This is a genomic window from Escherichia sp. GZ89, from assembly GCF_019366485.1.
Taxonomy (GTDB): Bacteria; Pseudomonadota; Gammaproteobacteria; order Enterobacterales; family Enterobacteriaceae; genus Escherichia; species Escherichia fergusonii.
Genome location: NZ_JAEOHX010000011.1, coordinates 1 through 57671, shown reverse-complemented (window position 1 = coordinate 57671; position 57671 = coordinate 1). Strand labels below are relative to the sequence as shown.

General features: G+C 48.5%; 57 protein-coding genes, 1 tRNA gene, 1 other RNA gene and 2 pseudogenes (1 of these 61 running past the window's edge). 23 read left to right on the top strand and 38 right to left on the bottom strand.

Translation table 11 applies throughout. From position 1 onward, the window contains the following. The 16 genes from K0335_RS17105 to K0335_RS17030 form a co-directional block, all read right to left on the bottom strand. A protein-coding gene (locus tag K0335_RS17105; protein ID WP_219393948.1) for a major capsid protein crosses the window boundary here: on the bottom strand, positions 1-900 show its 5' portion. It extends 129 nt beyond the left edge of the window; 900 of the gene's 1029 nt are visible here — the first part of the coding sequence; it begins with the start codon at positions 898-900; the stop codon falls past the left edge of the window. Positions 901-918: 18 nt separating this feature from the next. After that, positions 919-1281, bottom strand: coding sequence for a hypothetical protein (locus K0335_RS17100; protein WP_219393947.1), 363 nt, complete (start codon positions 1279-1281; stop codon positions 919-921). Continuing rightward, positions 1278-1490 (bottom strand): hypothetical protein, encoded by a 213-nt coding sequence (locus K0335_RS17095; protein WP_000898164.1) that lies wholly within the window; start codon positions 1488-1490, stop codon positions 1278-1280. The genes K0335_RS17100 and K0335_RS17095 overlap by 4 nt, the downstream gene beginning before the upstream one ends. 329 nt (positions 1491-1819) lie before the next feature. After that, positions 1820-2182 carry a hypothetical protein gene (locus tag K0335_RS17090; protein ID WP_374940499.1) on the bottom strand — a complete coding sequence of 121 codons (363 nt, stop codon included), beginning with the start codon at positions 2180-2182 and terminating at the stop codon, positions 1820-1822. After that, positions 2157-2567, bottom strand: coding sequence for a hypothetical protein (locus K0335_RS17085; protein WP_001129158.1), 411 nt, complete (start codon positions 2565-2567; stop codon positions 2157-2159). The genes K0335_RS17090 and K0335_RS17085 overlap by 26 nt, the downstream gene beginning before the upstream one ends. 132 nt (positions 2568-2699) lie before the next feature. Further along, the gene (locus tag K0335_RS17080) at positions 2700-2978 is read right to left on the bottom strand and encodes a hypothetical protein (protein ID WP_087893884.1); all 279 of its coding nucleotides are present in this window, start codon (positions 2976-2978) and stop codon (positions 2700-2702) included. Between the two features lie 11 nt (positions 2979-2989). Then, a complete protein-coding gene (locus K0335_RS17075) occupies positions 2990-3643 on the bottom strand; it encodes a transcriptional regulator (protein WP_219393945.1) in 654 nt (217 codons plus the stop codon). A gap of 51 nt (positions 3644-3694) precedes the next feature. Next, a complete protein-coding gene (locus tag K0335_RS17070; protein ID WP_000005056.1) occupies positions 3695-3862 on the bottom strand; it encodes a hypothetical protein in 168 nt (55 codons plus the stop codon). 19 nt (positions 3863-3881) lie between these two features. Next, a complete protein-coding gene (locus tag K0335_RS17065) occupies positions 3882-4070 on the bottom strand; it encodes a hypothetical protein (RefSeq protein WP_000870976.1) in 189 nt (62 codons plus the stop codon). 2888 nt (positions 4071-6958) lie between these two features. After that, positions 6959-7258, bottom strand: a complete 300-nt coding sequence (locus tag K0335_RS17060) for a hypothetical protein (protein WP_001007918.1) — start codon at positions 7256-7258, stop codon at positions 6959-6961. Positions 7259-7800: 542 nt separating this feature from the next. Beyond that, positions 7801-7874, bottom strand: a tRNA-Gly gene (locus tag K0335_RS17055). A 78-nt stretch (positions 7875-7952) separates the two neighbouring features. Beyond that, the gene (gene actS, locus K0335_RS17050; protein ID WP_001272559.1) at positions 7953-8711 is read right to left on the bottom strand and encodes an amidase activator ActS; all 759 of its coding nucleotides are present in this window, start codon (positions 8709-8711) and stop codon (positions 7953-7955) included. An 83-nt stretch (positions 8712-8794) separates the two neighbouring features. After that, positions 8795-9526: a class II aldolase and adducin N-terminal domain-containing protein gene (locus K0335_RS17045; protein WP_000512958.1), complete on the bottom strand. Its 732-nt coding sequence runs from the start codon at positions 9524-9526 to the stop codon at positions 8795-8797. A 4-nt stretch (positions 9527-9530) separates the two neighbouring features. After that, a complete protein-coding gene (locus K0335_RS17040) occupies positions 9531-10361 on the bottom strand; it encodes a transporter substrate-binding domain-containing protein (RefSeq protein WP_000714397.1) in 831 nt (276 codons plus the stop codon). Between the two features lie 23 nt (positions 10362-10384). Further along, a complete protein-coding gene (locus K0335_RS17035; protein WP_104920491.1) occupies positions 10385-11257 on the bottom strand; it encodes a phytanoyl-CoA dioxygenase family protein in 873 nt (290 codons plus the stop codon). A 23-nt stretch (positions 11258-11280) separates the two neighbouring features. Then, positions 11281-12801, bottom strand: a complete 1521-nt coding sequence (locus tag K0335_RS17030) for an amino acid ABC transporter permease/ATP-binding protein (protein ID WP_000141875.1) — start codon at positions 12799-12801, stop codon at positions 11281-11283. 376 nt (positions 12802-13177) lie between these two features. Here K0335_RS17030 and K0335_RS17025 point away from each other — a divergent pair, with 376 nt between their 5' ends. The 13 genes and pseudogenes from K0335_RS17025 to idi all read left to right on the top strand — a co-directional run bounded on the left by K0335_RS17025 (position 13178) and on the right by idi (position 26537). Further along, the gene (locus K0335_RS17025) at positions 13178-14098 is read left to right on the top strand and encodes a LysR family transcriptional regulator (RefSeq protein WP_001079091.1); all 921 of its coding nucleotides are present in this window, start codon (positions 13178-13180) and stop codon (positions 14096-14098) included. Between the two features lie 123 nt (positions 14099-14221). Then, a complete protein-coding gene (locus K0335_RS17020) occupies positions 14222-15481 on the top strand; it encodes an NAD(P)/FAD-dependent oxidoreductase (protein WP_046080656.1) in 1260 nt (419 codons plus the stop codon). A 14-nt stretch (positions 15482-15495) separates the two neighbouring features. Then, positions 15496-15930 (top strand): RidA family protein, encoded by a 435-nt coding sequence (locus K0335_RS17015; protein ID WP_001142060.1) that lies wholly within the window; start codon positions 15496-15498, stop codon positions 15928-15930. Further along, the gene (locus K0335_RS17010; protein WP_000175821.1) at positions 15927-16601 is read left to right on the top strand and encodes a DUF1028 domain-containing protein; all 675 of its coding nucleotides are present in this window, start codon (positions 15927-15929) and stop codon (positions 16599-16601) included. The genes K0335_RS17015 and K0335_RS17010 overlap by 4 nt, the downstream gene beginning before the upstream one ends. Then, positions 16594-17769 carry an acetylornithine deacetylase gene (argE, locus tag K0335_RS17005; RefSeq protein ID WP_104920492.1) on the top strand — a complete coding sequence of 392 codons (1176 nt, stop codon included), beginning with the start codon at positions 16594-16596 and terminating at the stop codon, positions 17767-17769. Before K0335_RS17010 ends, argE begins: the two co-directional genes overlap by 8 nt. Before the next feature lie 194 nt (positions 17770-17963). Next, complete coding sequence (locus K0335_RS17000; RefSeq protein WP_000057531.1) at positions 17964-19364, top strand: glutamate decarboxylase; 1401 nt, start codon at positions 17964-17966, stop codon at positions 19362-19364. Between the two features lie 197 nt (positions 19365-19561). Continuing rightward, a complete protein-coding gene (glsA, locus tag K0335_RS16995) occupies positions 19562-20509 on the top strand; it encodes a glutaminase A (RefSeq protein ID WP_104920286.1) in 948 nt (315 codons plus the stop codon). A 139-nt stretch (positions 20510-20648) separates the two neighbouring features. Continuing rightward, positions 20649-21248, top strand: coding sequence for an aldehyde dehydrogenase iron-sulfur subunit PaoA (gene paoA, locus K0335_RS16990; protein ID WP_223666609.1), 600 nt, complete (start codon positions 20649-20651; stop codon positions 21246-21248). Further along, positions 21245-22201: a xanthine dehydrogenase family protein subunit M gene (locus K0335_RS16985; RefSeq protein WP_000643286.1), complete on the top strand. Its 957-nt coding sequence runs from the start codon at positions 21245-21247 to the stop codon at positions 22199-22201. Before paoA ends, K0335_RS16985 begins: the two co-directional genes overlap by 4 nt. Continuing rightward, on the top strand, positions 22198-24396 hold the full coding sequence (paoC, locus tag K0335_RS16980) for an aldehyde oxidoreductase molybdenum-binding subunit PaoC (RefSeq protein ID WP_160193695.1): 2199 nt from the start codon (positions 22198-22200) through the stop codon (positions 24394-24396). The genes K0335_RS16985 and paoC overlap by 4 nt, the downstream gene beginning before the upstream one ends. A gap of 9 nt (positions 24397-24405) precedes the next feature. Further along, complete coding sequence (locus K0335_RS16975; RefSeq protein WP_104920288.1) at positions 24406-25341, top strand: XdhC family protein; 936 nt, start codon at positions 24406-24408, stop codon at positions 25339-25341. Continuing rightward, positions 25338-25901: an NTP transferase domain-containing protein gene (locus K0335_RS16970; RefSeq protein ID WP_219393944.1), complete on the top strand. Its 564-nt coding sequence runs from the start codon at positions 25338-25340 to the stop codon at positions 25899-25901. Before K0335_RS16975 ends, K0335_RS16970 begins: the two co-directional genes overlap by 4 nt. 87 nt (positions 25902-25988) lie before the next feature. After that, positions 25989-26537, top strand: a pseudogene (idi, locus tag K0335_RS16965) (isopentenyl-diphosphate Delta-isomerase). A 42-nt stretch (positions 26538-26579) separates the two neighbouring features. Here the strand turns inward: idi and lysS are convergent. The 5 genes from lysS to xerD form a co-directional block, all read right to left on the bottom strand. After that, positions 26580-28097 carry a lysine--tRNA ligase gene (lysS, locus tag K0335_RS16960; RefSeq protein WP_000003061.1) on the bottom strand — a complete coding sequence of 506 codons (1518 nt, stop codon included), beginning with the start codon at positions 28095-28097 and terminating at the stop codon, positions 26580-26582. A gap of 9 nt (positions 28098-28106) precedes the next feature. Further along, a protein-coding gene (prfB, locus tag K0335_RS16955; RefSeq protein ID WP_001701073.1) for a peptide chain release factor 2 occupies positions 28107-29205 on the bottom strand; the annotation gives its coding sequence in 2 pieces (ribosomal slippage) (positions 28107-29129 and positions 29131-29205; 1098 coding nt in all). Between the two features lie 90 nt (positions 29206-29295). After that, the gene (gene recJ / locus K0335_RS16950) at positions 29296-31029 is read right to left on the bottom strand and encodes a single-stranded-DNA-specific exonuclease RecJ (protein WP_000813234.1); all 1734 of its coding nucleotides are present in this window, start codon (positions 31027-31029) and stop codon (positions 29296-29298) included. A 5-nt stretch (positions 31030-31034) separates the two neighbouring features. Then, a complete protein-coding gene (gene dsbC, locus K0335_RS16945) occupies positions 31035-31745 on the bottom strand; it encodes a bifunctional protein-disulfide isomerase/oxidoreductase DsbC (protein WP_000715223.1) in 711 nt (236 codons plus the stop codon). A 24-nt stretch (positions 31746-31769) separates the two neighbouring features. Next, complete coding sequence (gene xerD, locus K0335_RS16940; RefSeq protein WP_000806645.1) at positions 31770-32666, bottom strand: site-specific tyrosine recombinase XerD; 897 nt, start codon at positions 32664-32666, stop codon at positions 31770-31772. A 111-nt stretch (positions 32667-32777) separates the two neighbouring features. On the opposite strand from xerD, the gene fldB reads away from it, so the two are divergent. Continuing rightward, complete coding sequence (fldB, locus tag K0335_RS16935) at positions 32778-33299, top strand: flavodoxin FldB (RefSeq protein ID WP_001055874.1); 522 nt, start codon at positions 32778-32780, stop codon at positions 33297-33299. A gap of 39 nt (positions 33300-33338) precedes the next feature. On the opposite strand, the gene K0335_RS16930 is transcribed toward fldB, so the two are convergent. Together K0335_RS16930 and sdhE are read right to left on the bottom strand one after the other, a co-directional pair. Next, entirely contained in the window at positions 33339-33746 is a 408-nt protein-coding gene (locus tag K0335_RS16930) for a protein YgfX (protein ID WP_000244781.1), read from the bottom strand. Then, positions 33727-33993: an FAD assembly factor SdhE gene (gene sdhE / locus K0335_RS16925; RefSeq protein ID WP_000354046.1), complete on the bottom strand. Its 267-nt coding sequence runs from the start codon at positions 33991-33993 to the stop codon at positions 33727-33729. Before sdhE ends, K0335_RS16930 begins: the two co-directional genes overlap by 20 nt. 251 nt (positions 33994-34244) lie before the next feature. On the opposite strand from sdhE, the gene ygfZ reads away from it, so the two are divergent. Next, positions 34245-35225 carry a tRNA-modifying protein YgfZ gene (gene ygfZ / locus K0335_RS16920; protein ID WP_000886103.1) on the top strand — a complete coding sequence of 327 codons (981 nt, stop codon included), beginning with the start codon at positions 34245-34247 and terminating at the stop codon, positions 35223-35225. Between the two features lie 195 nt (positions 35226-35420). Here ygfZ and K0335_RS16915 read toward each other — a convergent pair whose 3' ends face one another. Both K0335_RS16915 and yqfB read right to left on the bottom strand, forming a co-directional pair. Further along, positions 35421-36080 (bottom strand): hemolysin III family protein, encoded by a 660-nt coding sequence (locus tag K0335_RS16915; protein WP_000250283.1) that lies wholly within the window; start codon positions 36078-36080, stop codon positions 35421-35423. Between the two features lie 163 nt (positions 36081-36243). Next, positions 36244-36555, bottom strand: coding sequence for a N(4)-acetylcytidine aminohydrolase (gene yqfB, locus K0335_RS16910; RefSeq protein WP_001182961.1), 312 nt, complete (start codon positions 36553-36555; stop codon positions 36244-36246). A gap of 44 nt (positions 36556-36599) precedes the next feature. Here yqfB and bglA point away from each other — a divergent pair, with 44 nt between their 5' ends. Continuing rightward, the gene (gene bglA, locus K0335_RS16905) at positions 36600-38033 is read left to right on the top strand and encodes a 6-phospho-beta-glucosidase BglA (protein WP_046083325.1); all 1434 of its coding nucleotides are present in this window, start codon (positions 36600-36602) and stop codon (positions 38031-38033) included. 47 nt (positions 38034-38080) lie between these two features. On the opposite strand, the gene K0335_RS16900 is transcribed toward bglA, so the two are convergent. From K0335_RS16900 to gcvT, 4 genes are all read right to left on the bottom strand, one after another. Further along, positions 38081-38974, bottom strand: coding sequence for a transporter (locus tag K0335_RS16900; RefSeq protein ID WP_000819362.1), 894 nt, complete (start codon positions 38972-38974; stop codon positions 38081-38083). Between the two features lie 454 nt (positions 38975-39428). Then, positions 39429-42302, bottom strand: coding sequence for an aminomethyl-transferring glycine dehydrogenase (gene gcvP / locus K0335_RS16895; RefSeq protein WP_000195040.1), 2874 nt, complete (start codon positions 42300-42302; stop codon positions 39429-39431). Between the two features lie 118 nt (positions 42303-42420). Continuing rightward, on the bottom strand, positions 42421-42810 hold the full coding sequence (gene gcvH, locus K0335_RS16890) for a glycine cleavage system protein GcvH (protein ID WP_000073211.1): 390 nt from the start codon (positions 42808-42810) through the stop codon (positions 42421-42423). A gap of 23 nt (positions 42811-42833) precedes the next feature. Next, complete coding sequence (gcvT, locus tag K0335_RS16885) at positions 42834-43928, bottom strand: glycine cleavage system aminomethyltransferase GcvT (protein WP_000068716.1); 1095 nt, start codon at positions 43926-43928, stop codon at positions 42834-42836. A 290-nt stretch (positions 43929-44218) separates the two neighbouring features. Here gcvT and K0335_RS16880 point away from each other — a divergent pair, with 290 nt between their 5' ends. Further along, complete coding sequence (locus tag K0335_RS16880) at positions 44219-44302, top strand: hypothetical protein (protein WP_122633141.1); 84 nt, start codon at positions 44219-44221, stop codon at positions 44300-44302. Between the two features lie 73 nt (positions 44303-44375). Here the strand turns inward: K0335_RS16880 and ubiI are convergent, their stop codons facing one another. Genes ubiI through ygfB form a run of 4 tightly spaced genes read right to left on the bottom strand, consistent with a single transcriptional unit; the run spans position 44376 to position 48705 of the window. Beyond that, positions 44376-45578, bottom strand: coding sequence for an FAD-dependent 2-octaprenylphenol hydroxylase (gene ubiI, locus K0335_RS16875; RefSeq protein ID WP_104920293.1), 1203 nt, complete (start codon positions 45576-45578; stop codon positions 44376-44378). Positions 45579-45600: 22 nt separating this feature from the next. After that, the gene (gene ubiH, locus K0335_RS16870) at positions 45601-46779 is read right to left on the bottom strand and encodes a 2-octaprenyl-6-methoxyphenyl hydroxylase (protein WP_104920294.1); all 1179 of its coding nucleotides are present in this window, start codon (positions 46777-46779) and stop codon (positions 45601-45603) included. Then, positions 46776-48101, bottom strand: coding sequence for a Xaa-Pro aminopeptidase (gene pepP, locus K0335_RS16865; protein WP_001290101.1), 1326 nt, complete (start codon positions 48099-48101; stop codon positions 46776-46778). Before pepP ends, ubiH begins: the two co-directional genes overlap by 4 nt. A gap of 25 nt (positions 48102-48126) precedes the next feature. Then, positions 48127-48705, bottom strand: a complete 579-nt coding sequence (gene ygfB, locus K0335_RS16860; protein WP_001295378.1) for a UPF0149 family protein YgfB — start codon at positions 48703-48705, stop codon at positions 48127-48129. A gap of 167 nt (positions 48706-48872) precedes the next feature. Here ygfB and zapA point away from each other — a divergent pair, with 167 nt between their 5' ends. From zapA to K0335_RS16845, 3 genes are all read left to right on the top strand, one after another. Continuing rightward, the gene (zapA, locus tag K0335_RS16855; protein WP_001276008.1) at positions 48873-49202 is read left to right on the top strand and encodes a cell division protein ZapA; all 330 of its coding nucleotides are present in this window, start codon (positions 48873-48875) and stop codon (positions 49200-49202) included. A 41-nt stretch (positions 49203-49243) separates the two neighbouring features. After that, a non-coding RNA gene (gene ssrS, locus K0335_RS16850) (6S RNA) lies at positions 49244-49427 on the top strand. A 20-nt stretch (positions 49428-49447) separates the two neighbouring features. Beyond that, positions 49448-50050 carry a 5-formyltetrahydrofolate cyclo-ligase gene (locus K0335_RS16845; protein ID WP_219393943.1) on the top strand — a complete coding sequence of 201 codons (603 nt, stop codon included), beginning with the start codon at positions 49448-49450 and terminating at the stop codon, positions 50048-50050. 99 nt (positions 50051-50149) lie between these two features. Here the strand turns inward: K0335_RS16845 and K0335_RS22730 are convergent, their stop codons facing one another. The 3 genes from K0335_RS22730 to rpiA form a co-directional block, all read right to left on the bottom strand. Beyond that, positions 50150-50209 (bottom strand): type I toxin-antitoxin system Ibs family toxin, encoded by a 60-nt coding sequence (locus K0335_RS22730; protein WP_107192362.1) that lies wholly within the window; start codon positions 50207-50209, stop codon positions 50150-50152. Between the two features lie 227 nt (positions 50210-50436). Next, positions 50437-51669: a phosphoglycerate dehydrogenase gene (serA, locus tag K0335_RS16835; RefSeq protein ID WP_001151599.1), complete on the bottom strand. Its 1233-nt coding sequence runs from the start codon at positions 51667-51669 to the stop codon at positions 50437-50439. A 242-nt stretch (positions 51670-51911) separates the two neighbouring features. Next, positions 51912-52571, bottom strand: a complete 660-nt coding sequence (rpiA, locus tag K0335_RS16830) for a ribose-5-phosphate isomerase RpiA (protein WP_104920296.1) — start codon at positions 52569-52571, stop codon at positions 51912-51914. A gap of 159 nt (positions 52572-52730) precedes the next feature. Between rpiA and argP the strand changes: the two genes are divergently transcribed. After that, on the top strand, positions 52731-53624 hold the full coding sequence (gene argP, locus K0335_RS16825; RefSeq protein ID WP_000828353.1) for a DNA-binding transcriptional regulator ArgP: 894 nt from the start codon (positions 52731-52733) through the stop codon (positions 53622-53624). Between the two features lie 34 nt (positions 53625-53658). Here the strand turns inward: argP and K0335_RS16820 are convergent, their stop codons facing one another. Together K0335_RS16820 and argO are read right to left on the bottom strand one after the other, a co-directional pair. Then, positions 53659-54399, bottom strand: a complete 741-nt coding sequence (locus K0335_RS16820) for an oxidative stress defense protein (RefSeq protein ID WP_001101453.1) — start codon at positions 54397-54399, stop codon at positions 53659-53661. Positions 54400-54679: 280 nt separating this feature from the next. After that, positions 54680-55315, bottom strand: a complete 636-nt coding sequence (argO, locus tag K0335_RS16815) for an arginine exporter ArgO (protein ID WP_219393942.1) — start codon at positions 55313-55315, stop codon at positions 54680-54682. Between the two features lie 214 nt (positions 55316-55529). On the opposite strand from argO, the gene K0335_RS16810 reads away from it, so the two are divergent. Then, complete coding sequence (locus tag K0335_RS16810; protein WP_104920297.1) at positions 55530-56459, top strand: hypothetical protein; 930 nt, start codon at positions 55530-55532, stop codon at positions 56457-56459. Positions 56460-56513: 54 nt separating this feature from the next. Next, positions 56514-57556: pseudogene (gene dctP / locus K0335_RS16805) on the top strand (TRAP transporter substrate-binding protein DctP). Positions 57557-57671: the final 115 nt, after the last annotated feature.

Here is a 57671-nt window from a genome sequence, read left to right as displayed (position 1 = left end):
GGCATTGATCAGTTCAAAGGTGCTGGAAGCAGCCCCGAAGATATTGGTATAAATTCCGCTACCCTTAGAGAATTTAGGCACAGCTACAGCGTCTGCGGTCATATGTGCCAGGTGTAGCGGATCTACCAGTTTAATAACATCAATGTTAGTTCCTGGGATAGTGAACGCTGTCACCCCTGGCAGCAGGTCACGACGCTGATACACAACATTCCCCTCTTCCAGTGGGCTTACATACTGGAATGCGTTTGCCATACCCGCAGAGAATCGAATTGCAGAGAAGGCTTCCGGCTTACAGAAAACAACAATTCTTTCTACACCAGCCGCCTGACTTTGGGCTTTGTCCAAAATGTCAGTAGCAATCTGATCAAATTCTTTAAAAATCTTCGTGGTGTCAGTGCTGGAAGCGTTCAACGTGGCTTTCATAGCTGATACGTTAAACAGCTTGCCCCACTCGATAAGAACATCATCAGTTTTAGGCGTGTAAGTTTTGCCAGAGAACAAAGAAGCAGCCAATACGCTCTCTTTTGTACGCTGATACGCTACGTGGTGTTTAGCAACATACTCAGCATAAATATCAGTGAGTGTTTCCTGGAAATCAGTGCCAGGTTTACGCTTGCCTTGAACATCAGAAGGACGGATCACATCTTCACGAAGAAAATACGGGATTTCAATAAGCCATTCTTTACCTTGTTCTCGCTTAGTAACGTTGTGTTCAGAAGAGAAACGAGAGGTTTCTTTGTTGAACAGAGATTCGTTGCTTTCGACAAGCTGGGAAACAGCTACTTTATGAGATGTAACCCCTACAGAATCAGTAAAATCAAGGGTAGAAAGCAGATAGTTTCTAGTGCTATGCGCAGAGAACAAAGGAGCTAAATCAACGTAATCATTACCTAGAATCATTTATTATTATTCCTTTTATTAAGAAGTGAAAACAGAATGGAAGCCTTCAAGCTGGAAGCCTTTTTTAATTAATGCTGTTTTTGCTGCTTCACTTACAGCATTCAGGGCATCAGCTTTGATGCATACAAGCCCAGCATTGCTACGTAAAATATCTACAGGCTTGTTTGCTCCAGCCGTTACAAACTCACTCATAACAACATAGATATCATCTCCTGATTCATATTTAGCGCCAGTGCTGGTGATCAAGTCTCCGCATTCAACATCAGCAGGAAGAGAAGCAAAAACCTTGTTTTCTACAGAGGCAAACGGATCAGTACAATAACTTACCAGATCTATAAAAGTCTTCCGACTTGGAAACAGAGTGTCTAAATCAATAATCATTTAGTAATCTCCTTAGCTTTTAATTTGATTAATTCATTAAGGGAAGGTGTAGACGGAGAAGAAGGAGAAAAATATTTTTCAACACATCTTTCTACTTCCTCTACAGAACACCCAGCGTATTTAGCTACCATTTCGGTAATTTGTGGATTAATTTTCAGCATTTCATCTTTATACTTGATGATTTGCTCTTTATCGTTTAAGAACAACATTTATATAAACCTTGTTACCTTGTTTAAAGTAAGAAATACAACTTTTAAGTTGCATAACGGGCAAAATAAAAGGCAGCATTTAAAGCCGCCTTTGTAATTACCCTATGTTATGCACACTCCAAGATGTATGCATAACAAAGGAAAAAAGAGGTAAATGACACAGTATTACTTAAGGAGGAGAAGCGGGGAGCGGAGATTTTACTCCCCTTTAACGACAAGAAGAATTTTTAATATCGAACCAATAAAGGAAAAATAATCACCCTATATAATTATATTAACATACAATATATGAAATGTCAAGATATTTTACAACTTTTTTGTTGCTTTTTTTATTCTTCTGTGATAGCAGCGCCTAAGCGTTGAGCTAGTTCAACAAGGCCATCTCCCACATAGCGAACATCAGATTCAATATCTTCTATCCAGTTTGATAATTCCCATATCTGATCGGCTGTCAGGTATGCGTTTTCGCGCTTGCAGAGCATCTCTACACGCTTAGAGAGGTGCTCAAAGGCATTCACAGCTAAATCCCAGTGTTTAAACGCCTCATTTAGTGCCGCTGGCGTGTTTTCTTTGTATGCTTCAAGTTCAGCGCGGTTTAAAGGCAGGAGGTAATCATCCTCATAATAATTAATTAGTGAGTAAATTGTGTCATACGTGTTATTCATATTAAAAGTCTCCATAGTGATCAGCATTATCTAAAATTTGGAATTCAGGAACTAAATTATTTAGGCCATTGGTGGCGAGATAACCAACGTAGTGATTATAATCTTCAAATCCTAAAATCTGGTATTTGCGTAAATCAGAGCTATCAACGATATACTCTTTTCTTTTTCTAGGTTTCCAGAATACGCCAGGTGTTGAAGATAAGATTTCTTGTAAGGCGTTAAATTCATCTCCGCAAGGCACAGAGGGAGAATGTTCTATGATCTCTGTTTTCCATTCGCCAGGGGCGCTATTTTGCTTGGAGAGCGTAACTAGCTCTTTAAAGTCTTTACGTCTTAGAATAGATTTAGGTTTACTTAGAAGAGAAGCTGAATCACCGATTTTCTTAACAACGTTGTTTTTTCTTTTTGCCATTATTTACTTTTCCTTTTCTTTTAAAGGAAAACACCCCGAAGTATGTTTCTACGAGCATAAAAAACAACAACCACCACATAGCTATTACCATAATAATGTTTTCCTTTTATATTTTAATTACATAGAGAGATTTTAGAGAGTGGAATAGATGAAGTCTATTTCTCTGTCTAGTCTTTTGAGATTGAATGTAGAGAAAGATAATTCTTTAATCTCTATAACACCGAAATTTGATAGCTGTCTAAGCCAGAATTTTAAACCATCTTCAGAGCACCCTGCTCGGTGTAACACATCGCTATATTTTAGCGGTGTTGGCTTTCCTTTATAGAGATAAGCAAGTGTTTCATAGATTCGTTTTCCTGTGTCATTACACTGAATTCTGTCTACTTGATTTTTTACTAAATATTGAATCATAACCCTCCTTATTAAAATGGAATATCAAAGTCTTCATATACTTTGGGATGTTTCTTAGCAAAATATGCCTCAATACCATTTGGTCGTTTTAGCCCGTATCTACAAGCTAGTGAATTTGCAAACTCAATAAAAGATGCCCCTCCTGTTCTGGTATTCTTCTGCGTGATAATAAGAGAGGCAAAATTCTCTAACACATCCTCCTCATTATCATTAGCTACCTTTTCACTTGATGAAACAGGTGTTTCTTCCGTCTCCCACGGCAAAGGCGCATTCCAATCATCAAGAACATCAAAAGAAGGCTGTTTATTATCTTCCGTAGGTTGAAGCTGATCAGGAACAGCTTTAACAGTAGCTTCTTGTTGTGTCTTGGCTTCTTGTCTAGCTTCTTCTTGTGGAATATCTACCACTTGATAGACATTAGAACTTCCTGGTCGTGCATCTTTTATAATTAACCCCATTTCGAGCAATTTCTTAACCCTTTCCTCTGCTGCTCTTGGTGTTATGCCAAAAACATCGCCTATCTTAGCGTAAGAGGGAAATGCACGATCAAACCCTTTCAGATAGCAGTAAAGGTTTTTAGCACTATCTGTAAATTTATGCCCGTTTACTTGGCTTATTTTTAGAATCCACATAGGAACTTTTACAAATTGTTCTTCATTAATCATTAAAAATCTCCTTATAAATCACGCTTAATGCGCTACTAAAGTGAATGAGGATCACTTACCCTTTTTTTGTTTGATGTTCTCTGCTGCTTCAGTAATGATTTCTAACATCAAATCACTGACCATAATTTGCCTTTTCTTGGCTTCAGCAAATAAAACCTTGAAGATTTCAGGGTCAACGTGTAGGTAAGTGCGCGGAATTGGTTTCTTAGTTTCGCTCATAGTTTTCTCCTTCTATTCTTTACTCTGTTTCAGATTCTTTTTCATTTTTTCTTAATTCATCAATAATCTTGAGTGCTTCATTGAAGCAAGCAGCTCGCTCTGGATAACCTCGACTCCTTGCCATATTACGATTCATTACTACTTGGTGGCGTGTAAGCTCACCTTTTTTAAATGCCTCTACGACGTGTTTCGGTGTAAACCATTTCATAAAAAACTCCTTATTCAGTTAAAAGAAAAAACACCTTGCAAGCCTGACGGCTTCAAAGTGCATTGATTTTGATTATTTAGAGAAGAATGTTTTTCTGTCCCTCTAATACCTATTATTACATATAAAGAAACATTTGTCAATACCTTTTCATAAAAGGTCTGATCTTTTTCATGCACTTACATTTTTTCTTAGCAATTCGTGCTCTTCTGTGTAGTGCTATTCCTCCTTATTGTCTAAAACGCTCTAAAACGCGTTCTAACGAAGTTTTGATAAAAGCAATACATTCCCTTATGTAGAGGCTATTTATCTCGTCAGAGGCTTATTTAAGGGGCTTATTTTGTATTTGTTAGGTATATGAAAAGGTAATGGCAGATATAAGATAGAGAGTCACTTTATAAAACGCTCTGTAGTGAGCTTATTATATGTAGGCAATGCGTTTCCATTCCCTACCCTGCTTAATGCTGTTAGAGAAGCATTTAGACCCCTTATTTTTAATTAATTAAAGTATCCTCTATACACTCTTGTTATGAAACACCTCTGAATCCTTCATAAAACACATTATGACGCAAAGAACACTTTTCTAAGGTGATTCCCTTCCTGAATGCTGTTTCTTGCGTCAAAGAGCTACACAGAGCTTATAAAGCTATTATTAATAATAAAGTAGATAAAGTAAGATAACTAAGATAGATAAGATTAATAAGATCAGAATTCTCTTTCGGTGTCGCCTCTGGCTTTTCCACCGAAAACAATTACACGACTACAGAATGCAAGGAGGTGGAATTGTATTGAGGCTTAGTGAAATTACACGAGGAAAGCAGAGTGTAATTGAGCTTTAGCCGCTCTCTCTTCGAGTAATTACACAACTACAGAGAATAACAGAGTTATTAAATGTAGGAGGGTAATTAAGAGTTAGAGAGAGTTAACACGTAAGCAATCAGTATGATTGGTTAGGTGATTACTCTTCTGCGCACAGCGCAATAGTATTTCTTCGTGGGCGTTACCGCCAACGATAGTTACACGAAGAAAGTAACGCTTTGCTTTCGGTGTGAGCGGAACGGGCCAGCCACGAAGCCCGAAAGGTAGCGGAGTAAGGCTGCTTGCCAGAGAGTGACGCTAACGCAGGAAGGCAAAAAGATCATATAAATAAATATATAATATTATAATTTAATAAGTAATTTAATAAATGATCTAATAGGTAACAGAATTCTGTGGGGGTGTCTAACAGTTTTCTGTGGGGGTGTCTAACAGAATTCTGTTAGGGTGGGGTAACAGAATTTTGTTAGGGTAAAAATCTCTTTAAAAGTTAAGATTAACAGAATTCTGTGGGGGTAGTTCACTATGACCTACCCCCCTAGTTCACTATGACCTACCCCTAGGTCACAGTGACCTATATAGTATAAAGAATATTATTTATATTATTTAATTATAGTATTGGTGGAACTCATTTCCTAGGTAGGTAGGAAACCACTTCCTAGGTTACTTCCTAAATAGATCGGAAATCATTTCCTAGGTGTTATTTATACTTATCGGGTATCAGACTTGATAGGGGTAACAGAATTCTGTGGGGGTAGCTGAATGTAACCTCTCGTTACATCCATTTGTCACATAGCACTCACTCTGTGTAATGCCTTTCTATGTGTGTGCCATAATCCCCCTATATTCCCTGTGTAAATCATAGAATAATGCTCTCTATTCCCTGTGTAATTCCATACTAAAAATTCAATGAAAAAGCAGCTTAAAGTTGCAATTCTTACTTTCTTCACTTTTACATCACTTTCGCAAAGCCTTGTGTAATGCGGCTTACAGAGCACCATCAGAAATTGTTGGCTAAAAATTGTTCTGCTTGTTTCTTAATGAGTTCTCTCGTTTGTGCAAATTTTAAAATTTATTTTGTTTTTACAGCCTTATTTCGTGTAATGCGTGGCATAGCAAGCCCTTTTCTTGTGTTGTCAAGGCATTTGGCAACGTTCAAACATCTGTTTAGAAATGCCAAATTGTTGATCTAACAAATAAACCTGTATAAACAGAACACCATTTAATCTATTCCCCTGTGTAATCCACCACATCACACGATAAAAACAAAAAAAACCTTTAATTATATTTCATAGCATACAAAAGTCAACAGAAGCCCTCTCGTGCTCCTACGTAAAAAATCCATCACTTTTCCCCTGATACATCAATTCAAGGCGTTCTATGTGTTCCTTAGTGCATATTACGTTTATTATGTTAAATGTATTTTGGCCTATATTTTGACCTGCACCCGCATAAACACTGGTTTCATCGCTTACAGCCCTTGTGAGACGTGGTGCTGTTTCTAGCATCTGATCCGACATAAAACCGATCATTCTCGTGTTTAGTGAAAGTTTAGTGAGAGACATTACAGAAAGGCTTTCTGTGTAATGATTTAATAGGTAAAAACGATGTTGATTACGCAAGAAAATTCCTTGCTGATATTTGGGGATTCTGGATTTTCCAGATCGGGGGGCGCTGAAAATCGCGTTAAGCACCTCTCGCAATCTAGCCATAAGGGAGGGGATATAGGTATTTAGATGTATTTATAGCTATTTATAGCTATTTATGGCTATTTATTTTTTATTTACCTTTATTTAAAAATAACCTTATAAATCAATAAGATACATAACTATCTGTTTATATTTTAACCAATTAAATCAAGTTTAATACCCTTAAATAACCTAAAAATAGCCTTAAATACCCCAATAATTAATTTTAAGGCTTTCCGTGTTCTCTCCTGCATTATGAAAATGCAAAATAAGGCACAAAACAAGCTCACAGACGCATTAAACACACATCACCTATACATCCCTATACCAAGCAATAAAAACAGCGTTAGAATGCGTCCTGTTGCGTTTTAGAGAATCAGGGAGTATTTAAATTGATTTGAAGTGTTGCAGGGATAATTCATCAATACCCGCCACCTCTTCACGACGTGCGGCGTATGCTTGCTTCTCTTTCCACTGGTTATAGAAGTATGCTGCCTTTTCCCGCTTTGCTTCGTGTTTAAGGCACTTTGCTTTGATATCGTCTGGCAAGCTGTCAAATGTGCCGTCTTCTCTAGCCTTCTTTATCATTCTGGTTAATGCTGCTTTTTGCTGGCGGCGTAGTTTGGCTAGTTCTGCGGCTTTTGCTTTCTTTTCTTTGTAGGCGGCTTTCTTTGCTGATATCGCCATACATCCCCCATCATTCAAACTGTCTTAGATGCTTAAAATACCAGGAGGATTATTTTTAGACAATAGGAGCCATAAAGCGCCGTGATGGGTACATCAACAAAAGCGCCGGAGGCGTATCATCATCTTTTCAGCGGTAGCGATCAGTAAGTCAGGTGTACATTATCGGATGCACGAGCCGGGGTAGAGCTGCACTCTTTCGCGATGCAGTTACGGTTTTATGAAGAGGTGGGGCTTTAAATCCACATATACACTTAAAAACACTCTTCCCATCATTCGCCTGTTTATCCCGCGCTGAGGTCGTCGCAAGCGCCGCCGTCGATGACATTACAATGCCTGGGTAGGCTTTTCCTTCACGTTTGACTATCGCGGTGTGAGGTGTGCAACTGCCGCCACGTTGGTTATACTGCCATCTTCCCGTGTAACTCAACGTAACAGCTACAAGGGCGGATCACAGTGGTAGAACTCCTAAGCAAATTAAATAGGTAACTATTTAACTTGCTGACAGAGAAGACTTTTTTAGTCTTCTCCACTTGGGGAGATTCTGGAGCGGGCGAAGGGAATCGAACCCTCGTATAGAGCTTGGGAAGCTCTCGTTCTACCATTGAACTACGCCCGCTTTGAGATGCGTAAGGCATTATAAGCCTTACGCTCTTGCTGGCAAGTGGCTTTGTACTGACTGCTGTTTATTTCACCGTCAGCATTTCGGTTTACTGCCTTGCGGGGGGAGATAACGCAGCGGATCAATGGCAGTTGCCCGGTAACGGATCTGGAAGTGCAGCCGTACAGAGGCAGCGTCAGTACTGCCCATGGTGGCGATTTTCTGGCCCGCTTTTACCGTCTCCCCATTATTGACCAGAATAGTGTCGTTATGGGCGTAGGCAGTAATGTAATCTTCACTGTGCTTTATCATCACCAGATTACCGTAACCACGCAGTTGATTACCCGCATACACGACCTTGCCGGCTCCGGCAGCATAAACCGGTGTACCTCGGGCCGCGGCGATGTCGATGCCTTTATTTCCGCCATCCGCCATTGAGTATGGCAAAATCACCTTCCCACTGGCTGGCCACCGCCAACAGCGTTGGCCAACAGGTGGCCAGGAAGATTGCGGAACGGAAGAAGATGGTCTGACCGCTGCAGTTTTGCTGGTCGATTTTTTGCCAGATTTACTGGCAGTTTTGCTGCTTTTCGACCCACTGCTCACTTTCAGTTTTTGCCCAACCTCAATAGTATAAGGCGGTGAAATGCCGTTCAGACGAGCGAGTTCTTTTACGCTGGTGCCAGTAGCGCGTGAAATACGATACAACGTATCTCCCCGCTTCACAGTGTAAACGGTACCAGAATAGCTTCCCGAATCGGATGACGGTTTGCTGGAACAGCCCGCCAGCAGTAGCCCCATAGACAACAGCAGCGCAATTCCGAGGCTATTTTTATTCAAGCGTCCTGCGCTCAAAGCGAATCCTCACGATATTTCAAGACGCTTTATGATAGCAGCCATCCGCAAGATGCCCAATCTCTTGCATCTGACATAACATGTTAATCAAGCACTGACGGATCTGCTTCAATCATCAGTTGCTTCATTTCAGCAAAATGCTGACGGGAAAAATCAACGATCTTCTCCCAGTCACGGGCCGTTTTTTCTGCGACTTCATCCGGCAGGATTTTCAGTGGCTGTCCACAGGACATAGCAGTAACAAATATCTGACAAGCACGCTCAAGCGTCCAGATATCATCAAATGCTTCCCCTACTGAAATACCAGTAACTAACACGCCGTGGTTACCCATCAGCAAGCGCCGTTTTTCTCCCAGTAATCCTGCCAGTCGGGCACCTTCTGCCGTTGTGTCTGCCATTCCACCATATAAGGTATCTATTGCCATACGATTAAAATAACGTGCCGTATTTTGATCGATTGCAGGAATATGCGGTGTCTCCAGACACGCAACGCTGGTGGTATAGACCGGATGAAGATGCAGCACGACACGTGCTGCTGGCAGACGTTGATGAATCTGCCCATGAATCGCCCATGCCGTGGCATCGACATCTTCACGGTGGGCATTAGCTTCATCATCAGCATCTAACAACAGCAAGTCGCTGGCACGAATCCGGGAAAAATGTTTCCACTTCGGATTTAGCAGAAACGTCTTTCCGTCGTCAGAAATTGCCGCGCTGAAATGATTAGCGACAGCTTCGTGCATCCCAAGATGGGCAATTATGCGGAAGGTCACGGCCAGATCGACACGGATCTGCTCTTCAATTGATATTCCCATTCATTTATTCCGCTTTTGGCATCAGAGTGTTGAGATCTTCCGCAGTTGGCGGGGTGAAGTTATATTTCTTCAGCAAAGCGGCATATTCCGGCGTGGCGCTATATTTTTTTAGCCCCTCTTCCAGCGCGTTTTTCACTACGCTGTTGCCTTTTTTGACACCAAAGCCATTAAGCACTGGATATATCAGAGTATCGGAAGAAATAACCACACGATCGCCCAATTTATCGATCACCCCTTTTGCTACCGCCGCATCAGTGATTTGCGCTTCTACGGCACGGGAAAGTAGCGCCTGAGTCGTCTGCGGATCAGTGGCATATTCACTAAGGACAATGGGTTCAAGTCCGTTTTTTACGCAGTAATCAGCTGAAAGCTTCTGTAGTTGTGCCAACCAGGAAGTCGCTCCCATCGAACCAATTTTGTGTCCGCAAAAGTCTTCCGGTTTTTTTGGTTGATATTCACTACCTTTCAGCACGAGGATTGATTCACCACTTTTCAGGTAAGGCACCATATCAATGACTTTCAGCCGTTCCGCCGTGATATACATTGAAGAGTTGGTGATATCAAAACGCTCGCCCTGCAATCCTGGGATTAAATTCGGGAAGCGAGTGTCAATATTTACCGCGTCACGCCCCATTACCTTCGCCAGTCCGGCAAGAAACTCAATATCAAATCCGGCTGGTTGATTGTTTTCCATATATTCATAGGGATAAAAGGTCATATCTGATCCGGCAATAATCTTCTCCGGCTGTTGGAAAGCATTGGCATTAAAAGATGCCAGCACAACACTGGCATATAACAACGGGACGGTATTAAGTAAGGTATTGAACTTTTTCATAATATCTCCAGAGAACAGATCAATCAGATGTTGGCAAAATCGTTTCCGGCTTGCTGAACGAAAAAGGATGCACCGCGTGGCTTTTGCGGTAAGCGGAACTGGTTATCACTACTACGGATTAATCCACTCTCTTCCCCGGCGACAATTTGCCCGGCATGAATACTTGGCAACGGATTGTCACCAAAAGGCAAAGCGTCTTCGGCGGCGTATACCGCAATAAACAGTGTGCGCGGCATATCAGTTTCATTAGGACTGGAGGCATGTAACAGACGGGTATGCATAAAACATACTGATCCGGGTGGGCCATAACAGGCCGTTGGTTGTTGGCAATGGGCGTGTTCTATCTGTTGCTCTACCGCTCCGGTAAAACGTTCGTTCTGCCAGTGAGAATATAGTGGCCCCTGATGACTTCCAGGCACCACATTCAGCGGCCCATTTTCTGGTGTCACTTCACTTACCATTAACAGCGCGGTAATGATGTCGTCATTACTGTGCGGGGTGAAAAGAAAATCCTGATGCCATTTCACCTTCGTGGCGGTGTGCGGCAATTTAGAATTAATTTTGCTGTGATGAAAACGCGTACCGCTGCCGCCAATCAATTGCCCGGAGATGGTCGCCATTCTGGAATACAAAGCAGCATGTTGATAAACAGAAGAAATCTCAGTAGGCGATGTTACACGCCGTAATGAGGGATGTGCCGCTGAGTGATCATCTTCGAGATCAAACCGCGGACGGCCATCCAGCGTTTCTCCCCATGGTTGTTGGTGCTGGCGGCTTTGTTCTACCCAACCATCAAAGTCAACCTGCAATGCTGTAATCTCTTCTGTCGTAAGAACATCTTCGACGACCAGAAAGCCCTGTTGGTGAAACTGCTCAATTTGCCATTGTGCGATCATGATTTTTCCTTTCAGTCAGAGGGTTAAGCCAGAGAGACATCTTTCAGGAAGGCATCAACACGCGGATGATGCCCTTCACGCATTGCTTGCGGCGTGTCGTCACACACCACACGTCCTTTTTCCATAAAGACAATTCGGTCTGAAACTTTGAAGGCAAAATTCATCTCATGGGTCACGATCACCATGGTGATACCTTCTTGCGCCAGTGATTCAATTACCTGCAGCACTTCATTCACCTTCTCAGGATCAAGGGCTGAAGTGGGTTCATCGAACAACATGATTTGCGGTCGCATCATTAACGCCCGGGCGATCGCCACGCGTTGTTGCTGCCCACCAGAAAGCTGATGCGGATACTTCCAGGCGTGGTCCAACATGCCGACCTTATGCAACAACTCACAGGCTTGTTGTTTGAGTTCTACTTCACTTGCCAGCCGGTGGTATCGCGGAGCCAGTAGCAAATTGCCAAGTACAGTAAGGTGAGGAAACAGATTGAAACTCTGAAAGACCATGCCAATATTCATGCGATGTTGAGCATTTTCAGTAAAACGTGGTTTTTGCTGCCCCTGACGATTGAGATGAATAAATGGCTGACCATTGATTTTAATTTCGCCATTGTCGATCTGCTCAAGCCCATTGAGCAGGCGAATCAGTGTGGTTTTACCGGAACCGGATGGCCCGATGACTGATACCACCTCCCCCGGTTGAATCCTCAGGCTAACGGCCCCCAACACTTCGACATTGTTATATGCTTTGTGCAGTCTGGATGCCTGCAATGCAGGTGCCGCCTGGTCTGAAAAATGGCGTGCTGTCGTTGGTTGCCCGGCAACTGCCAGCTGGCGCATTTCGGCATCTACCGGACGAGAAGTATTGCGCTGAGTCACATCAAGATATTTCTCCAGACGTTTCAGTAGGAAATCAAATACCGTCACGATAAATACGTAATAGAACGCCACGGCAGCCATGGTTTCCATAACAAGAAAGTTTTGCGAATAGAGACGCTGTCCGACCATTAAAATCTCGGTGAGCGAAATCACTGAAACTAAAGAACTGAGTTTCACAATGGCGATATATTCATTTGCCAGTGCGGGTAGCGCGACGCGTAATGCCTGAGGGATAACCACCCGCCACTGTGTTCCGGCGTAGCGCATACCCAGCGCTCTGGCAGCTTCACTTTGCCCTTTTGGAATAGACAACAATCCCCCACGATGAATTTCCGCAATATATGCTGCCTCGCAAAGTACCATAGCAATTAATCCGGCGCGGAAAGGATCATTTAATATCGATGCCAGAGAGGGCATTGCCTGCGGTAAGTTATATACAAAAATCAGCAATACCAGTAACGGAATACTGCGAAATAACCAAATATAGATTCGTGCCGGCGTATTGAATAACTTACGTGGCGATTGCTTTGCCAGTGCAAGAATAAAGCCCAGCACAATGCTGAAAAACCAGGTCAGCAAACTTAATTTAATGACAGTCCAGGTGGCCTGCCAGAAATCATGATTACTGAGTAGACTTAACATATAGTTCCAGTCAAACGTCATGGGCTATTCCACTCATCATAATTAACGGAAGTCAGGGCTTACTTGTTATTGCAAACCAGTGAACCCTCGTTCGTCTTGCCGTGATACTATGCTTATAATTTTCTTGTGCTGGCAATTAGCAAATTTCTGGCCTTTAGGATTAAAAAAACTATACAACTTCGCAAACATAAAAAAACATGTTTAACACTTCGCAAATGAACAAAAATGAATTTGCACAATATTAGGGCAAATAAAATTCCACAAGGGTGCAGCATGATTCAAAGCGGTGCAGAATGCTCGCCATTTATTAAAAAACGGTTAATTTATCTGAAAGTATTTATGGCACAACTCTTGCTACATATATGTTATATCTAACAGGATAAGTTACAGGTAGCCTATGAACCGATTTACCCTTAAACAACTTAAATATTTTGTCACCGTCGTCGAAACAGAAAGCATTGCTGAAGCTTCTCGTCAGTTACATATTGCCCAACCTTCCATCTCTATTGCGATTAAAAATCTCGAAAGCACCTTTGATCAACAACTCTTTATTCGCCACCATGCGCAAGGTGTATCGTTAACATCAGGCGGCAGACGTTTCTATGAAAAAGCGAAGGAACTCTTGCGCTTATCCTGGGAGTTTGAGCAAAACTCACGGGCCGATAAGGACATGATTTCAGGAACAATTTCAATAGGTTGTTTTGAATCGGTAGCCCCGTTATATATGCCGAAACTGGTTGCAGGATTCAAAAAACTTTATCCTGAAATTACTCTGCAACTTTATGATGGTGAGCAACACGAATTAATGCACGGTTTACATCGTGGGCGATTTGATCTGGCTTTGTTGTATGATCTGGAGCTGGGGCATACTATCCATAAAGAATTACTTAACGCACCGCACCAGCCTTATGCATTATTGCCCGCATCACATCCTCTGGCACGAAAAAAGAGCGTGACACTGCAGGAACTGAGCAAGGAACCCATGATCTTGCTTGATGCCGTGCCGAGCAAAAATTATTTTGTCGCTATTTTCAAAGAAAAAGGTTATCACCCTCATATTGCTTACAGTTCACCTTCTATTGAAATGGTACGTTGTATGGTTGGACAAGGGTTAGGATTTTCAGTATTAGTTACCCGCCCCTGCAGCGATATAACCTATGATGGTGAGCGTCTTGTACAACTCGATATAGAAGATGAAATGCCTGCATCAACATTAATAATGGCACACCTTGCAAATAATGAACCTACCCGACCGACGCAATTATTTATGGATTACTGCCGTAACCGTGAATTAATGCCGCCAGGATTACATTATTAAGCCTCGTAATTTTATATACTCAAGAACGTTTTATAATAATTTACCCACTGCGCGTTGTTATTTAATCTGAGCTTAGTCAATTCCGGTAAATACGCCGGTTCACCGTGCGAAAGGATAACAATAATGACAGAGCAAATAACCGTTACAGATACATTAGTGGTTGGTGCGGGACAGGCAGGTGTGGCGATGAGTGAACATCTCACGAATCTTGGCATTCCTCATCTGGTACTTGAAAAACAACGGATTGCTGAAGCCTGGCGCAGTGGACGCTGGGACTCGCTGGTAGCTAATGGCCCGGCATGGCATGACAGATTCCCGAATATGTCGTTTCCTGACTGTGATGGCGACAGCTTCGTAGCAAAAGATCAGGTTGCCGACTATTTCGAAAGCTGGGCTAAAACCTTCAACGCGCCCATTCGTACAGGTGTTGAAGTATTACATGCACAAGCTTTAGACGGACGTCCAGGTTTTCGCGTCGAAACCTCTAAGGGTGTTATTGAAACCCAACGAATTATTGCTGCCACCGGACCATTTCAAAAACCCGTTATTCCCGCGATTGCCCAACAAAATAGTGATCTTCACCAGATACACTCTGCCCATTACTTCCGCCCACAACAATTACCCGCAGGAGGCGTACTGGTCATCGGTGCCGGATCTTCCGGGGTGCAAATTGCTGATGAATTACAGCGCGCAGGCAAAAAGGTCTGGTTATCGGTTGGCGCACATGATCGCCCTCCTCGTCGTTATCGTCAGCGTGATTTCTGTTGGTGGCTGGGGGTGTTGGGCCTTTGGGAAGCCTCCGTCAAACAACCCGGGAAAGAGCATGTCACCATCGCCGTGAGCGGTGCCCGTGGCGGTCATACTGTTGATTTCCGCCAACTGGCACATCGTGGCATCACACTGGTGGGGCAAACCCTGGAATTAAACCACGGTAAAGCGCTCTTCGGTGATGATCTTCAGGAAAACATTCGTCGGGGTGATGAGTCCTACCTGGAGTTGCTGGACGCCGCAGATGCCTACATTACCCGCAATGGCCTTAATTTACCTGAAGAACCAGAAGCCCGTTATTTCCTGCCAGATCCGCAATGCCTGACTCACCCTTTGCACGAGCTGGATCTGGCTAATGCCGGAATCACCTCTGTTATCTGGGCAACGGGTTACGCCACCGACTACCGTTGGCTGAAAGTAAATGCTTTTGATGAACACAACCAGCCATGCCACCAGCGTGGAATTTCCAGCGAACCTGGTATCTATTTTCTGGGGCTTCCCTGGCTTTCCCGCCGTGGCTCCTCTTTTATCTGGGGCGTGTGGCATGACGCGAAATATATTGCCGATCACATTGCTATCCAGCGTCAGTACCAGGCCTACCATCCCTCTCATTAATAAGGATAAATACTATGCCAACACATACACGTATTCGGATGTTCAACACCAAAGAAACTTACCCTAATCAGACACTGAACAATGACCTGTGTCAGGCGGTGCGGGCAGGCAATACTGTTTATTTGCGCGGTCAGGTAGGTACGGATTTTGCGGGCAATCTGGTTGGGCCAGGTGATGCCCGTGCGCAGGCAGAACAGGCGATGAAAAATGTAAAAATGCTGCTGGAAGAAGCAGGAAGTGATCTTTCACACATTGTAAAAACCACCACTTATCTCATCGATCCCCGTTATCGTGAACCGGTGTATCAGGAGGTCGGTAAATGGTTAAAAGGCGTATTTCCTGTCTCGACTGGCCTGGTGGTCTCGGCGCTGGCCCAACCACAATGGTTAATGGAAATTGACGTAACAGCCGTTATTCCTGAAGACTGGAATAAGAAGGTGCTTTTATGACGCTCTCGATTACGGCTTTATGCCCGGAATCCGGGCAATTAGGTATAGCAATCAGCTCTTCCAGCATTGCGGTCGGCGCACGTTGCCCATGGTTACAGGCAGGCATCGGCGCAGTTGCCAGTCAAAACATTACATTGCCAGCCTTAGGGCCACAAATTCTTGCCGGTCTGGAGTCAGGGTTAACAGCAGAACAGGCGTTGAAACGAGCACTGGGAGAAGATCGTTTTAGTGAATATCGTCAGGTGGCAGTCATGAGTGCTGATGGCATAAGCGCGATTTTTAGCGGCGAACAAACATTAGGAATATGGCATGTTCAACAGGGCGAAAACTGTGTGGCTGCGGGGAATATGCTCGCCAGCCAGCAAGTCATCACCGCCATGATTACCGCTTTTGAGAATGCGACTGGTGAACTGACCAGCCGTTTACTTGCGGCGCTCCGGGCAGGAATTGATCAGGGAGGCGAAGCTGGCCCGGAACATTCTGCGGCCGTAAAAGTCGTGGATGATTATATCTGGCCAGTTGTTGATCTGCGCATCGACTGGGCTGATGCTGATCCTGTGGCCAGCTTGCAAGCGCTATGGCAGGCTTATGAACCACAAATGGAGGCGTACATTACCAGAGCACTGGACCCACGTGATGCTCCTGGCTATGGCGTACCGGGCGATGAATAACTCAGTACGGGAGTTACTCGCGCAGTTGCTGGCTTTTGACACCACCAGCCGGGAATCAAACCTGGCAATGATAATGATGATTCGAGATTTCCTCGATGCTCGTGGTGTGACCTCGCAACTCTTTTATGATGATACGGGGTGTAAAGCAAATCTGTATGCGCGGATTGGACCGACAGGAGGCGGAGGCGTCATGCTTTCAGGCCACACCGACGTAGTGCCAATAGATGGACAGTCATGGACAGTACCGCCCTTTGCCTTAACGGAACGTGATGGGCGTTTTTACGGACGCGGTAGTGCAGATATGAAAGGGTTTATTGCCTGTGTACTGGCATCACTGGAAACCTTTCTCGTTGCGCCATTGCGTATGCCACTTCACCTGGCATTTTCGTATGACGAAGAAGTGGGTTGCCTGGGGGTGCGCAGCCTCGTGGAGCATATCGGAGCATCCGCAGAAAAACCTGCACTATGCATTATCGGTGAGCCAACTGAAATGCAGCCGGTTTTTGGACATAAAGGTAAGTTGGCAATGCGCTGCCGTGTGAACGGTCACGCTTGCCACTCTGCCCATGCACCAGAGGGTGTTAACGCAATCAGTTATGCTGCCCAACTGATCAGTCATCTTGATGAACTGGGCAGTGTCTTTTCTCGCAGACAAGATCCTCGTTTTACTCCTTGCGGTGCAACAATACAGGTTGGCGTTATTGCTGGCGGTACTGCCCTGAATATCGTGCCGCAAAGTTGTTGGTTTGATTTTGAGATTCGCTATCTGCCCGGAACGCGTCCGCAAGATGTCACCGAAGCCCTGGCTGCCTGGGCCGAAAGCCAGTTGCTTCCGTCAATGCGTAAGGTTGCCAAAAGTTCCGAGATTCGTTTTCAGCAACTTAGCCATTACCCTGGTTTGCTGAGCGATCCGCAAAGCAGTTTTGCCAGAGCACTGGCGCAATGGTGTGACAGTACATGTTTCTCAACCGTAGCCTTTGGCACAGAAGGAGGATTGTTTAGTGAAGCGGGTGTGCCAACGCTCATCTGTGGGCCTGGAAGCATGGCACAAGGGCATAAAGCAGATGAATATGTCAGTATTGCGCAAATTGAGCGCTGCATGACAATGCTTAAAAATTTATGCGACTGGATGTGTCTGGATAATAAAAATTATTTTGATACAAATTAAATGATACGTGCGAACATTATTTTCCGTTGGAAATAGCAATTAAAGCTTCCCATAATAGTAAAAATGGACCACCTTACTTACCTAAATATAATACCTTAATATGCTTAGGATTTAGTTATTCGCCATAACCTTGATCCAACCTGAGATAAATCCTACTTTTTTCAGGCACCCAAAAACATATCAAGGAGTTTAAAATGGCTCAGAAGCTGTTAACAGATTTTCGCTCCGAACTACTCGATTCTCGTTTCGGCGCTAAAGCCATTTCGACCGTAGCGGAATCAAAACATTTCCCGCTGCATGAAATACGCGACGATATTGCCTATCAGATTATCAGCGACGAATTATTTCTCGACGGTAATGCCCGTCAAAACCTTGCAACATTTTGCCAGACCTGGGATGACGAAAACGTTCATAAACTGATGGACTTATCGATCAATAAAAACTGGATCGATAAAGAAGAATACCCACAATCAGCCGCTATCGACCTGCGTTGCGTCAACATGGTTGCCGACCTGTGGAATGCGCCAAAACCTAAAAATGGCCAGGCAGTTGGTACTAACACCATCGGTTCTTCCGAAGCCTGTATGCTGGGTGGGATGGCAATGAAATGGCGCTGGCGTAAACGTATGGAAGCCGCCGGAAAACCAACCGATAAACCAAACCTGGTCTGCGGCCCGGTACAGATTTGCTGGCACAAATTCGCCCGTTACTGGGATGTCGAATTACGCGAAATTCCTATGCGCCACGGCCAGTTGTTTATGGATCCACAACGCATGATTGAAGCGTGCGACGAAAACACCATCGGTGTGGTGCCGACCTTTGGTGTGACTTACACCGGTAACTATGAGTTCCCGCAGCCACTGCACGATGCACTGGACAAATTCCAGGCAGATACCGGTATCGACATTGATATGCATATTGATGCCGCCAGTGGTGGCTTCCTGGCTCCGTTTGTTGCCCCGGATATCGTCTGGGACTTCCGCCTGCCGCGTGTGAAATCAATCAGCGCTTCTGGTCACAAATTCGGCCTTGCTCCGCTGGGCTGCGGCTGGGTTATCTGGCGTGATGAAGAAGCATTGCCGAAAGAACTGATCTTCAACGTTGACTATCTCGGTGGTCAAATCGGTACTTTCGCCATCAACTTCTCCCGCCCGGCAGGCCAGGTTATTGCTCAGTATTACGAGTTCCTGCGCCTGGGTCGTGAAGGCTATACAAAAGTTCAGAATGCCTCTTATCAGGTGGCGGCTTATCTGGCACGGGAAATCGCACGGTTAGGGCCGTATGAATTTATTTGTACCGGTCGCCCGGACGAAGGTATTCCTGCGGTGTGCTTCAAACTGAAAGATGGGGAAGATCCAGGTTACACCCTGTATGACCTCTCTGAACGTCTGCGCTTGCGTGGCTGGCAAGTTCCGGCCTTTACCCTTGGCGGTGAAGCCACTGATATCGTAGTAATGCGTATTATGTGCCGCCGTGGCTTCGAAATGGACTTCGCTGAATTACTGCTGGAAGACTATAAAGCTTCTCTGAAATATCTCAGCGATCATCCGAAATTACAGGGCATTGCGCAGCAAAATAGCTTTAAACATACCTAATAGTGACAATTAATTTCCTGAAAGCAGAATGTTCAGATTGATTAACAATCTGAACATTCCTGTATTTGATTTTTAGTAATTATTATCTGCTTATACATAGCCTGAAATAAAACGGTCCTTTCGTACAGGCTATATATTTACATCCAATTATTCACATCCAGATAAAAAGCTGCCTTTTATTAGAAAGGAGAAAATTAATGGCTACTGAACATGACAAATTACAACAAGCAGTCAAAAAAGTATGGCAACAATATTCAACACTACAAGGCGGCACAAACGCCAGCTATATTCCTTATCTTGCCAGTGTTCCGGCAAATCTCTCGGCATTAGCCATTGTTACCGCTGACGGCGACATCATTACGCAGGGAGACACCGAATATCGTTTCGCTCTGGAATCCATTTCTAAAATCTGCACCCTTGCACTGGCTTTGGAAGATGTCGGCCCGGAAGAAGTGCATAACAAGATTGGTGCCGATCCAACTGGCTTACCGTTTAACTCGGTTATTGCTCTGGAACTGCATCAGGGTAAGCCGCTGTCACCATTGGTCAATGCCGGCGCTATGTCTACCGTCAGCCTGGTGAATGCGCGGGATCGTGAAAACCGTTGGTCACGCATTCTTCATATGCAGCAGCAACTTACCGGAGCACCAGTGGCACTGTCTGACGAAGTGAATCAATCGGAACAAACAACTAATTTCCATAACCGCGCAATTGCCTGGCTGCTGTATTCCGCTAACACACTTTACTGCGATCCCATGGAAGCCTGCGACGTTTACACCCGCCAGTGTTCAACGCTTATTAATACCATTGAACTGGCAACCATTGGGGCAACCTTTGCTGCCGGAGGAGTCAATCCCCTGAGCAAACAACGGGTAGTGAAAGAGGAAAATGTGCCTTTTATTCTGGCGGAGATGATGATGGAAGGAATGTATGGCAGCTCTGGCGACTGGGCTTATACCGTTGGATTACCTGCAAAAAGCGGTGTCGGCGGCGGTATTCTGGCTGTCGTCCCCGGAGTAATGGGAATTGCGGCCTTTGCCCCGCCCCTGGATGACGCTGGCAATAGCGTTCGTGGGCAAAAAATGGTGGCAGCCGTTGCTCAGGAACTGGGCTATAACCTGTTTCGTGGTCATCAGGCTCGCTGATTAATTCCCGCTTTTTAGGCCAGATGCAAAGATTTAAGAATCATCCCATACCCGTGCCAACTATGCTTAATGTTCAAAAAACGAGCGCGGCGCGGATATAACACCATTCTTAAATCAACTTATTATGCGGAGGCCTGGCATGAGCACCCCTGGCAACAATGCTGAAGAGAACCGTCCAGGCAACACCCTGGGCCATCACGATCTTAGTGTAACCCCTCCCCCCCAATACTTACCTTTGACACTGAATATCAACGGTAAATACCACCAGCTTAAGGTTGATAGCCGCACCACATTGTTGGATGTTTTACGTGAAAATCTGCAACTGACGGGAACGAAAAAAGGATGTGATCACGGGCAGTGTGGCGCGTGTACCGTTATCGTCAATGGCCGACGTGTCAATGCCTGCCTGACGCTGGCAATTATGAATCAGGATGCTGATGTCATTACCATTGAAGGACTCGGTACGCCAGAAAACCTGCATTTAATGCAAGCGGCCTTTATCAAACATGACGGTTTTCAATGTGGTTACTGTACCCCCGGACAAATTTGTTCGGCAGTCGTCATGCTGGAAGAGCTTGATGCCGGGATCCCCAGCCACGTAACGGAAAATTTGCTGACGCCACCAGAACAAACCGCTGACGAAATACGCGAACGCATGAGCGGCAATCTGTGCCGCTGCGGTGCTTACTCCAACATTCTTGCTGCAATTGAGGATGTCGCCAGGAGTAAAAAATCATGAAAGCTTTTACGTTTGAACGCGCAAACACTCCCGCCGAAGCCGCCGCCAGCGCACAACGTACACCTGGGGCGAAATTTATTGCTGGTGGAACCAATCTTCTTGATTTGATGAAACTGGAGATTGAAACCCCGACACATCTTATTGATGTCAATCACCTGGGCATGAATCACATTGAGCCCACTACGGCTGGTGGGCTGCGTATTGGCGCTCTGGTGCGTAATGCTGATCTGGCGGCAGATGAACGTATTCGCCGGGATTACGCCGTGCTCTCACGGGCATTACTGGCAGGAGCGTCGGCGCAACTGCGTAACCAGGCAAGCACCGCCGGAAATTTACTCCAGCGTACGCGTTGCCCCTATTTTTATGACACTAATCAGCCGTGTAATAAACGCCAGCCTGGAAGTGGTTGCGCCGCACTGCATGGCAAAAACCGCCAACTGGCAGTGGTCGGCACCAGCGACGCCTGTATTGCCACACATCCCAGCGATATGGCCGTAGCCATGCAATTGCTCGATGCGGTTGTAGAAACCGTGACCCCGGATGGCAGCGAACGGCACATTCCACTTAGCGATTTTTATTGCTCTCCCGGCGACTCACCTCAGCGTGAAACGGTATTAACCGCAGGGGAATTGATCGTCGCCGTCACTTTGCCCCCGCCCATTGTCGGCACACATGTTTATCGCAAAATCCGTGATCGCGCCTCTTATGCCTTTGCACTGGTATCTGTGGCCGCCATTATTCAGCCCGATGGAAACGGTCGCGTTGCCTTAGGGGGCGTAGCACACAAACCCTGGCGTATGAATGAAGCAGATAAGCGCATTCCCCTGGGTACAAAGGCGGTTTATGAACAACTGTTCGCTACTGCCCACCCGACTGCAGAAAATGAATACAAGCTCATTCTGGCGAAGCGCACACTCGCCTCAGTATTAACGCAAGCGGGAGTAACACGATGAAATTTGATAAACCAGCAGGTCAAAACCCTGTTGATCGGCTCCTGGTTGTCGCTCATCCTCATGACCGCATTGATGGTAAACGTAAAGTCACTGGTACTGCTCCGTACGCCTGGGAATGGCATGATGAAGCCACAAAAGTTGCGTATGGCTACATTGTGACCTCAGCTATCGCCAAAGGTCGGATTACATCACTCGACACACACAATGCGGACAACGCACCTGGTGTGCTGGCGGTAGTTACGGCACAAAATGCCGGGCCACTCGGTAAAGGAGAACAAAACACAGCTACACTGCTCGGTGGCCCGGAAATTGAACACTACCATCAGGCTATTGCGCTGGTAGTGGCTGAAACGTTTGAACAGGCGCGAGCTGCTGCTTCTCTGGTTCAGGTGCAATATGAACAGCAAGCTGGTGAGTATGATCTTGCCGCAGCCATACCCAATGCCACTGCGCCCCCCGAATATGAAGAAGATAAAACAACGGGTGACTTCGCCAGTGCCTTTGCAGGTGCTGCGATAACCCTTGATGCAACCTACACCACGCCGGATCAAAGCCATATGGCAATGGAACCCCATGCTTCATTAGCTTTCTGGCACGGCGATCAACTAACGATCCGCACTTCCAATCAGATGATCGACTGGTGTCGTAGCGATCTGGCGAAAACGCTAAAAATACCAAAGGAAAAGATCCGCGTGTTATCGCCGTGGATCGGCGGCGGTTTTGGTGGAAAACTGTTTCTGCGCAGTGATGCCCTACTGGCAGCGATTGGCGCAAGAATGATCCAGCGTCCGGTGAAAGTGATGCTCCCTCGCCCTGTCATAGCAAATAACACCACCCATCGCCCGGCAACCATTCAGCGTATTCGTCTTGGCACCGATATTGAAGGACGTATTTGCGCAATTTCGCATAAAAGTTATTCCGGCAATCTGCCCGGCGGCACTCCAGAAATCGCCGTTCAACAAAGTGAACTTCTGTATGCAGGAGCTCATCGTCATACCGGATTGCGACTGGCAAAACTCGATCTTCCTGAGGGCAATGCCATGCGTGCCCCCGGCGAAACGCCGGGATTGATGGCTCTGGAGATCGCTATCGATGAAATTGCGGAAAAAGCGGGCCTCGATCCTGTAGAGTTCCGCATACTTAACGACACACAAGTTGATCCCGCTAACCCGAATCGCCCCTTCTCGCGTCGTCAATTGGTTGAATGCCTGCGCACGGGTGCAGACCGTTTTGGCTGGAGCAAACGCAACGCCAGACCAGGACAAAACAAAGAAGGTGAATGGCTGACAGGAATGGGAATGGCGGCTGGTTTTCGCAATAATTTGCTGACCCCTTCCGGGGCACGTGTGCATCTGGAGTTGGACGGTACGCTTACGGTTGAAACCGATATGACGGATATCGGTACGGGCAGTTACACCATCATTGCCCAGACTGCCGCCGAAATGTTGGGGCTGCCACTGGAAAAAGTGAATGTGCACCTTGGTGATTCCAGTTTTCCGATATCCGGTGGTTCGGGCGGACAATGGGGAGCCAACACATCGACATCGGGCGTTTATGCTGCCTGCGTCAAACTACGTGAAGCCATTGCTAAAAAGCTGGGATTTGCGCCCGACGATACGGAGTTTACCGGCGAGAAGGTGCATTGTGGTGAGCGTCATGCGCGTTTAACGGATGCACTCAACAATGGCAGAATCAGCGCGCAGGATCAGATTGAATTTGGCGATCTGGATGAACAGTTCCAGCAATCCACTTTTGCCGGGCATTTTATTGAAGTTGCTGTACACCGGATGACCGGTGAGATTCGTGTACGACGAATGTTGGCAGTATGTGCTGCCGGGCGAATTCTTAACCCCAAAACAGCACGTAGCCAGGTGATTGGTGCTATGACCATGGGCCTGGGTGCGGCATTAATGGAGGAGTTGTTGGTTGATACTCGCCAGGGTTATTTCGTTAATCATGATATGGCGAGCTATGAGATCCCGGTACATGCTGACATCCCCCTTCAGGAAGTGATCTTCCTGGATGATACAGATCCCGTCTCATCGCCTGTGAAAGCCAAAGGGGTAGGAGAACTGGGGCTTTGCGGCGTCAGCGCGGCAATTGCCAACGCGATTTATAACGCCACCGGTGTACGCCGACGAGATTACCCCATTACGCCAGATAAACTCCTGTGCGCCCTTCCTGATCGCTTGTGAGGTTAAACCATGTTGCAAAAGGTCACTCACAATCACATTTTAGCCACGCCAAAGCAGGCACTGCTAACCGATGATCGCCAGAGGGTTTTACGTTTTGCTGCCGAGGCGTTAACGGCGGGTATGGCTGCAGCACTGGTTACGCTTGTGGAAGTTCGTGGCGGGGCAGCAAGGCGCCCCGGCGCGCAGATGGCGGTACGTGAAGATGGCGCGTACTGCGGCTTTGTCTCCGGCGGCTGCGTGGAAGCGGCTGCAGCTTATGAAGCACTGGAAGCGCTCGCCTGTGGTGATGACCGCGAGGTTATTTACGGAGTAGGTTCTCCCTGGTTCGATATCGTACTGCCTTGCGGCGGCGGTATTACCCTGGCAGTTCACTGCCTTAAATCAGTAACACCTTTGCTGGCAGTACTTAATCAATTAACTCAACGTCAACCAGCCGGGCTGCGCTACTCGTCTGCAGATCAATCGTTGCAGTTTCTTGCCTACGCACCACAAAGCGGCAGGCAGGAAGATTTCTTCGCAATAGGTTATCGCCCCGCTACGCGGGTCGTCATTTTCGGTCATTCGGTTGAAGCACAGGCTACCGCCAGTATCGCGAAGACGGCGGGATATGATGTACAAACCAGTGATACTTTTACTCCCCAGTTGGCAACGTTAGTCGATACCGATACTGCGGTGATTTTGTTATTGCACGACCTGGATATTGAACAGCCAGTGCTGGAGGTAGCACTGGCCGCAAAGCCTTTTTATATTGGCGCCATGGGCAGTCAACGTACACATCTTAAACGTGTCCAACGTTTGCAAAACAAGGGCTGGAGTGAAAAGGAAATTGCACGGATAAAAGCACCAATTGGTATCTTCCCAAAAGCCCGTGATGCATATTCACTGGCGCTTTCAGTGCTGGCAGACGTGGCGGCTGCACGCCACCAGCAGGGGAACGAAGTATGAGCGTTGCTCCGGTAGTCATTGTCCTGGCTGCGGGGGCTGGAAGACGGTTTATCGCTTCCGGCGCAAAGACACACAAACTCGATACTCTCCTTCGTCATCAGACCGTGCTCGGGCATGTGCTGACGACAGTAAAAGCTTCCGGGCTGGGCTGCTATGTTGTACGGCCAGCTGGCGGTACTGCGGGTATAGGCGAATCTATTGCATTGGGTGTGAAAGCCACGGCTAACGCCGGGGGATGGTTAATTCTGCCCGCTGATTTACCCCTTATCCGTTCTGCTACACTGCGACAGGTAGCCCATGAACTGGAGAATAAACCGATCGTGGTGCCTTTCTGGCAGCAACAAGCCGGGCATCCGGTCGGATTTGCTGGTGAATATTTTACGCCACTGAGCCAACTGACGGGCGACTGTGGAGGTCGTGAAATTGTCCGCGCCGCGCGTAAAAAAGGTTTGGTGTTGGATTGTCCAGTTACTGACCGTGGCATTGTACAAGATATTGATACCCTGGCTGATTTGCACCTTGCCAGACATTTTTTGCCAACATACAGTGTTGATGACTAATACCATTTGTTCAATTTCAGGCTACTGTTGTACTAAGCACAAGACCTGCGCAGTTTGTCGGCTATATTTTTCACATCAGGAGTTTTCATGACCGGGGAACATGTCATTTTAGTGGATGCGCAAGGCAAGCCTTTCGCAACGCGGGAAAAATATGCCGCTCACACTTCTGAGACACCTTTACATCTCGCTTTTTCAAGTTGGCTATTTAACAACGAAGGTCAGTGACTGGTTACCCGCCGCGCCCTTAGCAAAAAAGCATGGCCGGGCGTGTGGACTAACTCGGTTTGTGGGCACCCACAACTGGGAGAAAGCAACGAAGACGCGGTGATCCGCCGTTGCCGTTATGAGCTTGGCGTGGAAATTACACCTCCTGAATCTATCTATCCTGACTTTCGCTATCGCGCCACCGATCCGAATGGCATTGTAGAAAATGAAGTATGTCCGGTATTTGCCGCACGCACGACCAGTGCGTTACAGATCAACGATGATGAAGTGATGGATTATCAATGGTGTGATTTAGCAGCGGTTTTACGCGGTATTGATGCCACGCCGTGGGCGTTCAGTCCGTGGATGGTGATGCAGGCTGCCAATAGTGAAGCAAGAAAATTGTTGTCTGCTTTCGCGCAGCACAATTAAAAAACCCCGACATTTGCCGGGGTTGTGAGCATAACGTAATGCTTATTTCACCGGACGCATCGCCGGGAACAGAATAACGTCACGGATGGTATGGCTGTTGGTGAACAGCATTACCATACGGTCGATACCAATTCCCAGACCTGCTGTCGGCGGTAAGCCGTGTTCCAGTGCGGTGACGTAATCTTCGTCGTAGAACATCGCTTCGTCGTCGCCTGCGTCTTTCGCGGCAACCTGATCCAGGAAGCGCTGCGCCTGATCTTCCGCGTCATTCAGCTCGCTAAAACCGTTACCGATTTCACGACCACCAATGAAGAACTCAAAGCGGTCAGTGATTTCCGGGTTAACGTCGTTACGACGCGCCAGCGGAGAAACTTCTGCCGGATATTCAGTAATGAAGGTCGGCTGGATCAGATGTGCTTCTGCCACTTCTTCGAAGATCTCGGTAACGATACGGCCCAGACCCCAGCTCTTCTCAACGTGGATGCCGATAGATTCAGCAATCGCTTTCGCAGAGTCGAAGTTGTCCAGATCCGCCATGTCGGTTTCCGGGCGATATTTCTTGATCGCTTCACGCATGGTCAGTTTTTCGAACGGTTTACCGAAGTCCAGCGTTACGTCGCCGTAGGTCACTTCCGTCTTACCGAGAATATCCTGTGCCAGAGTACGGAACAGCGATTCGGTCAGCTCGATCAGATCTTTGTAATCTGCGTAAGCCATATAGAGTTCCATCATGGTGAACTCTGGGTTATGACGTACGGAGATACCTTCGTTACGGAAGTTACGGTTGATTTCGAATACACGCTCGAAGCCACCAACTACCAGACGCTTGAGGTACAGTTCCGGCGCGATACGCAGGTACATGTCGAGATCCAGCGCATTGTGATGGGTGATAAACGGACGCGCTGCCGCGCCGCCTGGGATCACCTGCATCATCGGCGTTTCAACTTCCATAAAGCCACGATTCACCATGAACTGGCGAATGCCAGAGAGGATCTGCGAACGCACTTTAAAGGTGTTGCGGGATTCATCGTTAGAAATGAGATCCAGATAACGCTGACGATAGCGCGCTTCCTGATCCTGCAAACCGTGGAATTTGTCCGGCAGCGGACGCAGTGCTTTGGTCAGCAGACGCAGCTCGGTGCAATGGATCGACAGTTCGCCAGTTTTGGTTTTGAACAGTTTACCTTTCGCGCCGAGGATATCGCCGAGATCCCATTTTTTGAATTGATCGTTGTAAACGCCTTCCGGTAAATCGTCACGGGCAACGTACAGCTGAATGCGGCCGCCAACGTCCTGCAGAGTAACGAAGGAGGCTTTACCCATAATACGACGGGTCATCATGCGGCCAGCAACGGCAACTTCGATGTTTAGCGCTTCCAGTTCTTCGTTTTCTTTGCCGTCGAATTCTGCGTGCAATTGGTCAGAGGTATGATCGCGACGGAAATCGTTCGGGAAGGCAATCCCCTGCTCACGCAGGTTCGCCAGCTTCTCACGACGCGTTTTCAGTTCATTGTTAAGATCGACTACCGCGTCAGCGCCCTGTGCGTGTTGTTCAGACATGTTGGTTCCTCATAACCCTGCTTTCAAACTTGCTTCGATAAATTGATCCAGGCTGCCGTCCAGCACTGCCTGCGTGTTACGAGTTTCTACCCCGGTACGCAGATCTTTAATGCGGGAGTCATCAAGGACATAAGAACGAATCTGGCTGCCCCAGCCGATGTCAGATTTATTATCTTCCATCGCCTGTTTCTCGGCATTTTTCTTCTGCATCTCCAGTTCATAAAGCTTCGCTTTCATCTGCTTCATGGCCTGGTCTTTGTTCTTGTGCTGGGAACGGTCGTTCTGGCATTGGGTCACAATCCCGGTTGGGATGTGAGTAATACGCACCGCAGATTCGGTACGGTTAACATGCTGACCACCCGCGCCGGATGCGCGATAAACGTCGATGCGCAGATCCGCCGGATTGATTTCGATATCGATATCATCATCGACTTCCGGGTAAACAAACGCGGAGCTGAACGACGTGTGGCGACGACCGCCGGAGTCAAACGGGCTCTTGCGCACCAGGCGGTGAACGCCGGTTTCTGTACGCAGCCAGCCGTAAGCGTAATCGCCGGAGATTTTGATAGTCACGGATTTAATACCCGCCACTTCACCTTCCGACTCTTCGATAATTTCAGTTTTGAAACCACGCGATTCAGCCCAGCGCAGATACATACGCTCAAGCATGCTCGCCCAGTCCTGTGCTTCCGTACCGCCAGAACCTGCCTGAATATCGAGGTAGCAGTCGGCGCTATCATATTCGCCAGAGAACATACGACGGAACTCAAGCTGCGCCAGTTTTTCTTCCAGGGCGTCGAGTTCAGCAACGGCTTCGTTAAAGGTTTCTTCGTCGTCAGCTTCTACAGCCAGCTCCAGCAGACCAGAAACATCTTCCAGCCCCTGTTTCATTTGGTCGAGGGTGTCGACAACGGCTTCGAGGGAGGAACGCTCTTTACCCAGCGCCTGTGCGCGTTCGGGTTCGTTCCAGACATCCGGCTGTTCCAGCTCGGCGTTTACTTCTTCCAGACGCTCTTTCTTGGCGTCGTAGTCAAAGATACCCCCTAAGAACGTCGGAGCGTTCCGTGAGGTCCTGAATGCGATTATTTACCGGATTAATTTCAAACATGGTCTGATTTCTTTTATTGAGCTAGTCAAAATGCGGTGATAAGAGCGGGATTGTACCGAATCCACGCTCTTTTTTATAGATAATATGACGCTAAATTGGCCAGATATTGTCGATGATAATTTGCAGGCTGCGGTTGCCACGAAACTCGTTGATATCCAGCTTGTAAGCCAGTTGCACTTCGCGCACGCCGTTATCCGGCCAGAGGGCGGTATCGACATTAAAAGCAATACCGTCCAGCAGCGGACCGCCGCCGACCGGTTCGACCATGACTTTCAAATGACGTTCACCCACCAGTCGCTGTTGCAGCAGACGGAAATGACCGTCAAACAGCGGCTCCGGGAACATCTGCCCCCACGGGCCAGCATCGCGCAGCAGTTGCGCCACTTCCATGGTCATTTCGGCTGGGCTTAGCGGACCGTCTGACACCACTTCGCCTTGCAATAGTGAAGGGTCCAGCCACTCAGTAACCAGTTCGCCAAACCGTTGCTGAAAGAGTTCGAATTTATCCTCTTCCAGCGACAGGCCTGCCGCCATCGCATGACCGCCAAACTTCAGCATCATGCCGGGGTAGAGTGTGTCTAATCGCTCCAGCGCATCACGCATATGCAGCCCCTGAATGGAGCGACCGGAACCTTTCAGCGTACCGTCACCCGCAGGCGCAAAAGCGATAACCGGACGGTGAAAACGCTCTTTAATACGCGAAGCCAGAATACCAACCACGCCCTGATGCCATTCCGGGTGATACATCGCCAGCCCGCCGGGTAGCGTGTCGCGGCTGCGCTCCAGTTTCTCGCACAGGGTCAGAGCTTCAACCTGCATTCCCTGTTCGATCTCTTTTCGCGTCTGGTTTAGCGCATCGAGTTCATTTGCCAGTACGCGCGCTTCGCCGATGTTGTCGCACAGCAACAGCGCCACACCAACGGACATATCATCCAGTCTCCCGGCTGCATTGAGACGTGGCCCCAGCGCAAAACCTAAATCGCTGGCGGCGAGTTTTTGTGCATCGCGGTTGGCCACTTCCAGCAGCGCTTTAATCCCTGGACGGCACTTTCCGGCACGGATGCGACTCATCCCCTGCCAGGTCAGAATGCGATTATTAGCATCCAGCGGCACGACGTCCGCCACTGTCCCCAACGCGACCAGATCCAGCAGTTCTGCCAGGTTAGGAATTGCGATGCCGCGCTCATCAAACCAGCCCTGATCACGCAAAAAGGTGCGCAGCGCCAGCATTAAATAAAACGCCACACCCACGCCTGCCAGTGATTTCGACGGGAAATTGCAGTCGCGCAAGTTAGGGTTAATGATCGCTTCCGCCGCGGGTAATGTTTCGCCCGGCAAATGGTGATCGGTAACAATAACCGGAATGCCCAACGATCGAGCATGTTCAACCCCCGCATGGGAGGAAATGCCGTTATCCACCGTGACAATTAACTGCGCGCCACGGGCATGGGCCTGATCGACCACTTCCGGGCTTAAGCCGTAACCGTCTTCGAAACGGTTTGGTACCAGATAGTCGATATTGCTGCAACCAAGCGAGCGCATCGCCAGCACGCTTAGAGCCGTGCTGGTGGCACCGTCGGCGTCGAAGTCACCGACCACCATAATCCGCGTTCCTTCGCGAAAAGCGTTGTAAAGGATCTCAACGGCCTTTTCGACGCCGCTCAGTTGCTGCCAGGGCAGCATACCTTTTACACTACGTTCCAGTTCTTGCGCACTGCGTACTCCCCGGCTGGCATATAAACGGCGCAGCAAGGGAGGCAATTCAGCGGGCAAGTCTGCCGTTTCATCGACTTCACGGCGACGAAGTTGTATCTGTTGTTTCACGCGAATTATTTACCGCTGGTCATTTTTTGGTGTTCGTCGAGGAATTCTTTCATCTCTTTCGGCGGCTGGTAACCCGGAACAAGTGTGCCATTGCTCAGCACAATTGCCGGAGTGCCACTAACGCCAAGCTGGACGCCAAGTGCGTAATGATCGGCAATATCGATATCGCAACTTGCCGGAGTGGCAGCTTTACCCGCCATCACATCATCAAACGCTTTCTTTTTATCTTTCGCACACCAGATGGCTTTCATTTGTTGCTCAGCCTGGCTCTCCAGCCCCTGGCGAGGGAAAGCAAGATAACGCACGGTGATCCCCAGCGCGTTGTAGTCTGCCATTTGCTCATGCAGTTTGTGGCAGTAACCACAGGTAATATCAGTAAACACGGTAATGACGTGTTTTTCCTGCGGCGCTTTATAAACGATCATCTCGTTTTCAAGCGCGTTCAGCTGCTTTAACAACATCTTATTAGTGACATTGACCGGAGTCGTTCCGCTAACGTCATACATTGGTCCCTGAATGATATGTTTACCGTCATCGGTGATGTACAACACACCGCTGTTAGTCAGAACTGTCTTCATACCAGCCACGGGCGCAGGCTGAATATCACTGCTTTTGATGCCCATTTTGGCTAACGTTTGTTGAATTGCCGCGTCATCAGCCTGAGCAAAACCAGAAAACGCCGCCAACAACGTAAATAACATAAAACCTTTCTTCATAAATCTTCCCGTTCTTTTCAGACATCACGCCCGCGGGTGATGCTGTTGATGAAGTTGCCGCAGACGCTCGGTAGCGACATGCGTATAAATTTGCGTGGTGGAGAGATCGCTGTGGCCCAGTAGCATCTGAACCACGCGTAAATCCGCACCATGATTTAATAAATGAGTGGCAAAGGCGTGACGCAACACATGCGGTGACAACTTTTCGCTGTCGATCCCCGCCAGCACAGCATAATGTTTAATGCGGTGCCAGAAGGTCTGTCGCGTCATCTGCTGCGCACGCTGGCTGGGAAACAACACATCAATTGACACACCATTTAGCAACCACGGTCGCCCGTGTTCCAGATAGGTTTCCAGCCAGTAAACCGCCTCTTCACCTAACGGCACAAGGCGTTCTTTGTTGCCTTTACCAATGACCCGCACTACGCCCTGACGCAGGCTGATATCACTCATTGTCAGCCCGACCAATTCAGAGACACGCAGCCCGGTAGCATACAACACTTCAAGCATGGCTTTATCGCGCAGCTCCAGTGGCTGATCAATTAATGGTGCCTGTAATAATCGTTCGACCTGCGCTTCGCTTAAATCTTTTGGCAAACGCTGGGGCAATTTCGGCGAAGCCAGATGCGCGCTGGGATCGTCTTCACGAAAGTTTTCGCGATAAAGATACTGGAACAATCGGCGCACTGCACTCAGCAAACGCGCTGAGCTGGTGGCTTTATACCCGCCCTCCAGCCGTTCTGCCAGTAATGCCTGCAAATCGTCACTTTGCGCCGTCGCCAGCGTCAACCCGCGGTGATGCAACCACTCCACCATCATTGACAGATCGCGACGGTATGCGTTCAACGTATTTTCAGCCAGATTTTTTTCCAGCCACAGAGCATCAAGAAACTGCTCGATGCGTGCCAGATCCTGTTTCACTTGCGCCCCTTATGGTCACTCATTTGATCCATTATGCCTTATTGTGCCGTGACTAAAGCGATTCTGATACACTAGCCGCAAAAGCCACAGCAGAATCGAGAAGCTTACGTTATGAATATGGGTCTTTTTTATGGTTCCAGCACCTGTTATACCGAAATGGCGGCAGAAAAAATCCGCGATATTATCGGCCCAGAACTGGTGACCTTACATAACCTCAAGGACGACTCCCCGAAATTAATGGAGCAGTACGATGTGCTCATTCTGGGTATCCCGACCTGGGATTTTGGCGAAATCCAGGAAGACTGGGAAGCCGTCTGGGATCAGCTCGACGACCTGAATCTCGAAGGTAAAATTGTTGCGCTGTATGGGCTTGGCGATCAACTGGGGTACGGCGAGTGGTTCCTCGATGCGCTCGGCATGCTGCATGACAAACTCTCGACCAAAGGCGTGAAGTTCGTCGGCTACTGGCCAACGGAAGGATATGAGTTTACCAGCCCGAAACCGGTGATTGCTGACGGGCAACTGTTCGTGGGTCTGGCACTGGACGAAACTAACCAGTATGACCTTAGCGACGAGCGTATTCAGAGCTGGTGCGAGCAAATCCTCAACGAAATGGCAGAGCATTACGCCTGATGTCACTGACGGCTTAGCACACAGCCTTTGCCGTCATCTTTATCTTTGCGTCTCTTGTTGCAACAAAATCCGCCGTAAATCCCGCCATTCGGCTTCGTCCATGCTGTCGGCTGCCAGCCACAAGTGCTGACGTTTACCGCTATCAGAACGTAAACGCAACATCATGCCGCTTTTAATCATCCACGGCGCTTTGACGATGCTCCACTCCTGCCCTTGCCAACGCAAACGCCCGTCCATCAACAGGCGAATTTCCCCCTGGCGAGCATTAATGCGTCGCTGGCTGCGAACGCAATCAAACACCACCAGCGAAAGTAACACCATCCATAACGGAGTGTAACTTAACGGCCAGGGCATGAGTAAAATAACAGCGGCAACCAGCCCATGAATCAGCAAGGAAAGCCACTGCGCGCGCCAGGAGACGCGTAAATCAGATTGCCACAGGACCACGTTCCCGATTCCGTGTCTGGATGAGTCGGACCATCATTTCCAGTTCTGCATCGGCCGGTTTACCATGATTCATCAGCCAGTTGAACAGATCGGGATCGTCACATTCCAGCAGACGAATAAAGATGCGTTTTTCGTCATCACTTAAGCTGTCGTACTCATGTTCGAAAAACGGCATGATTGAAATATCGAGTTCGCGCATACCACGGCGGCATGCCCAGTGAATGCGGGCTTTGTTATTAATGTCCATCTTCTTCCTGTCTCACGAAAATCCAGTACCAGGCTATTGTAACGTGTTTTTCGACTTCTTTTGCGGGAATATCAGTAAACACAATCGCGATCGCGAAATTAACCCACAATATTTCAAGGGATTCATTTTTTTGGAAGTCGCCTCGCAAAGCATATCAGAAGGCACAGATCGCGTAGTGAAAGCACTTGCATTGCCTCATAGCTCTTTTACCATTAGTCATAAATACGCCGTTTGTAAAACAGGACTCCATTATGGCTTTTACACCTTTTCCTCCCCGTCAGCCTACGGCTTCTGCACGTTTACCGCTGACGCTGATGACGCTTGATGACTGGGCGCTTGCCACCATTACTGGCACGGACAGCGAAAAATATATGCAGGGTCAGGTGACAGCAGATGTCAGCCAGATGACAGAAGATCAGCACCTGCTCGCCGCCCATTGCGATGCCAAAGGTAAAATGTGGAGCAATTTACGTCTGTTCCGTGACGGCGATGGCTTTGCGTGGATTGAACGGCGCAGCGTGCGCGAGTCGCAACTGACTGAACTGAAAAAATATGCGGTGTTCTCTAAAGTGACCATCGCGCCAGACGATGAACGTGTGCTGCTTGGTGTTGCCGGTTTTCAGGCACGCGCTGCGCTGGCAAACCTCTTTAGTGAATTACCTTCGAAGGAAAAGCAGGTTATCAGAGAAGGTGCGACTACCCTGCTATGGTTTGAACACCCAGCAGAACGTTTCCTGATTGTAACCGATGAAGCTACTGCCAATATGCTGACCGATAAACTGCGCGGTGAAGCGGAACTGAACAATAGCCAACAGTGGCTGGCATTAAACATTGAAGCGGGTTTTCCGGTGATTGATGCCGCCAACAGCGGGCAGTTTATCCCACAGGCGACCAACCTCCAGGCGTTGGGCGGCATCAGCTTTAAAAAAGGCTGCTATACCGGACAAGAGATGGTGGCACGAGCTAAATTCCGCGGTGCCAACAAACGCGCCCTCTGGCTGCTGGCAGGTAGCGCCAGCCGACTGCCGGAAGCGGGTGAAGATTTAGAGCTGAAAATGGGCGAGAACTGGCGTCGTACCGGTACGGTGCTGGCTGCGGTAAAACTGGAAGATGGTCAGGTCGTGGTACAGGTCGTCATGAATAACGATATGGAACCGGACAGCATCTTCCGCGTACGCGACGATGCGAATACATTGCATATCGAGCCGCTGCCGTATTCGCTGGAAGAGTAAATCTCTGTATCGCATCAGGCATTTATCGCCTGATGCGACGCTGACGCGTCTTATCATGCCTGGGATTTGATGCCTTTATCACAACAAGGACGCGGCCCGTAGGTCGGATAAGGCGTTCACGCCGCATCCGGCGGTTGCGCTCCGATGCCTGATGCGACGCTGACGCGTCTTATCATGCCTACAACGGCGCACCAATTACGCCTGCCCAATATACAAATAGATCGCCAGAAAGTGGCACACGCTGCCGCCGAGCACAAAGCCGTGCCAGATGGCATGATTGTACGGAATGCGTTTGCAGACATAGAAAATCACCCCGAGCGAATAAACCACTCCGCCTACCGCCAGTAAGGTAACGCTGCCCGCCGCGAGCTTAACGGCCATTTCATAAATCACCACCAGCGACAGCCAGCCCATCGCCAGATAAGTCACCAGAGATAAAATTTTGAATCGGTGCGCGATGGTCAGCTTGAACAGAATCCCCAACAGCGCCAGGCTCCAGATAACAATCATCAACCCGCGCGCTAACGGAGAATCCAGCCCCACCAGCAAAAACGGCGTGTAGGTTCCGGCAATCAATAGATAAATGGCACAGTGGTCAAATTTCTTCAGCCACATTTTTGCCCGTTGATGGGGAACGGCGTGATAAAGCGTCGAAGCAAGAAACAGCAGGATCATACTGCCGCCATAGAGACTGTAACTGGTTATCGCTGTGGCGCTGGCATTGAGATCCACCGCCTGAACCAGTAACAACACCAGCCCAACGATACCAAACACCAGCCCAATGCCGTGACTGACGCTGTTGGCAATTTCCTCTGCCAGCGAATATCCCTGCTTAATGAGGGGCTTCTGAACCATAACTTACTCCGGAGAAACGTACACGCACGTGAACACTTCTCCAGCGTAACTGAGAATAGTTCCAGTGAACACCTGTTAGCTAAAATAAATTCTGATTTGAGACTAATCTCCGAAAAATCATGAAATTAAATGCGAAATTTCAACTAACAGGCGTGAGTTCAATTTAAAGGCATTTAAATTCAATTACATAAAACTGTGTCTGCCCAGGATAGATGTCGGCAATGACCTTTTTCAGTTCAGGCAGGGTCATATTTTCCTGTTGTGCATGTTTTTCCGTCAACGTATCCAGCGTTACGGTTGATGTTGCAGTGACTTCAATCGTGCAAAAATAACCGTCATCTTCAAAACGCCCGACACGAAGCACATCACCCGTTTTGAAGTGCGATTCAGACTCGTCGCGGATGGTGATGGTTTTACGCCCAGCCAGAATGTCATCCTGGAAACGTTGAAAAAAAGTGATGTCGTTTGGCTGCATGGTACTATTTCCTGTAAGAATTGACTCATCTGGAGCCTATGATAGTGAAAAAACTCACCTTACCGAAAGATTTCTTATGGGGCGGCGCAGTTGCCGCTCATCAGGTCGAAGGCGGCTGGAACAAAGGCGGCAAAGGGCCGAGCATTTGTGACGTTCTGACCGGTGGCGCACACGGCGTGCCGCGCGAAATCACCAAAGAAGTCTTGCCAGGAAAATACTATCCAAACCATGAAGCCGTTGATTTTTATGGTCACTACAAAGAAGACATCAAGCTATTTGCCGAAATGGGCTTCAAATGTTTTCGCACTTCCATCGCCTGGACGCGCATTTTCCCAAAAGGTGATGAAACTCAGCCAAACGAAGAAGGGCTGAAGTTCTACGATGATATGTTCGATGAACTGCTGAAATACAACATCGAACCGGTGATCACCCTCTCCCACTTTGAAATGCCGCTGCATCTGGTGCAGCAATACGGTAGCTGGACTAACCGTAAAGTGGTTGATTTCTTTGTACGTTTCGCGGAAGTGGTATTTGAACGCTATAAGCATAAAGTCAAATATTGGATGACCTTCAACGAAATTAACAACCAGCGTAACTGGCGTGCACCTCTGTTCGGTTACTGCTGCTCTGGCGTGGTGTATACCGAACATGAAAACCCGGAAGAGACGATGTATCAGGTGCTGCATCACCAGTTTGTCGCCAGCGCCCTGGCAGTGAAAGCCGCGCGTCGCATTAACCCGGAGATGAAAGTCGGCTGTATGCTGGCGATGGTGCCGCTCTATCCATACTCCTGTAACCCGGACGATGTGATGTTCGCTCAGGAGTCGATGCGCGAACGCTACGTCTTTACCGATGTGCAGTTGCGTGGCTATTACCCTTCCTATGTGTTGAACGAGTGGGAGCGTCGCGGATTTAACATCAAAATGGAAGACGGCGATCTCGATGTACTGCGTGAAGGCACCTGCGATTATCTTGGTTTCAGCTATTACATGACCAACGCAGTGAAGGCCGAAGGCGGCACCGGCGATGCGATCTCTGGTTTTGAAGGCAGTGTACCGAACCCATTTGTTAAAGCGTCGGACTGGGGATGGCAGATTGATCCGGTGGGTCTGCGCTATGCACTATGCGAACTGTATGAGCGTTATCAGAAGCCGCTGTTTATTGTCGAAAACGGTTTTGGCGCTTATGACAAAGTGGAAGAAGACGGCAGCATCAACGACGACTACCGCATTGATTACCTGCGCGCCCATATCGAAGAAATGAAAAAAGCGGTGACTTACGATGGCGTGGATCTGATGGGCTACACACCGTGGGGCTGCATCGACTGCGTGTCGTTCACTACCGGGCAGTACAGCAAACGCTACGGCTTTATCTATGTGAATAAACATGACGACGGTACTGGCGATATGTCGCGTTCACGTAAGAAGAGCTTTGACTGGTACAAAGAGGTGATTGCCAGCAACGGCGAGAAGCTTTAACTACTGCATGTTACCCGCCAGTCGGCGGGTAACATTTTGAACGAGTCTTACCAGGTCTTACCTATTTTAAATTCCCAGCGTACATCTTCCATTTTGGTTGGCGACTTCGCTTCCTGCATTACCGGGAAGAAGGCTCCGGCACCAAACCATAATTTCAGTGAATCGACGGCAATATTAAATGACGGACCAACAACCCATTCGGTAGTTCCAGAATGGGTATTAATTACGCTGCCATTAGGCAGTTTTTTCGTTCCAGAGGCATTATTGCTGTAGGCACTTTCCAGACCAATATCCAGCGGTAAATCGCTAAACATATACCGCACCTGGGTATTCCACTGGAATTCGTTACCTCGTTTCACATCCTGGTTACCGCGCTCAAATGGTCCCTGATAGACAAAATCCATATCCCCTTTAAAGTTAGGAGTGAATGATTTTGTTAAAGAGAGTGATACTCTTCCTCCCCAGGCGCTGTTCCCAGGCAAATGATTATCTCCACCTTGCCCGGTGGGTAGTAATAATGCCCCACCTACCGTAACCCAAAACGGATCACCTCTTCGCTGGCTCATTAAAGCATAAGTGGCCCCCACCGATTGATCGCCCATTCCCTCTATATGCTCAGGAGACAGATTGTCTCGTTTGTTATTGATATAAGAACCCACAGTTGATAATTCCAGTCTGTCGGTCAAACCGTAACGAATCTTCAATAACCATATCTGGGAGTAAACATCCGAACTTCCGTGCCCCTCGATTTGATGATCTTTATCGCGAAATGAGCTATTCACGGCGGTTAATAACATTCCTTCCGGCAATACTGAACCACCAGAAATAGCGGTATTAACTGGTGCACCTAATAGATTACTGGGCTTATTTTCTCCGTCAGCTGCCATTGCATTCATTGATAGAAAGCATGTTATTAATGGCAGAAATATAAATCGTTTCATCATTCCCTCCAGGTATGAAAAACAAAGCGCTAAGTTAAGAAACATTTGCGTTATTTATATTTATTTTTAATTTATAATTTAAATAAATAACTTAATGGATTTAATATACGGAAAGTTTTGTAATTATATTGAGAGGTAAATAACGATTCCGGAGAGAAACTATTTGTAATTACATGTAAATATGCTGTGTTATTTTTATTAAATAACAGCAAAGTAAAAGTCATGCACAATGAATCATTAGACCCTAAAAAACGGGTGATTTAATTCTGGCTAATACACTGATACAAACACCTGGTTGCCTGAGAGGAGCCAACAATTTACTGCAATATATTGAATTAGTAAGACTTCGCTTCTTGAAAAAGCACTCACGCGGCATCCGACATAAACAAAGCACTCTTTATTAACAAGCTGAAAAGGCGCCGAAGCGCCTTTAGAAGATAGTCGAATCAGTAAATTACTGGTATTCGCTAATCGGTACGCAGGAGCAGAACAGGTTACGGTCGCCGTAAACATCATCCAGACGTTTCACTGTTGGCCAGTATTTGTCTGCCACGCCTGCCGGGAATACTGCAACTTCACGGCTGTACGGATGCGCCCACTCGGCGACCAGTTCGCTCTGAATGTGCGGCGCGTTCACCAGCGGGTTATCTTCCAGCGGCCAGACACCGGCTTTCACCTGGTCAATTTCTGCGCGGATAGACAGCATCGCATCGATAAAGCGATCCAGTTCCACTTTGCTTTCAGATTCAGTCGGTTCAACCATCAGCGTCCCCGCCACCGGGAACGACATAGTCGGCGCGTGGAAACCATAGTCGATCAGGCGCTTGGCAATATCCAGCTCGCTGATGCCGGTTTCTTCTTTCAGCGGGCGAATATCGAGAATACATTCGTGCGCCACGCGGCCGTCGCGGCCGGTATACAGCACCGGGAAGGCATCCTGCAGGCGGCTGGCAATATAGTTGGCGTTGAGGATTGCCACCTGGCTTGCTTTTTTCAGCCCTTCTGCGCCCATCATGCGGATGTACATCCAGCTAATTGGCAGAATAGAAGCGCTACCGAACGGTGCCGCAGAAACCGCGCCCTGACGGGTTAACATGCCTTCGATTTGCACCACACTATGACCCGGAACAAACGGTGCCAAATGCGCTTTCACGCCGATCGGTCCCATACCCGGACCACCACCGCCGTGCGGAATGCAGAAAGTTTTATGCAGGTTAAGGTGCGAAACGTCCGCGCCAATAAAGCCCGGCGAAGTGATGCCAACCTGGGCGTTCATGTTCGCGCCATCAAGGTAAACCTGACCGCCGAACTGATGCACGATTTCACACACTTCACGGATCGTTTCTTCGTACACGCCGTGGGTGGAAGGATAGGTCACCATAATGCAGGAGAGATTATCGCCCGCCTGCTCCGCTTTCGCGCGCAGGTCAGTCAGATCGATGTTGCCGTTTTTATCACACGCCACAACCACCACCTGCATTCCTGCCATATGCGCGGAAGCCGGGTTAGTGCCGTGCGCAGAAGCCGGGATCAGGCAGATATCGCGATGCCCTTCGTTGCGGCTTTCATGATAATGACGAATCGCCAGCAGCCCCGCGTATTCGCCCTGAGCGCCAGAGTTCGGCTGCATACAGACGGCGTCGTAACCGGTCAGTTTCACCAGCCAGTCAGCCAGTTGGGCGATCATCTGCTGATAACCTTCGGCCTGTTCCGGCGGGCAGAACGGGTGCAGTTCGGCAAATTCCGGCCAGGTGATTGGGATCATCTCGGCAGCGGCGTTCAGTTTCATGGTGCAGGAACCCAGCGGGATCATCGCCTGATTCAGCGCCAGATCTTTACGCTCCAGCGAGTGCATATAGCGCATCATTTCGGTTTCGCTGTGGTAGCGATTAAACACCGGATGGGTGAGAATTTCGTCATCGCGCAGCATTGCAGGCTGAATAGAACGGCTGTCGTGAGCCACGTCTTTGTCCAGCGTGTCGATGTCCAGTCCGTGATTATCGCCCAGCAGTACGCTGAAAAGCTGCATCACGTTTTCGCGCGTGGTGGTTTCATCAAGGGTGATCCCCACCGCATTCAGAATATCGCTACGTAGGTTGATTTCAGCCGCTTCGGCACGCGCCAGCACGCCCGCTTTGTCGGCCACTTCCACACACAAAGTATCGAAATAGTGCGCATGACGCAGCTTCAGACCTTTTTGTTGCAAGCCCGCCGCCAGGATATCGGTCAGACGGTGGATGCGGTTAGCGATACGTTTCAGGCCAACCGGGCCGTGATAAACGGCATACAGGCTGGCGATGTTTGCCAGCAGTACCTGGGAAGTACAAATGTTGGAGTTCGCTTTCTCACGGCGAATATGTTGCTCGCGAGTCTGCATCGCCATGCGCAGCGCGGTATTGCCCGCAGCATCTTTCGATACACCGATAATACGGCCCGGCATTGAGCGTTTGTATTCATCTTTCGCCGCAAAGAATGCCGCATGTGGGCCACCGTAGCCCATCGGTACGCCAAAGCGTTGCGCCGAACCAAAAACAATATCCGCGCCCTGTTTGCCCGGCGCGGTTAACAGCACCAGCGCCATAATATCGGCGGCGACGCTGACCACAATTTTGCGTGATTTCAGTTCGCTGATAAGTGCAGTGTAGTCGTGAATTTCACCGGTAGTGCCAACCTGCTGTAACAGCACGCCGAAGACGTCCTGGTGATCGAGCACTTTTTGTGCATCATCGACAATCACTTCAAAACCAAAGGTTTCTGCGCGTGTACGTACTACATCTAAAGTTTGCGGATGCACGTCAGAAGCAACGAAGAAGCGGTTGGCATTTTTCAGTTTACTGACGCGTTTTGCCATCGCCATTGCTTCGGCGGCAGCGGTGGCTTCATCCAACAAAGAAGCAGAGGCCATATCCAGCCCGGTCAAATCCAGCGTTACCTGCTGGAAGTTAAGCAGTGCTTCAAGCCGGCCCTGGGAGACTTCAGGTTGATACGGAGTATACGCGGTATACCAGCCCGGATTTTCCAGCATGTTACGCAGGATAACCGGCGGTAGCTGCACGGCGGTGTAACCCATGCCGATGTAAGACGTGAAGCGTTTATTGCGACTGGCTATAGCTTTGAGTTCCGCCAGCGCGGCGTATTCGGTCGCCGGTGCGCCAACCTGCGGTGGTGTCGCAAGCTGAATATCTTTCGGCACAATCTGGCCGGTCAGCGCGTTTAACGATTGTGCGCCAACGGCATTCAGCATTTCTTGCTGTTGCGCGGCGTCCGGTCCGATATGGCGTTCAATAAAAGCGCCGCTGTTTTCAAGCTGGCTTAACGTCTGTGTCATGAGCGATGGTTCCTGAAACGTGCAGTGAATTGTGAACCTCTCTCCTTGCGAAGAGAGTGAGGGTGAGGCGTAAATGTTCCTCACCCTAATCCTCTTCCGCAGAAGAGGAATAAAGCCGTTACTCGTCTTCTAACAATGCTTCGTATGCGGTCGCATCCAGCAGTGATTCCAGTTCGCTTTCATCGCTGGCTTTGATTTTGAAGATCCAGCCGCCTGTATACGGTTCGCTGTTCACCAGTTCCGGAGAATCGCTCAGAGCGTCGTTTACCGCCACGATTTCACCGCTTACTGGCGCATAAATGTCTGACGCCGCTTTTACCGATTCGGCAACCGCGCAGTCATCGCCCGCGCTTACCGTTGCGCCCACTTCCGGCAGGTCAACAAACACCATATCGCCTAACAGCTCCTGAGCGTGCTCAGTGATGCCAACAGTGTAAGTGCCGTCGGCTTCTTTACGCAGCCATTCGTGTTCTTTGCTGTATTTCAGTTCTGCTGGTACGTTGCTCATCAATTAATCTCCAAAAAAGTAAATCACGCGACGGCTTTGCCGTTACGCACAAAAACAGGTTTCGTCACTTTTACTGGCATTTCACGGTTGCGAATTTGCACAATCGCCGTTTCGCCAATACCTTCCGGCACGCGTGCCAGCGCAATGCTGTAACCCAACGTCGGGGAGAAAGTACCGCTGGTGATAATGCCTTCATGCTGATTGCCCTGCGCATCGGTAAAACGTACCGGCAGTTCATTACGCAGCACGCCTTTTTCGGTCATCACCAGACCAACCAGTTTTTCTGTACCATGTTCACGCTGCGCTTCCAGAGCTTCACGACCGATAAAGTCACGATCAGCCGGTTCCCAGGCGATGGTCCAGCCCATGTTGGCGGCTAAAGGAGAAATAGTTTCGTCCATCTCCTGGCTATACAGATTCATACCCGCTTCCAGACGCAGTGTGTCACGAGCGCCCAGACCGCAGGGCTTAACGCCCGCTTCCACCAGCGCACGCCAGAAATCCGCCGCTTTTTCATTGGGCAGCGCAATTTCGTAGCCCACTTCACCGGTATAACCGGTGGTGGCAATAAACAGATCGCCCGCCTGCACGCCAAAGAAGGGTTTCATCCCTTCCACCGCCTGACGCTGAGCATCATTAAACAGTGTGGCAGCTTTTGCCTGCGCATTCGGCCCTTGTACGGCAATCATGGAGAGGTCATCACGAACGGTAATTTCGATGCCGAAAGGTTCAGCGTGTTGGGTAATCCAGGAGAGGTCTTTTTCGCGGGTGGCGGAGTTAACAACGAGGCGGAAGAAATCTTCAGTAAAGTAGTAGACGATGAGGTCATCTATCACACCGCCAGAGGCATTCAACATCCCCGAGTAGAGGGCTTTGCCGCTTTTGGTGAGCTTCGCCACATCGTTCGCCAGCAGATAACGCAGAAACTCCCGGGTGCGACTGCCACGAAGATCGACGATGGTCATATGTGACACATCAAACATTCCGGCATCGGTACGTACCGCATGATGTTCGTCGATTTGCGAACCGTAATGCAGCGGCATCATCCAGCCGTGGAAATCCACCATGCGAGCGCCGCAAAGCGTGTGTTGTTCGTACAAAGGAGTCTGTTGTGCCATCTTGTCCTCATTGAATAAGCGGGGCTGACAACTTTTTCATGGTGAAATTATCACCACGAAACCCAGCATCGGAGCCACTCCCGGTCTCCAACGCAATCGTTCTCTTTTCCCTGAACTTACCACCGAAACAGACTGTTAACCATAAGGTAAAATTGAACATCACATTAGCTTATGGTTAAAAAACGCCAAAATCACAACAGAATAAAAAACCAAAAAATGAACCATTCTCTATACAAAGATAATTAGATTAGAAAGTTAATTTGAATAAGACAACATTAAGAACTGAAAAAATGTCAAAAAACACTAAATCAAAAATTCGTGACATTAGAAAATATAATGCGAAAACGGAGGTGAAATTAGTTTATTTCAAATGAGGAAAATCTCCCGGCGAAAAAACCGGGAGATGAAAGTGTGATGGGTATCAAATAAACAGAAGAAGAGAAATTTTTAGCGCAGCCATTCAGGCAAATCGTTTAATCCCATTGCCTGACGGATAAGTTGTGGTTTAACGCCAGGAAGCGTGTCGGCCAGTTTCAGGCCAATATCACGCAGCAGTTTTTTCGCCGGATTAGCCCCGGAAAACAGATCGCGGAATCCCTGCATACCTGCCAGCATCAGCGCCGCACTGTGCTTGCGGCTACGCTCATAGCGACGCAGGTAAATGTACTGCCCGATGTCTTTACCCTGACGATGCAACCGTTTCAGTTCAGCAATCAGCTCTGCAGCATCCATAAAGCCGAGATTCACCCCCTGCCCCGCCAACGGGTGAATGGTATGCGCGGCGTCGCCCACCAGCGCCAGACGGTGCGCGGCAAACTGGCGCGCATAACGCCCAGTCAGCGGGAACACCAGACGTTCACTCTCAACCTTGCATAAGCCCAGGCGATTATCAAAAGCGATATTTAACTCGCGGTTAAATTCGTCTTCGCCTGCCTGCTGCATCCGCTGTGCTTCCTCTGGCGACAGTGACCAGACAATTGAGCAAAGATGCGGATCGCTAAGCGGCAAAAAGGCCAGAATGCCTTCGCCATGGAAAACCTGTCGCGCCACCGCATCATGCGGTTCTTCCGTGCGAATGGTCGCCACCAGCGCGTGATGCTGATAATCCCAGAAAGTCAGCGGAATATCGGCTTTGTTGCGCAACCAGGAATTAGCGCCGTCTGCGCCAATTACCAGACGCGCCGTTAACATACTGCCGTCTTTCAGCGTCAGGAAGGTTTCGTTCTCTCCCCAGGCGACCTGCTGTAATTCTGCAGGGGCTAACAGGCTGATATCTGACGACTGCTGTGCTTTGTTCCACAGCGCGTAGTGAATGACTGAATTTTCAACGATATGCCCAAGATGGCTATAGCCCATGCTTTGATCGTCAAACGAAATGTGACCAAAACTGTCTTTGTCCCACACTTCCATGCCGTGATAGCAACTGGCCCTGCGGGAGAGGATCTCCTGCCAGACGCCAAGACGGGTGAGTAATTTTTCGCTGGCGGCATTGATAGCCGAAACGCGCAGTTGTGGTGGTGCATCCGCCGCCAGGGGTTCCGGTACGCGCTGCTCCAGTACGGCAACGCGTAAGCCGCTCCCCTGTAAGCTGCAGGCAACCGCCAGCCCCACCATGCCGCCGCCAACAATGGCTACATCAACACTTTGCATTGTTTATTCCTTAAAACCGCCTTCAACGCGCCACCCAACCGAGGGTGCGCTGCGCCAGCACATCGCGTGCTGGGGTGAATAATTCCATCGTCATCAGCCCGAGGTTGCGCCCGACAACCAACGGTGCCCAACGGTTAGCAAAAAGATGTACAAGGCTGTCCGTGACGCCGATGGTTGCTTCGCGATCGCTCTGCCGACGCTGCTGATAACGGCACAATACGCCGTAATCACCGATGTCATCTTCACGTGCCTGAGCCTGAGTCAGCGTTTCCGCAAGGCTCATCACATCACGCATACCGAGGTTAAATCCTTGCCCGGCAATCGGGTGCAGGGTTTGCGCCGCATTGCCCACCAGCACGGTACGATGGGTAATAGGTTTGGTAGCGCGGGTTAACGCCAGCGGATAAGCACTGCGTCTACCAGCATGGGTAATTTGCCCCAGTCGCCAGCCAAAGGCAGACTGGAGTTCTCGGCAAAACTTCTCGTCGCTCCACGACAGCACCTCTTCGCGCCGTTCCAGTGGATGACACCAGACCAGCGAACAGCGTCCGTCAGACATCGGCAACATCGCCAGCGGGCCATGTTGCGTAAAGCGTTCAAAAGCGCGCCCTTCGTGCGCAACGGAAGTCGCAACGTTCGCAATCACGGCCAGTTGTTCGTAAGGCTCCTGCTGCCAGTCAACACCGCACGCGGTGGCTAACGCGGAATGGGTGCCATCAGCAGCGACCAGCACACGGCCCGTCAGCGTCTTGCCACTCTCCAGTGTCACTTCAACGTGACTCTGAGTACGGGCAACGTTAGCCACGCGATCCGGACAATGCAGCGTTACGCCAGGCGCTTTGCGCAATAGCGCAAACAGCCGTTGCCCGACATTATGCAATTCGACAACCTGCCCCAGCGCCGCCAGTTGATAATCTTCTGCGGCGAGGGTGACGAATCCGGCATGACCACGATCGCTGACATGAACGGTAGTGATGGCGGTTGCGCAATCTGCCAGAGATTGCCAGACGCCGATGCGCGCCAGTTGCTGACAAGTGCCCGCCGCCAGCGCAATAGCCCGTCCATCAAAGCCCGGATGAGCATGTGACTCTGGCGCAGTCGCTTCAATCAAATGTACCGGCAGCGCCCCGTGACTTAACTGGGAAATAGCCAGCGCCAGCGTCGCGCCCGCCATGCCGCCACCGACGATGATTACGCTCATTGCTTTCTCGCAGCTGCCATCAACGCTTCAATTTCTTCCGGCTTTTTCACCACGCTGGCGGTGAGGTTTTCATTGCCGGTTTCGGTAATCACAATGTCGTCTTCGATACGAATGCCGATACCGCGATATTGTTCTGGTACATCCGCATCCGGCGCAATATACAGCCCCGGCTCTACGGTCAGTACCATGCCCGGTTCCAGAATGCGCGAGCGATCCTGACCATAAATGCCAACATCATGGACATCCAGACCTAACCAGTGGCTAAGGCCATGCATAAAGAAAGGACGATGGGCGTTTTGGGCGATCAGTTCTTCAACATCACCTTTCAGGATGCCGAGTTTTACCAGGCCGCTAACCATGATGCGCACCACTTCACCGGTGACTTCCTGAATGGACGTTCCCGGACGATACAGGCGCAGGCTGGTTTCAAGAGACTCCAGCACAATGTCGTAGATTTCACGCTGAGCCTGAGTGAATTTACCGTTAACCGGGAAGGTGCGGGTAATATCGCCCGCGTAACCTTTGTATTCACAACCCGCGTCAATCAACACCAGGTCACCGTCACGCATTTCACACTCGTTTTCGGTGTAATGCAGAATGCAGCCGTTTTCACCGCTGCCAACAATGGTGTTATAGGAAGGGTAACGCGCACCGTGGCGGTTAAATTCGTGGTGAATTTCGCCTTCCAGATGGTACTCGAACATCCCCGGACGGCATTTTTCCATCGCCCGGGTATGCGCCAGGGCAGTGATTTCACCCGCGCGGCGAAGTACGGCAATCTCTTCCGGCGATTTGAACAGGCGCATTTCATGAACACCAGGACGCCAGTCGATCATCGTTGCTGGCGCGGTGAGATTTTGTCGCGAGCCTTTACGCAGCTTTTCCAGCGCGCTGTTCACGATTTCATCAGCATAGGCATATTCGCCCTGAGCGTGGTAAACCACATCCAGACCATTAAGCAGTTGATAAAGTTGCTGATTGATTTCGCTGAACGCCAGTGCGCGATCAACGCCCAGTTTTTCCGGCGCAGCATCCTGACCTAAACGGCGACCAAACCAGATCTCTGCCGTCAGGTCGCGAACGCGGTTAAACAGAACGCTGTGGTTATGAGTGTCATCACTTTTAATCAGCACCAGCACCGCTTCCGGTTCGTTAAAACCGGTGAAGTACCAGAAGTCACTGTTCTGACGATAGGGGTATTCGCTGTCGGCGCTACGGGTCACTTCTGGTGCCGCGAAAATCAGCGCGGCGCTGCCAGGTTGCATTTGCTCTACCAGGGCCTGACGGCGACGCTGAAATTCTTGCCGGGATATCTCACTCATAACACTCTCCTTACGTTTTTTGTTTTTAGTGTAGAGTCGGTTTTTGTACTTCTGGCGCGGTCGGTTGCGGATGAGTAAAGGTGTCGTGGCATAACAGCGCGGCAACACGGACGTACTCGATGATCTCTTCAAGCGACATTTCCAGCTCTTCCTGATCTTCGTCTTCGTCGTAGCCCAGCTGCGCGATGTTACGCAGATCGTCGATAGCTTCACCGGTTTCGCCGGTCACTTTGTCCAGCTTCGGTTGCGTAACGCCAAGACCAAGCAGGAAGTGATTGACCCAACCTGCCAGCGCATCAGCACGATCGAAAACACTGACATCATCGCCATCAGGCAGATAAAGCTGAAAAAGGAAACCGTCATCCTGCAGGGCATCGCTGGTAGCAGAGTGCATTTTGCGCAATGCCTGTGCCAGCTCATGACCGAAAGCCATGCCTTCGTTCGTCAGGTCGTGAAGCAGCGGTAGCCATGAGCTGTCATCGTTACCACCACATATCATCCCACTGATTAAACCATGCATCTCAGCAGGGGTCAGACCCGTCCCTTGTTGGTTCAGATACTGGTTCATTTCGTTGTAACCAGGCATTTCGTTCTGTATAGACATAAGCATTCGTCGTCAAAGGGAGGAATATTCATGATATGCTACCACTTTGGGCCCTGGTGGACCAGAAAAGGGCTTGTCTCTTCTCATCAGGGTAGCTATAGTGTCGCCCCTTCGCAGACCATGGGTCTAAAGACGAAGGCAGCGCAGTCAATCAGCAGGAAGGTGGCATGTCTGCACAACCCGTCGATATCCAAATTTTTGGCCGTTCACTGCGTGTGAACTGCCCGCCTGACCAAAGGGATGCGTTGAATCAGGCAGCGGACGATCTGAACCAACGGTTGCAAGATCTGAAAGAACGCACTAGAGTCACAAATACTGAACAGTTGGTCTTCATTGCCGCATTGAATATCAGCTATGAGTTAGCGCAAGAAAAAGCGAAGACTCGTGATTACGCGGCAAGCATGGAACAGCGTATTCGGATGCTGCAGCAGACCATAGAACAAGCGTTACTTGAACAAGGTCGCATCACCGAAAAAACTAACCAAAACTTTGAATGACACTTTTCGGTTTACTGTGGTAGAGTAACCGTGAAGACAAAATTTCTCTGAGATGTTCGCAAGCGGGCCAGTCCCCTGAGCCGATATTTCATACCACAAGAATGTGGCGCTCCGCGGTTGGTGAGCATGCTCGGTCCGTCCGAGAAGCCTTAAAACTGTGACGACACATTCACCTTGAACCAAGGGTTCAAGGGTTACAGCCTGCGGCGGCATCTCGGAGATTCCCTTCTTATCTGGCACCAGCCATGACGCAACTACCAGAACTCCCACTGACATTATCCCGACAAGAAATCCGCAAAATGATTCGGCAATGTCGTCGTGCGTTAACGCCGGAACAACAGCACGAAATGGGTCAACAAGCCGCTACCCGGATGATGACTTATCCCCCGGTGGTGATGGCGCATACGGTCGCTGTATTCCTCTCTTTTGATGGTGAACTCGACACCCAGCCGCTCATAGAACAACTCTGGCGCGCCGGTAAGCGCGTGTATCTTCCAGTTTTGCATCCCTTTAGTACCGGTAATTTGCTGTTCCTTAATTACCATCCGCAAAGTGAACTAGTAATGAACAGGTTGAAGATCCATGAGCCAAAACTGGATGTGCGTGACGTTCTTCCTCTTTCCCGATTAGACGTGTTGATCACACCGCTGGTCGCCTTTGATGAGTACGGTCAGCGCCTGGGAATGGGCGGTGGTTTTTATGATCGGACCTTACAAAACTGGCAGCACTATAAAATGCAACCGGTGGGTTATGCGCATGATTGTCAGTTGGTGGAAAAACTCCCCGTTGAAGAGTGGGATATTCCACTTCCTGCGGTAGTTACGCCGTCGAAAGTCTGGGAGTGGTAAGGGCGATACACCCGCATCGCCCTGATTGACATCGTTGATTCTTTAACCTAATTTAGTGAGTAAGGGTAAGGGAGGATTGCTCCTCCCTCTGACTTCTGTTTAGAAAGCTGGTGCGCTTATCATCAACAGAATGACCAGTATGATGACGCTCTTCATCATAACCCTTCTCCTTCAAGCCCTCGCTTCGGTGAGGGCTTTACCGTTACAGCCCCATGCTGCCTCGCCATCGTAAATCCTTCACATACAAAGACAACGCATTGATCTGACTTTAATTTCTTTATTCGAGCAGACTCGCAAAGACATATGCACAGCACTGCAAATGTGGGGGAAACGGATAAAAAACAGGCAAGTCAGTGACCTGCCCGTTAATTTTCAGAGAAGGGGAATTAGTACAGCAGACGGGCGCGAATGGTACCCGGAATAGCTTTCATTGCCTGCAGCGCTTTTTCGGCAACGTCTTCGTCAGCTTCAATATCAATAACCACATAACCCATCTGCGCTGAGGTTTGCAGATACTGTGCAGCGATGTTAACGCCCTGCTCGGCAAAGATTTTGTTCAGCGCAGTCAGCACGCCCGGACGGTTTTCGTGGATGTGCATCAGACGACGCCCACCATGCAGTGGCAGCGATACTTCCGGGAAGTTCACCGCAGAGAGCGTTGAGCCATTGTCAGAGTACTTGATTAATTTACCTGCAACTTCCAGGCCGATATTCTCCTGTGCTTCCTGAGTCGAACCGCCAATATGTGGCGTCAGAAGGACGTTGTCGAACTCGCACAGCGGAGAGGTAAACGGATCGCTGTTGGTCGCCGGTTCCGTCGGGAATACGTCGATTGCCGCGCCAGCCAGGTGCTTGCTTGCCAGCGCATCACATAATGCCGGGATTTCCACCACTGTGCCGCGCGAAGCGTTAATCAGCAGTGAGCCTGGTTTCATTAGTGAAATCTCTTTTGCGCCCATCATGTTTTTGGTAGATGGGTTTTCAGGTACGTGCAGGCTTACAACATCGCTCATATTCAGCAGGTCGGAAAGATGTTGCACCTGAGTGGCGTTGCCTAACGGTAGTTTATTTTCAATATCATAGAAATAGACATGCATCCCCAGCGATTCGGCCAGAATGCCCAGTTGCGTACCAATATGGCCGTAACCAATAATGCCGAGTTTTTTACCGCGAGCTTCAAAAGAACCCGTAGCCAGTTTGTTCCACACACCACGGTGGGCTTTGGCATTAGCTTCCGGTACACCACGTAGCAGGAGTAGCAATTCACCAATAACTAGCTCTGCCACAGAACGAGTGTTTGAAAACGGTGCATTAAACACCGGAATCCCACGTTTTGCCGCCGCGTTCAGGTCAACCTGATTTGTGCCAATACAGAAACAGCCAATAGCCACCAGTTTTTCTGCAGCGTTGATCACGTCTTCAGTCAGATGGGTACGGGATCGCAGGCCGATGAAGTGGGCATCACGGATAGACTCTTTCAGTGCATCGCTATCCAGCGCACCTTTGTGAAATTCGATATTGGTATAACCTGCTGCGCGAAGGTTTTCCAGTGCCTTTTGGTGCACTCCTTCAACCAGCAGAAACTTAATTTTGTCTTTCTCCAGCGATACCTTTGCCATTTCCCGATCCTGTCTTCTGAATATGTTGTGTATGGATTTGCATCCGCCTTTCAACATATCAAAAAAAATTAATGCGGCAATATGAACGTTTGCGTCGCCATTATGAGGAAATCTCAAACAGCGTCATTAAACAGAGGAAAATGCTGTTAATGGAATGTTTTATGAAAGGATCGGCAGGGTCAATTGAAAAACGTGACACTTGTCACTAAATTTGCCCTGCCAGATTATTTTAACAAAGTGGCTTATTTAACGATGGTTTTTACGCCTTCAGCGGTGCCAATCAGTGCCACATCCGCGCCACGGTTAGCAAATAAACCGACAGTAACCACACCTGGGATGGCATTAATCGCATTTTCCATTGCCACCGGGTCAAGGATCTCCATACCGTGCACATCAAGAATAACGTTACCGTTATCAGTGATCACACCCTGACGGTATTCCGGATGCCCGCCCAGTTTCACCAGCTGGCGAGCCACTGCACTACGAGCCATAGGAATCACTTCTACTGGCAGTGGAAATTTACCGAGAATATCCACTTGCTTGGAGGCATCTGCTATGCAGATAAATTTTTTCGCCACGGAAGCGATGATTTTTTCACGGGTTAACGCTGCGCCACCGCCTTTGATCATCTGCATATGACCGTTAATTTCATCAGCACCGTCAACGTAGATACCGAGGCTGTCCACATCGTTGAGATCAAAAACGGTAATACCAAGGCTTTTCAGCTTTTCGGTTGACGCATCCGAGCTGGAAACCGCCCCTTCAATTTGATCTTTCATCGTGCCTAATGCATCAATAAAATGTGCAGCGGTTGAGCCAGTACCGACCCCAACGATAGTGCCCGGCTGTACATACTGAAGCGCCGCCCAACCTACTGCTTTTTTCAGTTCATCCTGCGTCATGATTGTTTTCGCCTGTGCTGTAAAAACTCTGGCGCATTATAGATCATTAGACGGAAAAATCTTCCCGCCCTTACTCACGGCTGTTTGTTTTGGTCTGTACCCAAGGCAAATTTATGTCATAGTGCAAGAAAAAGAACACAACAGGAGCAAACAACAACAATGAAACGCCCGGACTACAGAACACTGCAGGCACTGGACGCGGTAATACGTGAACGAGGTTTTGAACGCGCAGCACAAAAATTATGCATCACGCAATCTGCCGTTTCACAACGTATAAAACAGCTGGAAAATATGTTCGGGCAGCCATTGCTGGTACGTACCGTTCCTCCACGTCCTACAGAACAGGGGCAGAAGTTGCTGGCACTGTTGCGTCAGGTTGAGCTACTGGAAGAAGAGTGGCTGGGTGATGAGCAAACCGGCTCAACACCCTTGCTGTTATCACTGGCGGTCAACGCCGACAGTCTGGCTACCTGGTTGCTGCCTGCGCTGGCACCTGTTCTGGCTGATTCCCCAATCCGTCTTAATTTGCAGGTAGAAGACGAAACGCGAACTCAGGAGCGTTTGCGTCGTGGAGAAGTCGTGGGGGCCGTGAGTATCCAACCGCAAGCGCTGCCGAGTTGCCTCGTGGACAAACTTGGTGCGCTTGATTATCTGTTCGTCAGCTCAAAACCGTTTGCAGAAAAATATTTCCCGAATGGAGTAACGCGTGCCGCGCTGCTGAAAGCACCTGTCGTAGCATTTGACCATCTGGATGATATGCATCAGGCATTTTTGCAGCAAAACTTCGATCTGCCACCAGGCAGCGTGCCATGCCATATCGTGAATTCTTCGGAAGCCTTCGTGCAGCTCGCCCGACAGGGAACAACCTGTTGTATGATCCCTCATCTGCAAATTGAGAAAGAACTGGCAAGCGGTGAGTTGATTAATTTAACACCAGGTCTATTGCAAAGGCGGATGCTTTACTGGCACCGGTTTGCGCCAGAAAGTCGTATGATGCGTAAAGTGACCGATGCCCTGCTGGAATACGGACATAAGGTTTTGCGTCAGGATTAAAATTTTCACCCGGTGTGAAACCGGGTGAATTGTTTTACTGGGCTTTGTTGGTTGTTGGTTTCTGTTCTGCGGCAGGTTCAAGTTGGAACACCACATCAACCTGATCATCAAATTGAATCGTTGCCTGCTCGTAGGTTTCTTGAGCATTTGACGGTGCTGCATCTGCTTTCATCATTCTAACCATTGGGCTGGGCTGATAGTTAGAGACGTGATAGCGCACGCTGTAAACTGGCCCCAGTTTACTATTAAAGCCTTCAGCCAACTCCTGCGCCTGATGAATAGCATCTTTTATTGCCGCCTGACGTGCTTTGTCCTTATAAGAATCTGGTTGCGCAACGCCTAACGACACAGAACGAATCTCGTTTAACCCCGCTTTCAATGCACCATCCAGCAACGGGTTAAGTTTATCTAACTGACGCAGTGTCACTTCAACGGTGCGCACCGCGCGATATCCTTTCAGAATACTTTTACCGTTCTGGTAATCGTAATCCGGCTGGGTTCGCAAATTTGCCGAACGAATATCTTTTTTGCTGATCTGATTCAGTTCCAGAAAGGTAAGATATTGCGCAACACGCTCATCTGCCTGTTTTTTAGCCGTGGCAGCATCTTTCGCTGCTACATTGACTTCAATTGAAAGGGTAGCAATATCGGGCACCGCATCCACACTTGCCGTCCCGGAAGTCACAACATGTGGCCCTTCAGGCAATTCACTTGCCTGAGCAGACATGCCGCTAAAACCAACTAACGCCGCCAGGGCCAATACTTTGACGTTCACTATTGTTTCTCCATGTAACGTAAATTGCCCAAAGTAAAGGGCGCATAACCAAAAGTTTAGTCATACGCCCTTAATTTTACCATCAGACAATACCCTAACAGTTGAACGACTTACATCTGAACCGGATATAAGCTTTACTCAAGGTTGGCGTGACGGGCGAGCATTTCTGCTTCCGTTTGTCCAGTGTGCTCCATCAGGACTGATTGTGGATTTTCAGTGGTTGTACAGATAAGCAAATTAGGCAGCTATCGTCATGGCTTCTGCTGTTTTTCGCAACACCTCAACGAATTAACGCTTGTAAATATTCCACACCATCTTTCGCCAGCTGCAAGGCAATAAACCACATAACACATCCCACTACCAGATTGATAATGCGCTGTGCTTTTGCCGTACGCAGACCCGGTGCCAGCCAGGCTGCGAGAAGAGCCAGACCAAAGAACCAGAGGAAAGAGGCGCTAATTGTCCCGAGCGCAAACCAACGTTTTGGTTCAACATCAAGCTGCCCACCAAGGCTACCCAGCACCACAAAAGTATCCAGGTAAACATGCGGATTCAGCCAGGTCACTGCCAGCATGGTGGCGATAATTTTCCATCTTCCTTGCTTCAGGACTTCGGCACTGGCTAACTCAATATTACTGCTCATTGCGGTTTTAAAAGCGCCAAAACCATACCACAGCAAGAAGGCTACGCCGCCCCAGGTGACCAGCGCCAGCAACCACGGCGACTGCATCAATAACGCACTGCCACCAAAAATCCCGGCGCAAATCAGGACCAAATCACTGATAGCACAAAGTAAGGCAATCATAATGTGGTACTGACGACGAATGCCCTGATTCATCACAAAAGCATTTTGTGGACCGAGCGGCAGGATCATAGCCGCCCCAAGCGCAAGCCCTTGAAAGTAATAAGAAAACACGTTGGATATTCCGAATTAAGTATCTGATGCAGAGACTATATCGCGGGATTGTTATTAGATAAAATTTATAATACTAATAGCATATAAATAATTTTAATAAAAAAATAAATAATTCTATTCGGTAACTTATTTTAGGATAAAGATCTCATCATTTCCCACAACATAAACGGCGTTATGGCTCTCTTTCCTGCTAGCGTTGTAAAGGACTAACACTATGCAAGCCTATGATCTCACTCTTCTCCCCTACCCTATTAACGAAAATATGCCGCGCCAACAAGGTTGGTGCTTTGGCCTACCGCCAGGCATAACGCCCGAACAGTGGCCGCTGGATCCAAATAATGGTTTCCCATTGAATCATGGATTTACCCTGCTGTTGCCGGAAGATTATCGGATTTATGGGCCAGAGATTGTCGCATTATCTTTCTTTGCTGTTGCGCCCGAGCACAACGATGGCGGAACACCATGTACAGAAGAAATATTGGATGTGTTTGAGAATTTTGAATCCTGCACCCCACCCGAAGATCCAGACCTTTATGTTTTCTGGCAGGCAGAAAAGCAACGACATCCACGGCTATTTCGGATGGAAGATATATTAGGCTGTTCTTATGCGGTGATTTTACTCACCCAGCACGAGTTCAACGGCCCATTTTGTGAGCCACCTGAACTTATACCTAACCACTATCGCGACCAGCAAGATACGCCAGAATGGCTGACTATCGGCAGTGCTTTTAGTTATTTTCAGGCTAACGTCAGACCAAAAGATACGCCTGAAAGCAATTTTGTATACCGTAAAATGGGCACCATTCCTGAGCAGTCGCTGGCTTTCAATCTGGCGATTTCATGCGAGCCGCGCGCTTTTGATCCTAATGCGGGAATTAGCCCCACAGAAAGAAATAATACGGAATATCAGTCCATTCATTATTTTTCTAAAGATGCAGAGGGAAAGAGTAAATGTGAAACTCACCAGTGGCATAGTGCACATCTGCCCAATCATCTCGGTGGTTCAATGGCGCCCGTGCAGTCTATACCAAACGAAATGTCGCCTTATTATATTGAGTTTGAAGAGTATTTCGGTGGGTATAATTTCGGTGCAGGTAATGCCTGGCTGGAATTTAAAAATATGAAGTTTGATTTTAGTTGTTAAAGTTCACAGCTTTTAATATTAATGACGACCAATAAAATTACAGAAGGAACTGACATGATATTCAAACCATTCTTATTCTCTGTGTTAACAGGATCACTTCTGATATCTACGCCCAATTTTGCCGCAGAAAAAATTCTGCGCTATACCGATCATGAATCTTATGGTGGAATGCGTACCCAGCTAATTCAAAATACATTTTTTGCAGAAATTGAAAAAGAATCTCAGGGGCGTTTGAAAATCGAACCACACTGGAACAGTGAAACCGCCATCAGCTATGTTGCACTAGCGACGATAAGCGATGGCAGTAAAGCTGATATGGGTATAGTGGTGTCGGAATACACAGCGAAACAATTGCCGCTTCATCAAATCTTCAAGAGCTTTGCTATTGGCCCGGATCATGGAGCCAGTCAGGTAGACTTTTTTCGTCGCGTTTATGCAGAAATACCTGAGTTAACGCTGAACTTGACCGTAACAATATCGTGAATTTACAGTTTTTCCTTGGCTACCCGGTAGGCTTTTTCTCTACCAGGCCCATTGATAAATTAACTGCGCTTCAGGGAACCACCTGGCGAACAGCCAGTTTCTGGCATCGGGCTTATTTAACTCATACGGGAGCAAAAACCGTAACCTTACCGTGGAATGAGCAAATTACGACAGCACTCCGCGATGGAAAACTCGATGGCTTAATGGTCAATCTTGATAGCGGATATGACATCCATGCTGAACGTGCTGCGCCGAATGTGTTGCTCTCCCCTTCTCTCTGGCTTGGTCATGTTTATCTGCTGGTAATGAATAAACAAACGTGGGAAAACCTTGATAAAAGAGATCGCGAGGCTATTCAACGAGCTGCCATTACAACCGAGAAAGCGCTGGGCAAGGCATTAGATAACAACCTGATCAGCATGGTAAAAACGCTTGAGCAGGAAGGAGCACAGGTTCGCTATCTGAAAAAATCAGAACTGGACGCCTGGCAGAAAGCAATTGGTTATCAGCAAGAGCAAACTCAGTGGGTAGAAAAGCAAAATAATGAAGGCGTGGAGAAAGCCGGAGAAGTCATGCAAAAAGTTGCCAATATACTTGATGAAACAATGCGTTAAATTGGTAGTGCGCCCATGAACTTCATGGGCGCTTCACACTGATGAATCCCCTAATGATTTTGGTAAAAATCATTAAGTTAAGGTGGATACACATCTTGTCATATGATCAAATGGT

What these genes read in the sequence shown, in the direction of transcription:
- rpiA (WP_104920296.1), bottom strand. Translation starts at nt 52,571, where the DNA reads ATGACGCAGGATGAACTGAAAAAAGCAGTAGGTTGGGCGGCGCTTCAG.
- K0335_RS17065 (WP_000870976.1), bottom strand. Translation starts at nt 4,070, where the DNA reads ATGAAATGGTTTACACCGAAACACGTCGTAGAGGCATTTAAAAAAGGT.
- K0335_RS17095 (WP_000898164.1), bottom strand. Translation starts at nt 1,490, where the DNA reads ATGTTGTTCTTAAACGATAAAGAGCAAATCATCAAGTATAAAGATGAA.
- yqfB (WP_001182961.1), bottom strand. Translation starts at nt 36,555, where the DNA reads ATGCAGCCAAACGACATCACTTTTTTTCAACGTTTCCAGGATGACATT.
- ygfZ (WP_000886103.1), top strand. Translation starts at nt 34,245, where the DNA reads ATGGCTTTTACACCTTTTCCTCCCCGTCAGCCTACGGCTTCTGCACGT.
- K0335_RS16975 (WP_104920288.1), top strand. Translation starts at nt 24,406, where the DNA reads ATGTTGCAAAAGGTCACTCACAATCACATTTTAGCCACGCCAAAGCAG.
- K0335_RS16985 (WP_000643286.1), top strand. Translation starts at nt 21,245, where the DNA reads ATGAAAGCTTTTACGTTTGAACGCGCAAACACTCCCGCCGAAGCCGCC.
- K0335_RS16810 (WP_104920297.1), top strand. Translation starts at nt 55,530, where the DNA reads ATGCAAGCCTATGATCTCACTCTTCTCCCCTACCCTATTAACGAAAAT.
- K0335_RS17010 (WP_000175821.1), top strand. Translation starts at nt 15,927, where the DNA reads ATGACGCTCTCGATTACGGCTTTATGCCCGGAATCCGGGCAATTAGGT.
- K0335_RS17020 (WP_046080656.1), top strand. Translation starts at nt 14,222, where the DNA reads ATGACAGAGCAAATAACCGTTACAGATACATTAGTGGTTGGTGCGGGA.
- argE (WP_104920492.1), top strand. Translation starts at nt 16,594, where the DNA reads ATGAATAACTCAGTACGGGAGTTACTCGCGCAGTTGCTGGCTTTTGAC.
- sdhE (WP_000354046.1), bottom strand. Translation starts at nt 33,993, where the DNA reads ATGGACATTAATAACAAAGCCCGCATTCACTGGGCATGCCGCCGTGGT.
- dsbC (WP_000715223.1), bottom strand. Translation starts at nt 31,745, where the DNA reads ATGAAGAAAGGTTTTATGTTATTTACGTTGTTGGCGGCGTTTTCTGGT.
- pepP (WP_001290101.1), bottom strand. Translation starts at nt 48,101, where the DNA reads ATGAGTGAGATATCCCGGCAAGAATTTCAGCGTCGCCGTCAGGCCCTG.
- paoC (WP_160193695.1), top strand. Translation starts at nt 22,198, where the DNA reads ATGAAATTTGATAAACCAGCAGGTCAAAACCCTGTTGATCGGCTCCTG.
- K0335_RS17000 (WP_000057531.1), top strand. Translation starts at nt 17,964, where the DNA reads ATGGCTCAGAAGCTGTTAACAGATTTTCGCTCCGAACTACTCGATTCT.
- K0335_RS17070 (WP_000005056.1), bottom strand. Translation starts at nt 3,862, where the DNA reads ATGAGCGAAACTAAGAAACCAATTCCGCGCACTTACCTACACGTTGAC.
- K0335_RS17075 (WP_219393945.1), bottom strand. Translation starts at nt 3,643, where the DNA reads ATGATTAATGAAGAACAATTTGTAAAAGTTCCTATGTGGATTCTAAAA.
- K0335_RS16900 (WP_000819362.1), bottom strand. Translation starts at nt 38,974, where the DNA reads ATGAAACGATTTATATTTCTGCCATTAATAACATGCTTTCTATCAATG.
- K0335_RS17100 (WP_219393947.1), bottom strand. Translation starts at nt 1,281, where the DNA reads ATGATTATTGATTTAGACACTCTGTTTCCAAGTCGGAAGACTTTTATA.
- K0335_RS16915 (WP_000250283.1), bottom strand. Translation starts at nt 36,080, where the DNA reads ATGGTTCAGAAGCCCCTCATTAAGCAGGGATATTCGCTGGCAGAGGAA.
- gcvP (WP_000195040.1), bottom strand. Translation starts at nt 42,302, where the DNA reads ATGACACAGACGTTAAGCCAGCTTGAAAACAGCGGCGCTTTTATTGAA.
- K0335_RS17085 (WP_001129158.1), bottom strand. Translation starts at nt 2,567, where the DNA reads ATGGCAAAAAGAAAAAACAACGTTGTTAAGAAAATCGGTGATTCAGCT.
- K0335_RS17025 (WP_001079091.1), top strand. Translation starts at nt 13,178, where the DNA reads ATGAACCGATTTACCCTTAAACAACTTAAATATTTTGTCACCGTCGTC.
- K0335_RS17030 (WP_000141875.1), bottom strand. Translation starts at nt 12,801, where the DNA reads ATGACGTTTGACTGGAACTATATGTTAAGTCTACTCAGTAATCATGAT.
- gcvH (WP_000073211.1), bottom strand. Translation starts at nt 42,810, where the DNA reads ATGAGCAACGTACCAGCAGAACTGAAATACAGCAAAGAACACGAATGG.
- serA (WP_001151599.1), bottom strand. Translation starts at nt 51,669, where the DNA reads ATGGCAAAGGTATCGCTGGAGAAAGACAAAATTAAGTTTCTGCTGGTT.
- K0335_RS17045 (WP_000512958.1), bottom strand. Translation starts at nt 9,526, where the DNA reads ATGGGAATATCAATTGAAGAGCAGATCCGTGTCGATCTGGCCGTGACC.
- zapA (WP_001276008.1), top strand. Translation starts at nt 48,873, where the DNA reads ATGTCTGCACAACCCGTCGATATCCAAATTTTTGGCCGTTCACTGCGT.
- K0335_RS17035 (WP_104920491.1), bottom strand. Translation starts at nt 11,257, where the DNA reads ATGATCGCACAATGGCAAATTGAGCAGTTTCACCAACAGGGCTTTCTG.
- K0335_RS16880 (WP_122633141.1), top strand. Translation starts at nt 44,219, where the DNA reads ATGTCAAAAAACACTAAATCAAAAATTCGTGACATTAGAAAATATAAT.
- argP (WP_000828353.1), top strand. Translation starts at nt 52,731, where the DNA reads ATGAAACGCCCGGACTACAGAACACTGCAGGCACTGGACGCGGTAATA.
- gcvT (WP_000068716.1), bottom strand. Translation starts at nt 43,928, where the DNA reads ATGGCACAACAGACTCCTTTGTACGAACAACACACGCTTTGCGGCGCT.
- glsA (WP_104920286.1), top strand. Translation starts at nt 19,562, where the DNA reads ATGGCTACTGAACATGACAAATTACAACAAGCAGTCAAAAAAGTATGG.
- K0335_RS17080 (WP_087893884.1), bottom strand. Translation starts at nt 2,978, where the DNA reads ATGATTCAATATTTAGTAAAAAATCAAGTAGACAGAATTCAGTGTAAT.
- paoA (WP_223666609.1), top strand. Translation starts at nt 20,649, where the DNA reads ATGAGCACCCCTGGCAACAATGCTGAAGAGAACCGTCCAGGCAACACC.
- K0335_RS17060 (WP_001007918.1), bottom strand. Translation starts at nt 7,258, where the DNA reads ATGGCGATATCAGCAAAGAAAGCCGCCTACAAAGAAAAGAAAGCAAAA.
- K0335_RS17015 (WP_001142060.1), top strand. Translation starts at nt 15,496, where the DNA reads ATGCCAACACATACACGTATTCGGATGTTCAACACCAAAGAAACTTAC.
- K0335_RS17040 (WP_000714397.1), bottom strand. Translation starts at nt 10,361, where the DNA reads ATGAAAAAGTTCAATACCTTACTTAATACCGTCCCGTTGTTATATGCC.
- K0335_RS16970 (WP_219393944.1), top strand. Translation starts at nt 25,338, where the DNA reads ATGAGCGTTGCTCCGGTAGTCATTGTCCTGGCTGCGGGGGCTGGAAGA.
- fldB (WP_001055874.1), top strand. Translation starts at nt 32,778, where the DNA reads ATGAATATGGGTCTTTTTTATGGTTCCAGCACCTGTTATACCGAAATG.
- K0335_RS17090 (WP_374940499.1), bottom strand. Translation starts at nt 2,182, where the DNA reads ATGCTGATCACTATGGAGACTTTTAATATGAATAACACGTATGACACA.
- ubiI (WP_104920293.1), bottom strand. Translation starts at nt 45,578, where the DNA reads ATGCAAAGTGTTGATGTAGCCATTGTTGGCGGCGGCATGGTGGGGCTG.
- ubiH (WP_104920294.1), bottom strand. Translation starts at nt 46,779, where the DNA reads ATGAGCGTAATCATCGTCGGTGGCGGCATGGCGGGCGCGACGCTGGCG.
- lysS (WP_000003061.1), bottom strand. Translation starts at nt 28,097, where the DNA reads ATGTCTGAACAACACGCACAGGGCGCTGACGCGGTAGTCGATCTTAAC.
- ygfB (WP_001295378.1), bottom strand. Translation starts at nt 48,705, where the DNA reads ATGTCTATACAGAACGAAATGCCTGGTTACAACGAAATGAACCAGTAT.
- K0335_RS16845 (WP_219393943.1), top strand. Translation starts at nt 49,448, where the DNA reads ATGACGCAACTACCAGAACTCCCACTGACATTATCCCGACAAGAAATC.